The organism is Arthrobacter sp. NPDC093128, assembly GCF_040683875.1.
Taxonomy (GTDB): Bacteria; Actinomycetota; Actinomycetes; order Actinomycetales; family Micrococcaceae; genus Arthrobacter.
The window spans coordinates 113,786-168,994 of sequence record NZ_JBFBEY010000011.1; the positions used below are offsets into that span (position 1 = coordinate 113,786).

At 65.4% G+C, this 55,209-nt stretch carries 58 protein-coding genes and 1 pseudogene (2 of these 59 only partly in view); 30 read left to right on the forward strand and 29 right to left on the reverse strand.

The genetic code is table 11. The features are described 5' to 3' along the window. From AB0N24_RS14550 to AB0N24_RS14580, 7 genes are all read left to right on the forward strand, one after another. Positions 1-1,951, forward strand: the 3' portion of a protein-coding gene (locus tag AB0N24_RS14550; RefSeq protein WP_364125437.1) for a VWA domain-containing protein. It extends 53 nt beyond the left edge of the window; only the last 1,951 of its 2,004 coding nucleotides appear in the window; its start codon lies beyond the left edge, outside the window; its stop codon occupies positions 1,949-1,951. A 424-nt stretch (positions 1,952-2,375) separates the two neighbouring features. Continuing rightward, complete coding sequence (locus tag AB0N24_RS14555; RefSeq protein ID WP_364125440.1) at positions 2,376-3,812, forward strand: GH32 C-terminal domain-containing protein; 1,437 nt, start codon at positions 2,376-2,378, stop codon at positions 3,810-3,812. Positions 3,813-3,855: 43 nt separating this feature from the next. Then, positions 3,856-5,190 (forward strand): extracellular solute-binding protein, encoded by a 1,335-nt coding sequence (locus AB0N24_RS14560; protein WP_364125443.1) that lies wholly within the window; start codon positions 3,856-3,858, stop codon positions 5,188-5,190. Between the two features lie 43 nt (positions 5,191-5,233). After that, on the forward strand, positions 5,234-6,115 hold the full coding sequence (locus AB0N24_RS14565) for a sugar ABC transporter permease (RefSeq protein ID WP_364125446.1): 882 nt from the start codon (positions 5,234-5,236) through the stop codon (positions 6,113-6,115). Further along, on the forward strand, positions 6,112-7,020 hold the full coding sequence (locus AB0N24_RS14570) for a carbohydrate ABC transporter permease (protein WP_364125448.1): 909 nt from the start codon (positions 6,112-6,114) through the stop codon (positions 7,018-7,020). Before AB0N24_RS14565 ends, AB0N24_RS14570 begins: the two co-directional genes overlap by 4 nt. Positions 7,021-7,058: 38 nt before the next feature. Then, on the forward strand, positions 7,059-8,138 hold the full coding sequence (locus tag AB0N24_RS14575; protein ID WP_364125451.1) for a LacI family DNA-binding transcriptional regulator: 1,080 nt from the start codon (positions 7,059-7,061) through the stop codon (positions 8,136-8,138). A 132-nt stretch (positions 8,139-8,270) separates the two neighbouring features. After that, entirely contained in the window at positions 8,271-9,014 is a 744-nt protein-coding gene (locus tag AB0N24_RS14580; RefSeq protein ID WP_364125453.1) for a GPP34 family phosphoprotein, read from the forward strand. 100 nt (positions 9,015-9,114) lie between these two features. On the opposite strand, the gene AB0N24_RS14585 is transcribed toward AB0N24_RS14580, so the two are convergent. After that, positions 9,115-9,963, reverse strand: a complete 849-nt coding sequence (locus AB0N24_RS14585; RefSeq protein WP_364125455.1) for an HAD family hydrolase — start codon at positions 9,961-9,963, stop codon at positions 9,115-9,117. A gap of 240 nt (positions 9,964-10,203) precedes the next feature. Between AB0N24_RS14585 and AB0N24_RS14590 the strand changes: the two genes are divergently transcribed. Further along, the gene (locus AB0N24_RS14590) at positions 10,204-11,079 is read left to right on the forward strand and encodes an aminoglycoside phosphotransferase family protein (RefSeq protein ID WP_364125458.1); all 876 of its coding nucleotides are present in this window, start codon (positions 10,204-10,206) and stop codon (positions 11,077-11,079) included. A gap of 55 nt (positions 11,080-11,134) precedes the next feature. Next, positions 11,135-12,613 carry a DUF222 domain-containing protein gene (locus AB0N24_RS14595; RefSeq protein ID WP_364125461.1) on the forward strand — a complete coding sequence of 493 codons (1,479 nt, stop codon included), beginning with the start codon at positions 11,135-11,137 and terminating at the stop codon, positions 12,611-12,613. Between the two features lie 170 nt (positions 12,614-12,783). Here AB0N24_RS14595 and AB0N24_RS14600 read toward each other — a convergent pair whose 3' ends face one another. Continuing rightward, positions 12,784-13,164: an STAS/SEC14 domain-containing protein gene (locus AB0N24_RS14600; RefSeq protein WP_364125464.1), complete on the reverse strand. Its 381-nt coding sequence runs from the start codon at positions 13,162-13,164 to the stop codon at positions 12,784-12,786. Positions 13,165-13,584: 420 nt separating this feature from the next. On the opposite strand from AB0N24_RS14600, the gene AB0N24_RS14605 reads away from it, so the two are divergent. Continuing rightward, the gene (locus tag AB0N24_RS14605) at positions 13,585-14,136 is read left to right on the forward strand and encodes a hypothetical protein (RefSeq protein WP_364125467.1); all 552 of its coding nucleotides are present in this window, start codon (positions 13,585-13,587) and stop codon (positions 14,134-14,136) included. Between the two features lie 83 nt (positions 14,137-14,219). Here AB0N24_RS14605 and AB0N24_RS14610 read toward each other — a convergent pair whose 3' ends face one another. From AB0N24_RS14610 to AB0N24_RS14640, 7 genes are all read right to left on the reverse strand, one after another. Continuing rightward, complete coding sequence (locus AB0N24_RS14610; RefSeq protein ID WP_364125469.1) at positions 14,220-14,462, reverse strand: flavodoxin domain-containing protein; 243 nt, start codon at positions 14,460-14,462, stop codon at positions 14,220-14,222. A gap of 250 nt (positions 14,463-14,712) precedes the next feature. Next, positions 14,713-15,024 (reverse strand): putative quinol monooxygenase, encoded by a 312-nt coding sequence (locus AB0N24_RS14615; RefSeq protein ID WP_364125470.1) that lies wholly within the window; start codon positions 15,022-15,024, stop codon positions 14,713-14,715. An 81-nt stretch (positions 15,025-15,105) separates the two neighbouring features. Next, positions 15,106-16,302: an ABC transporter ATP-binding protein gene (locus AB0N24_RS14620; protein ID WP_364125473.1), complete on the reverse strand. Its 1,197-nt coding sequence runs from the start codon at positions 16,300-16,302 to the stop codon at positions 15,106-15,108. Positions 16,303-16,304: 2 nt separating this feature from the next. Then, positions 16,305-17,198, reverse strand: a complete 894-nt coding sequence (locus tag AB0N24_RS14625; RefSeq protein WP_364125475.1) for a carbohydrate ABC transporter permease — start codon at positions 17,196-17,198, stop codon at positions 16,305-16,307. 4 nt (positions 17,199-17,202) lie between these two features. Beyond that, the gene (locus tag AB0N24_RS14630) at positions 17,203-18,150 is read right to left on the reverse strand and encodes a sugar ABC transporter permease (protein ID WP_364125478.1); all 948 of its coding nucleotides are present in this window, start codon (positions 18,148-18,150) and stop codon (positions 17,203-17,205) included. 26 nt (positions 18,151-18,176) lie between these two features. After that, positions 18,177-19,442: an extracellular solute-binding protein gene (locus tag AB0N24_RS14635; RefSeq protein ID WP_364125481.1), complete on the reverse strand. Its 1,266-nt coding sequence runs from the start codon at positions 19,440-19,442 to the stop codon at positions 18,177-18,179. Continuing rightward, positions 19,439-20,791 carry a Gfo/Idh/MocA family oxidoreductase gene (locus AB0N24_RS14640; protein WP_364125484.1) on the reverse strand — a complete coding sequence of 451 codons (1,353 nt, stop codon included), beginning with the start codon at positions 20,789-20,791 and terminating at the stop codon, positions 19,439-19,441. Before AB0N24_RS14640 ends, AB0N24_RS14635 begins: the two co-directional genes overlap by 4 nt. Positions 20,792-21,069: 278 nt before the next feature. On the opposite strand from AB0N24_RS14640, the gene AB0N24_RS14645 reads away from it, so the two are divergent. Both AB0N24_RS14645 and AB0N24_RS14650 read left to right on the forward strand, forming a co-directional pair. Further along, positions 21,070-22,098, forward strand: a complete 1,029-nt coding sequence (locus AB0N24_RS14645; RefSeq protein ID WP_364125487.1) for a substrate-binding domain-containing protein — start codon at positions 21,070-21,072, stop codon at positions 22,096-22,098. A 193-nt stretch (positions 22,099-22,291) separates the two neighbouring features. After that, entirely contained in the window at positions 22,292-23,209 is a 918-nt protein-coding gene (locus AB0N24_RS14650) for an NAD(P)-dependent oxidoreductase (RefSeq protein ID WP_364125490.1), read from the forward strand. A gap of 136 nt (positions 23,210-23,345) precedes the next feature. Here the strand turns inward: AB0N24_RS14650 and AB0N24_RS14655 are convergent, their stop codons facing one another. From AB0N24_RS14655 to AB0N24_RS14665, 3 genes are all read right to left on the reverse strand, one after another. Beyond that, positions 23,346-24,689 carry an MFS transporter gene (locus AB0N24_RS14655; RefSeq protein WP_364125493.1) on the reverse strand — a complete coding sequence of 448 codons (1,344 nt, stop codon included), beginning with the start codon at positions 24,687-24,689 and terminating at the stop codon, positions 23,346-23,348. A 98-nt stretch (positions 24,690-24,787) separates the two neighbouring features. Further along, positions 24,788-25,801 (reverse strand): PDR/VanB family oxidoreductase, encoded by a 1,014-nt coding sequence (locus AB0N24_RS14660; RefSeq protein WP_364125496.1) that lies wholly within the window; start codon positions 25,799-25,801, stop codon positions 24,788-24,790. Between the two features lie 27 nt (positions 25,802-25,828). Continuing rightward, a complete protein-coding gene (locus tag AB0N24_RS14665) occupies positions 25,829-26,923 on the reverse strand; it encodes an aromatic ring-hydroxylating dioxygenase subunit alpha (protein WP_364125498.1) in 1,095 nt (364 codons plus the stop codon). Between the two features lie 165 nt (positions 26,924-27,088). Between AB0N24_RS14665 and AB0N24_RS14670 the strand changes: the two genes are divergently transcribed. From AB0N24_RS14670 to AB0N24_RS14690, 5 genes are all read left to right on the forward strand, one after another. Continuing rightward, a complete protein-coding gene (locus tag AB0N24_RS14670) occupies positions 27,089-27,676 on the forward strand; it encodes a PadR family transcriptional regulator (RefSeq protein WP_364125501.1) in 588 nt (195 codons plus the stop codon). Positions 27,677-28,010: 334 nt separating this feature from the next. Next, positions 28,011-28,355, forward strand: coding sequence for a hypothetical protein (locus AB0N24_RS14675; protein ID WP_364125504.1), 345 nt, complete (start codon positions 28,011-28,013; stop codon positions 28,353-28,355). A gap of 238 nt (positions 28,356-28,593) precedes the next feature. Next, entirely contained in the window at positions 28,594-29,232 is a 639-nt protein-coding gene (locus AB0N24_RS14680; RefSeq protein WP_364125507.1) for a GPP34 family phosphoprotein, read from the forward strand. Between the two features lie 43 nt (positions 29,233-29,275). Then, positions 29,276-29,992 carry a GPP34 family phosphoprotein gene (locus AB0N24_RS14685; protein ID WP_364125510.1) on the forward strand — a complete coding sequence of 239 codons (717 nt, stop codon included), beginning with the start codon at positions 29,276-29,278 and terminating at the stop codon, positions 29,990-29,992. A gap of 61 nt (positions 29,993-30,053) precedes the next feature. Next, a complete protein-coding gene (locus AB0N24_RS14690; RefSeq protein ID WP_364125512.1) occupies positions 30,054-30,839 on the forward strand; it encodes an alpha/beta hydrolase in 786 nt (261 codons plus the stop codon). A gap of 95 nt (positions 30,840-30,934) precedes the next feature. Here the strand turns inward: AB0N24_RS14690 and AB0N24_RS14695 are convergent, their stop codons facing one another. Further along, on the reverse strand, positions 30,935-31,327 hold the full coding sequence (locus AB0N24_RS14695) for a VOC family protein (protein WP_364125515.1): 393 nt from the start codon (positions 31,325-31,327) through the stop codon (positions 30,935-30,937). A gap of 28 nt (positions 31,328-31,355) precedes the next feature. Continuing rightward, a complete protein-coding gene (locus AB0N24_RS14700; RefSeq protein WP_364125517.1) occupies positions 31,356-31,790 on the reverse strand; it encodes a hypothetical protein in 435 nt (144 codons plus the stop codon). 364 nt (positions 31,791-32,154) lie between these two features. Here AB0N24_RS14700 and AB0N24_RS14705 point away from each other — a divergent pair, with 364 nt between their 5' ends. Continuing rightward, a complete protein-coding gene (locus AB0N24_RS14705; protein ID WP_104174483.1) occupies positions 32,155-32,454 on the forward strand; it encodes a DUF6221 family protein in 300 nt (99 codons plus the stop codon). Between the two features lie 26 nt (positions 32,455-32,480). On the opposite strand, the gene AB0N24_RS14710 is transcribed toward AB0N24_RS14705, so the two are convergent. The 4 genes from AB0N24_RS14710 to AB0N24_RS14725 all read right to left on the reverse strand — a co-directional run bounded on the left by AB0N24_RS14710 (position 32,481) and on the right by AB0N24_RS14725 (position 34,226). Continuing rightward, on the reverse strand, positions 32,481-32,729 hold the full coding sequence (locus AB0N24_RS14710) for a hypothetical protein (RefSeq protein ID WP_364125520.1): 249 nt from the start codon (positions 32,727-32,729) through the stop codon (positions 32,481-32,483). Between the two features lie 181 nt (positions 32,730-32,910). Then, complete coding sequence (locus AB0N24_RS14715; RefSeq protein ID WP_364125700.1) at positions 32,911-33,084, reverse strand: CsbD family protein; 174 nt, start codon at positions 33,082-33,084, stop codon at positions 32,911-32,913. Positions 33,085-33,233: 149 nt separating this feature from the next. Beyond that, on the reverse strand, positions 33,234-33,632 hold the full coding sequence (locus AB0N24_RS14720) for a GNAT family N-acetyltransferase (protein WP_364125523.1): 399 nt from the start codon (positions 33,630-33,632) through the stop codon (positions 33,234-33,236). Positions 33,633-33,764: 132 nt separating this feature from the next. Next, positions 33,765-34,226, reverse strand: coding sequence for an SRPBCC family protein (locus tag AB0N24_RS14725; protein ID WP_364125526.1), 462 nt, complete (start codon positions 34,224-34,226; stop codon positions 33,765-33,767). Positions 34,227-34,359: 133 nt separating this feature from the next. Between AB0N24_RS14725 and AB0N24_RS14730 the strand changes: the two genes are divergently transcribed. Together AB0N24_RS14730 and AB0N24_RS14735 are read left to right on the forward strand one after the other, a co-directional pair. Continuing rightward, positions 34,360-34,650 carry a sigma factor-like helix-turn-helix DNA-binding protein gene (locus AB0N24_RS14730; protein WP_364125529.1) on the forward strand — a complete coding sequence of 97 codons (291 nt, stop codon included), beginning with the start codon at positions 34,360-34,362 and terminating at the stop codon, positions 34,648-34,650. Continuing rightward, positions 34,616-35,611 carry a CU044_5270 family protein gene (locus AB0N24_RS14735; protein ID WP_364125531.1) on the forward strand — a complete coding sequence of 332 codons (996 nt, stop codon included), beginning with the start codon at positions 34,616-34,618 and terminating at the stop codon, positions 35,609-35,611. The genes AB0N24_RS14730 and AB0N24_RS14735 overlap by 35 nt, the downstream gene beginning before the upstream one ends. A 137-nt stretch (positions 35,612-35,748) precedes the next feature. On the opposite strand, the gene AB0N24_RS14740 is transcribed toward AB0N24_RS14735, so the two are convergent. Then, positions 35,749-36,273 (reverse strand): adenylyl-sulfate kinase, encoded by a 525-nt coding sequence (locus AB0N24_RS14740; protein ID WP_364125703.1) that lies wholly within the window; start codon positions 36,271-36,273, stop codon positions 35,749-35,751. A 43-nt stretch (positions 36,274-36,316) separates the two neighbouring features. On the opposite strand from AB0N24_RS14740, the gene AB0N24_RS14745 reads away from it, so the two are divergent. The 5 genes from AB0N24_RS14745 (at position 36,317) to AB0N24_RS14765 (ending at position 39,696) form a co-directional block, all read left to right on the forward strand. Further along, positions 36,317-36,511 carry a nucleotidyltransferase family protein gene (locus AB0N24_RS14745; protein WP_364125534.1) on the forward strand — a complete coding sequence of 65 codons (195 nt, stop codon included), beginning with the start codon at positions 36,317-36,319 and terminating at the stop codon, positions 36,509-36,511. Continuing rightward, complete coding sequence (locus AB0N24_RS14750; RefSeq protein WP_364125537.1) at positions 36,432-36,686, forward strand: nucleotidyltransferase family protein; 255 nt, start codon at positions 36,432-36,434, stop codon at positions 36,684-36,686. Before AB0N24_RS14745 ends, AB0N24_RS14750 begins: the two co-directional genes overlap by 80 nt. Before the next feature lie 576 nt (positions 36,687-37,262). Then, positions 37,263-38,636, forward strand: coding sequence for an MFS transporter (locus AB0N24_RS14755; protein ID WP_364125540.1), 1,374 nt, complete (start codon positions 37,263-37,265; stop codon positions 38,634-38,636). Next, positions 38,633-39,436, forward strand: coding sequence for a putative hydro-lyase (locus AB0N24_RS14760; protein ID WP_364125542.1), 804 nt, complete (start codon positions 38,633-38,635; stop codon positions 39,434-39,436). The genes AB0N24_RS14755 and AB0N24_RS14760 overlap by 4 nt, the downstream gene beginning before the upstream one ends. Then, positions 39,433-39,696, forward strand: coding sequence for a hypothetical protein (locus AB0N24_RS14765; protein ID WP_364125545.1), 264 nt, complete (start codon positions 39,433-39,435; stop codon positions 39,694-39,696). The genes AB0N24_RS14760 and AB0N24_RS14765 overlap by 4 nt, the downstream gene beginning before the upstream one ends. 70 nt (positions 39,697-39,766) lie before the next feature. On the opposite strand, the gene AB0N24_RS14770 is transcribed toward AB0N24_RS14765, so the two are convergent. After that, positions 39,767-40,339 (reverse strand): MOSC domain-containing protein, encoded by a 573-nt coding sequence (locus AB0N24_RS14770; protein WP_364125548.1) that lies wholly within the window; start codon positions 40,337-40,339, stop codon positions 39,767-39,769. A gap of 135 nt (positions 40,340-40,474) precedes the next feature. Between AB0N24_RS14770 and AB0N24_RS14775 the strand changes: the two genes are divergently transcribed. Further along, positions 40,475-40,912 (forward strand): rhodanese-like domain-containing protein, encoded by a 438-nt coding sequence (locus AB0N24_RS14775; RefSeq protein WP_364125550.1) that lies wholly within the window; start codon positions 40,475-40,477, stop codon positions 40,910-40,912. 116 nt (positions 40,913-41,028) lie between these two features. Here AB0N24_RS14775 and AB0N24_RS14780 read toward each other — a convergent pair whose 3' ends face one another. Genes AB0N24_RS14780 through AB0N24_RS14790 form a run of 3 tightly spaced genes read right to left on the reverse strand, consistent with a single transcriptional unit; the run spans position 41,029 to position 43,203 of the window. Then, positions 41,029-41,433, reverse strand: coding sequence for a Rid family hydrolase (locus AB0N24_RS14780; protein WP_364125553.1), 405 nt, complete (start codon positions 41,431-41,433; stop codon positions 41,029-41,031). Beyond that, on the reverse strand, positions 41,430-42,176 hold the full coding sequence (locus AB0N24_RS14785) for an IclR family transcriptional regulator (protein ID WP_364125706.1): 747 nt from the start codon (positions 42,174-42,176) through the stop codon (positions 41,430-41,432). Before AB0N24_RS14785 ends, AB0N24_RS14780 begins: the two co-directional genes overlap by 4 nt. Positions 42,177-42,195: 19 nt before the next feature. Then, positions 42,196-43,203 (reverse strand): sugar kinase, encoded by a 1,008-nt coding sequence (locus tag AB0N24_RS14790; RefSeq protein ID WP_364125556.1) that lies wholly within the window; start codon positions 43,201-43,203, stop codon positions 42,196-42,198. Between the two features lie 249 nt (positions 43,204-43,452). Between AB0N24_RS14790 and AB0N24_RS14795 the strand changes: the two genes are divergently transcribed. Genes AB0N24_RS14795 through AB0N24_RS14810 form a run of 4 tightly spaced genes read left to right on the forward strand, consistent with a single transcriptional unit; the run spans position 43,453 to position 48,511 of the window. After that, positions 43,453-44,802 carry an amino acid deaminase gene (locus AB0N24_RS14795; RefSeq protein ID WP_364125558.1) on the forward strand — a complete coding sequence of 450 codons (1,350 nt, stop codon included), beginning with the start codon at positions 43,453-43,455 and terminating at the stop codon, positions 44,800-44,802. Positions 44,803-44,812: 10 nt separating this feature from the next. Further along, positions 44,813-46,474 (forward strand): D-aminoacylase, encoded by a 1,662-nt coding sequence (locus AB0N24_RS14800; protein WP_364125560.1) that lies wholly within the window; start codon positions 44,813-44,815, stop codon positions 46,472-46,474. Beyond that, a complete protein-coding gene (locus tag AB0N24_RS14805) occupies positions 46,464-47,099 on the forward strand; it encodes a bifunctional 4-hydroxy-2-oxoglutarate aldolase/2-dehydro-3-deoxy-phosphogluconate aldolase (RefSeq protein ID WP_214949226.1) in 636 nt (211 codons plus the stop codon). Before AB0N24_RS14800 ends, AB0N24_RS14805 begins: the two co-directional genes overlap by 11 nt. 23 nt (positions 47,100-47,122) lie before the next feature. Further along, positions 47,123-48,511 (forward strand): gluconate:H+ symporter, encoded by a 1,389-nt coding sequence (locus AB0N24_RS14810; RefSeq protein WP_364125562.1) that lies wholly within the window; start codon positions 47,123-47,125, stop codon positions 48,509-48,511. 99 nt (positions 48,512-48,610) lie between these two features. Here the strand turns inward: AB0N24_RS14810 and AB0N24_RS14815 are convergent, their stop codons facing one another. The 6 genes and pseudogenes from AB0N24_RS14815 to AB0N24_RS14840 form a co-directional block, all read right to left on the reverse strand. Beyond that, entirely contained in the window at positions 48,611-49,360 is a 750-nt protein-coding gene (locus AB0N24_RS14815; protein ID WP_364125564.1) for an ABC transporter permease, read from the reverse strand. Between the two features lie 96 nt (positions 49,361-49,456). Continuing rightward, the gene (locus AB0N24_RS14820; protein ID WP_364125567.1) at positions 49,457-50,842 is read right to left on the reverse strand and encodes a DUF3100 domain-containing protein; all 1,386 of its coding nucleotides are present in this window, start codon (positions 50,840-50,842) and stop codon (positions 49,457-49,459) included. Then, positions 50,839-52,062, reverse strand: a complete 1,224-nt coding sequence (locus AB0N24_RS14825; RefSeq protein WP_364125569.1) for an amidohydrolase — start codon at positions 52,060-52,062, stop codon at positions 50,839-50,841. The genes AB0N24_RS14820 and AB0N24_RS14825 overlap by 4 nt, the downstream gene beginning before the upstream one ends. 56 nt (positions 52,063-52,118) lie before the next feature. Then, positions 52,119-53,666, reverse strand: a complete 1,548-nt coding sequence (locus tag AB0N24_RS14830) for an aldehyde dehydrogenase family protein (protein ID WP_364125571.1) — start codon at positions 53,664-53,666, stop codon at positions 52,119-52,121. Between the two features lie 10 nt (positions 53,667-53,676). Beyond that, positions 53,677-54,621 (reverse strand): annotated as a pseudogene (locus tag AB0N24_RS14835) (NAD(P)-dependent oxidoreductase); the annotation flags it as partial. 73 nt (positions 54,622-54,694) lie between these two features. Continuing rightward, positions 54,695-55,209 carry the 3' portion of a MurR/RpiR family transcriptional regulator gene (locus AB0N24_RS14840; RefSeq protein WP_364125574.1) on the reverse strand. 379 nt of this gene lie beyond the right edge of the window, so the window shows 515 of its 894 coding nt (coding positions 380-894); its start codon lies off the right edge, out of view; it ends in the stop codon at positions 54,695-54,697.

Below are 55,209 nucleotides of genomic sequence, written 5' to 3' on the forward strand. Positions count from 1 at the left end.
GCTCGCCCCGCCGGTGGACCTGGCGGAGGCCCTCGACGCCGTCGCCGAGGACGTGATGGCCGGCTACTCGCCCCGGCACGCCCTGCAGGAGTTCCTGCGGCGCGGGGGCCGAAGCAGGGAAGGCCTCGACGACCTCGCCGGCCGCGTCCAGCAGCGGCGCAAGGACCTTCTGGGCCGGCACAAGCTGGACGGCACCCTCAACGAAGTCCGGAAGCTGCTGGACACCGCGGTGCTGGAGGAGCGCAAACAGCTGGCCCGCGACGCCATGATGGACAACACCGACCGCGCCTTCCGGGAGATGCAGCTGCAGAACCTGCCCCGGTCCACGGCGGCGGCCGTCAACGAACTGGCCTCCTATGACTGGCAGTCGAGCACCGCGCGGGAAGCCTACGAGCGGATCAAGGACCTGCTGGGCCGCGAGGTCCTGGACCAGCGGTTCGCCGGCATGAAGCAGGCACTCGAGAACGCCACCGATGAGGACCGCGCGGCCGTCAGCGAGATGCTGCAGGACCTCAACGGGCTGCTCGACAAACACCGGCGCGGCGAGGACACCGATGCGGACTTCCAGGACTTTATGGCCAAGCACGGCCAGTTCTTTCCCGAAAATCCACAATCCGTCGAGGAACTGATCGACGCCCTGGCCCAGCGCGCTGCAGCAGCCCAGCGGATGCTGCAGTCCATGTCCCGGGAGCAGCGAGAGGAGCTGATGAACCTCTCCGCCCAGGCGTTCGGCTCGCCCGAGCTTATGGCACAGCTGGGCCAACTCGATGCCAACCTGCAAGCTTTGCGCCCCGGCGAGGACTGGAGCGGCTCCGAACGCTTCGAGGGGGAGGAAGGGCTCGGACTCGGCGACGGCACCGGCGTGCTGCAGGACCTTGCCGAGCTTGACGAGCTGTCCGAACAGCTCTCCCAGTCGTACAACGGGTCCAGTCTGGACGACCTGGACCTCGACGCCCTGGCCCGCCAGCTCGGGCAGGATGCCGCCGTGACGGCACGCACCCTCGCTGAAATCGAGAAGGCAATGCACGACGGCGGCTTCCTCCACCGCGGGGCGGATGGGGATCTGCGGTTGTCGCCGCAGGCCATGCGGCGGCTCGGGAGGTCGCTGCTGAGGGATACCGCCAAGCAGCTTGCCAGCAGGCAGGGGCGCCGGGACACGCGTGTTGCCGGGGCGGCCGGGGACCAGACCGGCTCCAGCCGCCAGTGGGAGTTCGGTGACGCCGAGCCCTGGGACGTCACTCGGACCATCACCAACGCGATCCGCCGGACGATTGCCGACGGGGGCGATCCGGCCCGCGGACTGCGCCTCGCCGCGGATGACATCGAGGTGGCTGAGACGGAGGCGCGCACCCAGGCAGCCGTGGTCCTGCTCGTGGACGTGTCCTTCTCGATGGCCGCCCAAGGACGCTGGGTGCCCATGAAACGCACCGCGCTCGCCCTGCACCACCTTATTTCAACGCGTTTCCGCGGCGACCGGCTGCAGCTGATCACGTTCGGCCGCTACGCGCAGACCATGGACATCGGCGAGCTCACCGCCTTGCCGGCCTTCAGGGACAAGGGAACCAATCTGCACCACGGCTTGCTGCTGGCCGGCCGGTTCTTCCGCAAGCACCCGTCGATGCAGCCGGTCCTTTTGGTGGTGACGGACGGCGAACCAACCGCGCACCTGCTGGCCGACGGCGAGACCTGGTTCGACTACCCGCCGGACCCGGAGACCATCCGGGTTACCGTTGCCGAACTGGACCGCCTGGGGCGTGCCGGCACCCAGGCCACGTTCTTCCGGCTCGGCAACGACCCCGGCCTGGAACGGTTCGTCCAGCGGATGGCCCGCCGGATTGGTGGCCGGGTAGTGGCACCTGAGACCGGGGACCTGGGCGCGGCCGTGGTGGGGGAGTACCTTCGCGCCCACTTCCGCGGCCGCCCGTACGGCGACACCGACTGGGTCAAATAGAAGGCTGTTGGGCGCCTGGAAAGCCGTTCGGCGCTAACCAACAGCGGACGACGGCGGGAGGTCCCGCCGTCGGGCCTCGTCGCGGTGCTGGTGGGTTGCCTCGTCGCCTGGAGCAATGCGAATGCCAGCATAGGCTGGTTCGCCTACGCACCGCTGAGCAACCAGGTCTTCTTGGACAACGGCGTGGCCTTCGTAAGTCAGGGGACGCAGATCGGCCTGGCAATAGCAGTCACCGGCCTGCTGGTCCTAGCGTTCTGGGCGGGTCTCAGAATCGGCAGAAGAGCCAGCACGCCATAACCCTGTTCCCGTTTTCAGGGTCAACGAAAGATTAGCGATCCAATTTTGCTAAAACGCTTGATCAAGCTCTGGCTGGAGGTTAGATTACTTATGATCAAACGCTTAAGCAGAATGGACGTCAGCGCCGATGAATCGCTCAGTTTTCTTCAAACCCGCCGACGGTTGGGTGGGAGACCTCATCCCCTTCGAGAAGGACGGGGAGTTCTGGCTCTTCTACCTTCACGAGGTCCGGGCAGACCCGAAGCCGGGAACCTCGTGGAACCTTGTCACCACCAAAGACCTCACGCAGTTTGAGGACCAAGGCGTTTCCCTAAGGCACGGAAGTGAAACGGACCTGGATTTCAACGCCTACACGGGCAGCGTCGTCGTCGATGAAACCGGCATCCACCACCTGTTCTACACAGGCCAAAACCCGCGCAATCTTGGACCGGACGGTGCGCCCCTTCAGCTCGTCATGCACGCCACGAGCACAGATGGCATGCAGACCTGGGTGAAGCACCCGGAACTCACCTTCGGCGCCCCGGACGGCTACGAGTCCGGCGACTGGCGGGATCCCTTCGTCTTCCGGGACGAGGCCGCGGGCCAGTGGCGGATGCTGCTGGCGGCCCGGCACTCCACCGGGCCGGAACGTCGGCGCGGTGTCATAGCCCAGTGCGTCTCCAACGACTTGGTGACCTGGCAGCACACCGAACCGTTCTGGGACCCGCGCCGCTACGTCACCCATGAATGCCCGGACGTCTTCTCATGGGGCGATTGGTGGTACATGGTCTACTCGGAGTTCTCCGAATCCTTCACTACCCGGTACCGCATGGCCAAGAGCCCCGACGGCCCCTGGAGCGTACCGACCCTGGACAGCATCGACGGCCGCGCCTTCTACGCCTCCAAGACCGCCGAACGCGACGGACGCCGCTTCTTTTTCGGCTGGATCGCCAGCAAAGAAGGCAACACCGATGACGGGCCCTGGCAGTGGGCCGGCACGATGTCGGTCCTGGAAGCCCGGCAAAACCCCGACGGAACCCTGGGATTCGCCTTGGCCGACGAACTCGTTGACAGCTTCTGGGAGGACGTCCCCGTATCCCTGGCAAGCGAGCTGCCGACACGACTGGACGTACCGGACGGGTACACCGCCATCGTCTCCGACGAAGAACTGCCCGGCCAGTTCTACGCCTCGGCAATACTCGACATCGGCCCCAACACCACGGAATGCGGTCTGTTGCTGCGCTCAAGCCAGGACGGGGACCAGTCCTACGTTCTCCGCCTCGAACCAAAGCGCGGCCGCATGGTGTTCGACCGGTGGCCGCGGAAAGTCACCGGTAACGCACAATGGCATGTCTCCGGGGACATTCCGTTCGACATCGAACTGGAGCGCCCCTGCGACCTGCTTCCAGGAGAGCACACCCTCGAACTCGTCGTTGACGGGGACCTGTGCGTCGCCGTTTTGGATCGGCAGGTCGCTCTCAGCACCAGGATCTACGACCTGCCGGCGGGGCGGATCGGGGTCTTCGCCGGGGAGGGGTCCGCAACTCTTACCGAACTTCACATACGTAAGCGCACAGACACCTAAACACCCACACCACTTTCGGCTCGAATCAAAGGAGATTTATCCCATGAAGAAGCTATTCCGAACAGCCGCCGTGGCAGCGGCCGCAGCCCTCGCTCTGGCCGGATGCGGCAGCGGAGGAGCCAGTGACCCTTCCAACGTCAGTCCCACCGGGGAAGTCAAGCCCCGCGAGATTTCGTGGCTGCTGTCCCGGCCCGCCGACGGCGCCGTCATCAACATCATGAAGAAAATCGCGGACGACTATGCCAAGGACCACCCGGGCTTCTCACTCAACCTGATCACCACCCCGGACAGGCCCTCCTACATCCAGAAGCTTGAGACCCTGGCCGCCGCGAACAAGCTTCCCGAGCTCTTCGATACCGATGCCACACCCTTCGCCCAGCAGCTGGCCAAACAGGGCAAGATGGTCGACGCTGAAAAGCTGCTCAAATCCCTTGGCGTCTACGACAGCTACCGGCCCAGCGCGCTGGACTACCAGCGCTTCGACGACGGGTCCCTGAACATGATTCCATTCCAGTTCGAGCTGGAATTCATCTGGTACAACAAGGCCCTGCTGCAGAAGGCGGGAGTGTCCGCCCCGAAGTCCCTCGACGACCTCCCCGCCATGTGCACTGCCCTGCGCAATGCCGGAATCACACCGATCGCCATCGACGGGCAGGACCAGTGGCCTCTGGAGCGGTATGTCGCCTACCAGCCGTTCCGTGACGCCGGACCGGATTTCATCCAGAAGCTCAAAAAGGGCGAAGCGAAGTTCTCTGATCCCGCAGGCCAGAAGACCGTCGAGTGGCTGGCTTCGCTCGGGAAGGCCAAGTGCTTCCAGGACGGATTCTCCTCACAGGGCTACTCCGACGCCCAGAACCAGTTCACCTCCGGGCAGGCAGCGATGTACAACATCGGCACTTGGGAACTGCCCAGCCTGGCTACAGACAAGCTGAACCCTTCAGTGCGAGATGACATCGACTTCTTCACCCTCCCGACCACTGAAGGATCAGTCACTGCAGCCAACGAATTCGTCTCCCCGTCCGGCATCGGCATGGCAGTCAATTCCAAGACTTACGACCCGCTCGTGAGCGACTTTTTGAAGTTCGCGCTGGAGAAGTACCCGTCCGAATACGCGGCCACCGGTGCACTTTCGCCGACTACAAACGTAGAGACAGCCGTGCCGGCCAACGCAACCCCCCTGTACAAGAAGGCCCTGGACATGGCCAACGACCTCGGGGACAAGCAGGCCATGCCGTGGGACACCCAGCTCGACCCCACAACCAACGGCAGGCTGCAGCAGGAGCTCGTGCTCCTGGTCCAGGGCAATATCACGCCCGAACAGTTCACCAGCACGATGGACAGCACCATCGCGCAAAACGCCCCGAAGTTCTTCAAGTAATCACAGCGGTGGGGGCTACGGCCCCCACCCGAAAGGCCTAGCCATGCTTCCCAATAGGTCACGACTCTCTGTCCTGGTCTTCCTGCTCCCACCCCTGCTGCTTTATGGCGTCGCGGTGCTGTTCCCCATCATTCAGTCGCTGTTCCTTAGCTTTTTCTCCTGGAACGGCATCAGCGACATGGAGTTCGTGGGGCTCGCCAACTATGTGCGGATGCTCACCGGAGACGACATCTTCTGGCGCTCCTTCTTCAACGCCCTCGGATATCTCGCCATCTGCCTGGTCCTGCAGCTCGGCGGCGCCCTGCTCGTGGCCAGCCTCCTCACCTCCATGCGCCGCGGCCGCGAGCTCATCAAAACTCTCTACCTCCTGCCGGCAGTGATCTCAACTGTGGCAATCGCGTTCCTGTTCGTGCGCATCTACTCGATCGAACCGGTCGGCCTTCTCAACCAGCTCCTGCACTGGATCGGGCTCGGCGCCCTTGAACGTCCCTGGCTCTCGGACATCCATACCGTTCTCGCCGCAGTGTCGGCGCCCGAGGGCTGGCGCTTCACCGGCCTTTACATGCTCATCATCTACGCGGCGTTGCTGTCTGTTCCGCAGGAACTTGAGGAAGCCGCCCGCCTCGACGGCGCGTCACGGTGGCAACTGTTCACCAAGATCCGCTTCCCGCACATCATGCCCGTCTGGATCACCACCACGATCATGGCAACAACCTACGGCCTGCGCGGATTCGACATCCCGTACCTGATGACGAACGGCGGCCCCGGACAGTCCTCGGAGTTGCTGACCACGTATATGTACAAGACGGCATTCACGAGCACCGACTTCGGCTACGCCAGTACTATCGCCGTGTTCATCGTCGTTGAGTGCCTGGTTGCCGTAGGACTCATCCTCTTCATGCTCAAACGAAAGGCGGACGCATGACCGCGCCAGCAGCTCCGATCACACGGCCCACCACCGTCTTGCCCGACGACAGCGCACCTCCTGTTCGCAGGCGACGCAAGCCCAGCCTCCACGGCACGCTGTCAAAGGTGATCATCGCCCTTATCGTCATCGTGCAGGTCTACCCTCTGGCCTGGCTGTTCATCACCAGCCTGCGCACCGAACACGACTTCGCCGCCGGCGACCCCTTCGCACTCCCAAAGGCGATCACGTTCGAAAACTACGCCCGCGCTTTCGAGACCGGCAACCTCGGAATGAACATCCTTAACAGTTTCGTCGTCACGATGGGCGCGAACGTCCTGATTGTGCTCCTGGGAATGATGGCCGCCTACGCCCTCCAGGTCCTGGGCTTCCGGTTCAGCAAGTTCATCCGCAGCCTGTTCCTTATCGGCATCATCGTGCCCGTCCAGATTGCCCTCGTACCGCTGTTCATCGATTACTCCACAATCAACCTGCTTGACACCTACCCGTCGATGATCATCCCACTGGCCGGCTTTGCCCTTCCGATGTCGATTTACCTCTTCTGCTCCTTCTTTGAGTACATCCCGCGGGAAACGTACGAGGCGGCCTCGCTCGACGGAGCAGGGCCCTACCGCATCTTCGGACTCATCACCCTGCCCCTGTCGGTGAACACTGTCGTGACGGTCGTGCTGGTCAACAGCATATTCATCTGGAACGACTTCATCTTCGCCAACACCTTCGTCCTCTCCGAGGAACTGAAGACCATCCCGCTGGGCCTGCAAAACTACATCGGAGCCATGGGCAAGACCGACTGGACAGCCACGTTCGCCGCCGTCTGCGTCACCATCACCCCGCTGCTGCTGGTCTTCCTCGTGCTCAACAAGGCCATGATCCAAGGCCTTGAGAGCGGGGCGAGCAAAGGATGACGGCAAGAACAGACGGATATACTCCTGACGGAGGGCACATGATTTCGCAGGAGAATAATTCGGTCACGCCATCGGGGGCGGCTGCCCCGCTGGAACGTCCCCCACGCCCTCAACCCGTCACCCTCCGGCAAGTTGCCGAGGCCGCCGGTGTCTCCACTGCCACCGTTTCTCTGGTCGTGAACAAGAAGAAGGCCGCGCGGATTTCCGACGAGACCCGCAAGCGGGTGCGGGACGCGATCCGGGACCTGGGTTACCGGCCAAATGCCATGGCGCAAACCCTGGTCAGCGGCAGTTCCCGATTCATCGGCCTGGTCGCCGACGCCATCGCCACCACCCCTTTCGCCGGCCAGATCATCCACGGCGCCCAGGATGAGGCCTGGAAGCACGGCTACGCCCTTCTCATCGCCAACACCGAAGGCAACCGTGAACTTGAGACGGACGCGATTGCGATGATGCTCGAGTACAAGGTCCGCGGCATTCTTTACTCGACCTGGTTTCACCGAGCCACGGACGTGCCGGCATCTCTCCGCGAATCGGACTTCGTCCTCGTCAACTGCTTTTCTGCGGAATCCGGCGCCCGGGCTGTCGTCCCGGATGAAATACAAGGCGGACGTTCAGCTACCGAAATCCTGCTGAGGCACGGTCACCGCCGAATCGCGTTCATCAATGCCACCATCCCCGCCCCAGCAAAGGACGGACGACTCCAGGGCTACAAGGAAGCGCTTGAAGCCGAAGGCATTCCGTTCGATGCGGGCCTGGTCCTGGAAGCCTATCCAGATCAGGAAGGCGGGTACGGAGCGACCGAGGAACTCCTCAAACGCGATGTCACGGCCGTGTACTGCTACAACGACCGAATGGCGATGGGGCTGTACGACGGACTGCGCGAGCGCGGGCTCGCCGTACCAGACGACATCGCAGTCGTGGGATTCGACAACCAGGAAGTCATCGCCGCCCACCTCCGGCCACCACTTTCCACGGTGTCTCTACCCCACTACGAACTGGGCGCGGCCGGAGTGAGAATGCTCCTCGGCCTTGAAGAAGCACAGGCCACTGCCCCCACAAAGATCTACTGTCCCACTGTGGAACGGAACTCGGTCCGGGCACTGGCCCCTGCCTAGCCACCACACCCAGGCCTCGTGTCCGAAGGCGGCTGGTCGGCGTTCTAGGTTTCTACTGCGTCTCCAGTGGAAACTCAGCGGCGCTTGTAAATCCTCATTGTGGTGACCGCCCAACTGGGCCACCATGATGCTATGAACGCTGAAACGCCAAAGGCGGCGGAGTTGAGCCTTCCCCAGGCTTTCCTCCTTCTGGCTACGAACGACAAAAACGGCAAACCTGAAGTGCCCTTGTTCGCACTCAGGACCACGGTGGCAGGGGCAATATTGGCCGAGCTGGACCTGCTCGGCGCGCTCGGGCTGCAGGGGAAGTATGTCAGGGCTACCGGCACCGACCCCCAGACGGACTTCCAGCACGAACTGGAGCTCATCCGCGGCAAATCCCGGCCCCGCACTCCCAAATGGTGGGTCTCCGTGCTGGACAGCCGCGCCGAAGTGCAGAGCGTCTACGAGGGGATGGCAGCACTGGGCATCGTGGAACATGTCGGTGAAAAGCACCTGGGTCGGTTCCGGCCCGTGCGGTACCCGCATAAGGACCACGCGCCGGAGGCGGCGCTCCTGGAAAAGATCGAGGCCGCACTCACCGGTGCGCCGGCTGATCTCGAAGCGCCTGATTCCGGGGCCACTGATGCTGAGGCGCCTGATTCCACGAAGCCTGGTGCCGGGGCGCCTGACGCCAAGCCTGATGCCACGACGCCCGATGTCAGGACCACGGTGCTGATCGCCCTGCTTCAGGCAGCCGGGCTGCTCGGCAAGCTCTTCCCGGCAGCAGACCTCACCCGGGCAAGTGAGCTGGCGAGGGACTACTGGCCCACCCGCGCCGCGGAGGACGAACTTCGTCTGACCCGCCTGGCGGAGGAAGAAGCCGCTACCTTGTGATGCTGCCTTAAGGTGCCGGGAACGGCGAGCGGTCGACGGCGGGACATCCCGCCGTCGACCGCTTACGCCGCTGGGAGCAAATGACTCTAATCGGGCCGGATCAGATGAGGCCGAGCTCGGCGAAGGCGGCAACGAGGCCTTCCTGACGGGGAGGAGCGGCCGTGCGGTCGGCAAGCGCCACCAGCTCCGGGAGCGATCCTTCGATGGCGATGCCGACGCCTGCGTAGGCGATCATCTCCAGGTCGTTGGCACCGTCGCCAACCGCAATCGTGTCCGCCTGGGCGATGCCCAGATGGGCGGCGACGGCCGCGACGCCGTCGGCCTTGCTGATTCCGCGCTGGTACAGTTCCCCCGCATGCCGGCCCTCGTCCGCCACCGAATTGGCGACCACTGCAACGTCCCCGCCGATTTCTCCGACCAAGCTCTCCATTGCAACGGGGGAGTCAAACACGGAGACCTTGGCGAACGGCACATCGGCACGGTTGGAGGTGGTGCGCACCGCCCGGAGGATGTCGGACGAACCTACAGGGCCTTCGGGTGCCTGTTCGAAGTGGGCGTCAAGGATGGCCCGCAAGCGTTCCAGCGCCGCAGGTGGTACGTGCAGCGCCTCCTGCGCTTCCAGGACATATACGGCGTCGTGCGCGTCCAGCGCCCGGACCGTCCTGGCCGCAAGATCCGCCGGAAAGCGCCGGTCCACGAGGACCGTCCCGGCCACCTCGGCGTAGGCGCCGGCACTGGCCACGAGGCCGTCGAAACCCGCGGCGAGGATGCTCGGGGGCAACATTGACACCGGGCGCCCCGTGCACAGGAAGACCCGGTGTCCGGCCTTCCGCGCGGCCTGTACAGCGCGCACATGGCCATCAGGTACGACTCCGTAGTCCGCGTAGGTGCCGTCCACGTCCAGGAAGATAGCCCGGACAGTTCCAGTGGTGCTCGGCGTTGTGCTCATGCTCCCGGATCATACCCACCCGCAACATCCCGACCTAACGGGTACCTGATCACGACGCGCCTGCGCCCAGGCCGACTGAGGGCTGGTGAGACGGACGACGGCGGGACGTCCCGCCGTCGTCCGCTTCCTGTCTGTGATGGCTCCGCGAATGCGCCCCTCTGCTCCGGGGGATCTGAACTATATTCGGACAACGGAAATGACGGATTGCATCGCAGGAAGGGGGACCTCTGAATGGCGGGAATGCCACCAGCCACGGTGGAAGTGAGTGACGCGGTCGTTCAGTGCCTCGTCCGGGACCAGCGGCCCGATCTCGGTGATCGTCCGTTGGCGCGGGTTGCGAATGGCTGGGACAACGCGACCTTCCGGCTGGGCGACGACCTCGCCGTCCGGCTGCCGCGCAGGGCGGAGGCTGTTTCGCTGATACTGCATGAGCTGCGCTACCTTCCCGACATAGCCCGCCGCTCCCCGGTTGCGGTTCCTGTCCCCGTCCATGCCGGCCGGCCGACGTCGGATTTTCCTTGGCCATGGAGCATCGTGCGGTGGGTCCCCGGAGCCGCCGCGACCGACGTTGGTCCGGCAGACCGCGGGCCGGCCGCTCCAGGCGTGGCCGATTTCCTCCTGTCCCTCCACATGCCCGCCGAATCCGGCGTCCCGGTGAATCCTTTCCGCGGAGTGCCGCTGACGGACCGTGATTCTGCGGTGGTGGAACGGCTGGGGGACCGCGAACGCTACCCGCAGGCAGCGGCGTTGAGAGCGGTGTGGGCGCAGGCCTGTGCCGCTAAAGCCTGGGATGGTCCGGCGATGATGCTCCATGGGGACCTTCACCCGGGAAATATCCTGCTGACCGACGACGGCTCGCTGGCCGGCGTTATCGATTTCGGCGACGTCGGGGCAGGGGACCCGGCAGTCGATCTTGGGGTGGCGTGGCTGATGTTCGACGCCGGCGCCCGCCACCGCTTCATGGACGCCTTTGGTCCCGCGGTGGACGGGGACACCTGGTTGCGGGCCCGGGGCTGGGCTCTCATCTTGTCCACCGCCATGCTGAGCAACTCCGACGACAATCCGCGGATGTTCGCCGTCGGAGAGTTCGGGATCAGGCAGATCCTGGAAGGCTGACTTTGCAACTCTGATGCCAGCGAAAACTGTCAGTGCCTGCTGTCATGCTGTGGGTATGGACGGCAAAGCAGTTGCGGAGACGTTGGAGGCCATGGCGGCCTCCCTTGTTGCGCTGACTGCATGTGCAGGTCGCGGGGCCGGGATTGTGGCCCCGACCGGTGCTGACCCTCTTCAGGACGAAGCGGACGCATGCCTGGACGGCATGGCTGCGGTGGGCAGCATGGAAGCCATGATGGCTGCGCTGAAAGTGCACTTCGCCGACGGATACGCCCACGCTGCCGCGGCCATGGCGGCCCCGGCCGTTTCCCCGCAAGAGCGCACCGCCCAGGAAATGGCAGTGACAGCAGAGGTGGCCTGTGCCCTGACTGTCAGCGAAAGATCGGCCGCGGCGTTACTGGATGAGTCAGCCACCTTGACTACACGGTTGCCCCTGACGCTGTCCGCGCTGCGGTCAGGGAGCATTTCGTGGCAGCATGCGCGGGTGATGTGTGATGAAACATCCGGTCTTGACCCGGCAGCTGCTGCTGCCTTGGAGGCTCATTTCCTGGACCCCGAAGCTCCCTTTGCTGCGCGGGGCTGCCCCGCGGGGGAGCTGGTGCCGGGCAGGTTCCGGGCCAAGGCGCGCAGCTGGCGTGAGCGGCACCATCCCGTAAGTATCGAAGCGCGCCACCGCAAGGGTGTGCAGGACCGTCGGCTGGAATTGGTCCCGGACCGGGACGGCATGGCCTGGCTCTCGGCCTACGTGACTGCGGACGTGGCAGCGGGTGTTTGGTCCCGTGCCACGGAAGCGGCACGTGCCCTGCAGGGGCCGGCCGAATCCCGGACTCTGACCCAGCTCCGTGCGGACGTCGCCGCCGACTGGCTGCTGGCCGGCGTCGCCGAGGGTGTTCCGTCGCCGAAGGCACAGGTCTTGGTGACCGTTCCGGTGTTGTCGCTCCTGGGCGCCGTGACGGAGCCGGCTATGCTGGATGGGTATGGTCCCGTTCCGCCGAGCATGGCCCGCCGGCTTGTCGCGGATGGTGCGGGGTCATTCCTGCGCGTGCTGACGGATCCGCGCAGCGGAGCGCCGCTGGAGATCGGACGCAGAAGCTACCGGGTTCCGAAGGCGATGCGCCAATGGTTGCGGCTTCGGGATGGCCGGTGCCCCTTTCCCGGCTGCAACAACCACTCCTTGGACAATGAAGCGGACCATCTGCTGGCTTGGCACGAGGGAGGCAGCACCGGGATCACCAACCTGGGCCAGCCATGCCGGAGGCACCACAGACTCAAACACACCACAGCGTGGAGGCCGGTTGACGCCACCCGGGACCGGCCACCCGGCTGGATCTCACCCGCGGGACGCGCCTATCCCAGCGAACAACAGGACTGGGAACCACCGCACTGGCCGGACCACGCCGGCCACGCGGGTGAAGATCCGGAGGGGGAACCGCCCGACTGGCCGGACGTACTTGACGGTGCCAACGTTCTCGGAGGAACGGGGCCACCATTACCGGTGGATCCCTGGCCTGACTGGGCACTATCCATCGCGGCGTAGGATCGACGGCGTGGGATCGCCCTGCACAGTCCTGCCCGCAGCGGACGACGGCGGGAAGTCCCGCCGTCGTCCATCGTGTCAGTTTCAGAAGTGTGACTTGGCACCCAGGGAAAGTTCTGGCTGTGCCTCCTCCGGTGAAAGCTCCCTCGGCCCCGACACAACGGTCCAGATTAGGGAAGCGGTGTAACGAGAAGCCAGGTCATGGCCTCGTCGCGGGAGGTGAAAAACCGGGTGGGAACCGGGAGGGTCCGCCGGGCCATAGCGAAGTTGGCAATGACACGATTCACCGGGTTTGAACCAAGCAGGGCAATTCGCGAAGCGGCGCACCGGGTACTGAAAACGGACCTGGCCTGACGAGTCACCATTTGGGTGTTCGTTATGTCGATCAACATCGGATACTCGGCACCGTCGGCAACCTCATTGACCTTTGCCATCGCAGCATGTACATCATCGGCCACCAGAACAGTGGCCGGCTTCCAAACAAGTTGGAGGACTCCCTCGGCATCGAGTTCCACCGTGCCCTTGCCGCCGTCAACAGTAATTGGTTTCATGTTTTGCTCCCCCCAGCATCTTGTTGAGCCAAGACTAACCGCCTCCTTGGGAGTGCGGTACCCTAAACGCTGCACTCATGCCCGTTCCACCTCCTTAGAGAGGTGCGCTTGGTTGAGGCCGCGCTCCCTGAGTTGGCCGGCCCCGGGGCAGGAAAGCACGTCCCGCACCGGACAGGCAGGGCAGCGAAGTCATCGCCACATCCCCCTCGGACGTGTTCCACACCTTCACCAGGGGGCAGGAAGTCGTCCGCATCATCGTCGTCGATCACCCGGACCTTGATCTCGGTTACGGAGTCCCGGAAGCGGCGGAAGCTCTGGAGATTGACTTCATGAGGACGCGTTCTGGTAGTCCCTGGGCCCCCGTTGACTGGGTGGGGTCGGCGCGGCAGGCTGTGAGGACATCCACGGGAGGGGGAGACGATGAAGTACCCGCTATACCTGGGCGCCGTCGCGGCTGCGCTCGGGCTCGCCCTTGCCGGGTGCCAGCCGGCCGCCCGGCCACCCACGGTAGGGTCGTCCGCATCAGTGCCGGGGCCGTCCTCGTCCGAGCTCGCGGCCATCATCCAGACTGCCGTCGAGGATCGAAACGGCACGGTCCTCGACACTCCCCCCGTCGCGCGCCTTGCCACGCGGCAGATGACGGCGGCTTACCGGTCCAAGCGCGAGCGGGACCTCGCCGTGGTGGCTCGGTCGAAGGCCGGATTCAAGTCAATGGGCTTCTGGTATACGTCCTTTTCGACGACGGTAACGGTGGAATCGGTCGAGGTGTCCGGTTCGGAGGCGAGCGTCCGGTTCAAGGAATTGACCGAGGAATACCAGGCCTCGACGGCCAATGGGCCGAGTAGCGTCCCGTCGGGCTACTCACTGCCGCAAACCGCCACGTTCCGGGCATCTGGGGACGGCTGGCAGCTAGACAGCATCGCCCCTACCGTGCACGGGGGCATCCTGCCGATGTCCGTCGTCGAGGGCTGAAAACTGCTCGCAGGCCGAACCCGCACTGTGTGTAGAGGAGCGCCCCTCCGAAGAGTCCCACTTGGACCGGACGCCAGCTCGTTTCAGCCTCGAAAGGCGGCGCTGTTCTTCCGTACGAAGTCCCGGACGTAGTCTTCGTGTTTGCCCATGTGGACCGACGCGCCGACGATAACGGCGTCGTACCCGTCGGGGATCGAGTCCCCGGCCTGCTTGATGTCCGCCGCGTCCGCGCTGTGGCCGTGTGCCCGCACCACGTCCGACATGTACTCGGCGATCTTGGCTGTCTGACCCTCGGTGTTCCCGTAGGGAAGGTAGATATTGGCCATGGTTGGCCTCCTTGTGCTGCCGGCCCGCGCGCGAAGAGGGCATCGCCTGAACGCTCCACGGACTTTCTCACACCAATCTGTCAACGCGCGGGGACGCAGCCGCAGGGCCGATCGTCCCGGAACGGGAGCCGGCGCTTCCCCGATGGTCACGCCGCGCCGGAAGGCGATACGGTCCTTCCGCAGGCAAGCGGACCAACGCAAGCGGACGACGGCGGGAAGTCCCGCCGTCGTCCGCTGGTGCTTGGACTGCCTAGAGCGCGCCCTGGTGCGCCGTCCCGGCGGGGATCGGCACCAGGCGGGTGACCTCCACGGGTTCTGCCAGGAGTCCCTCGAGCGAAGCGTTGAGCCGTTTGACGGCATCGCCGGCGCCGTGGGCGTCGAGCAGCTCGGCGCTGTCCCATTTTTCAATCATCATGATCTGCCCGTTGGGTGATTCATGGATCGCGTACAGCTGGCAGCCCGGCTCTTCATGCACTTCCGCAATCGCGGGGGAGAGTGCGGCGACCACCTGGTCGTAGGTGCCGTCCTTGGGAGTGAATGCTGCGGTGACAATGATGGTCATCGGTTTCTGTTCCTTGTGTGTGGATGAGATCAGGCATGGTTTGAACAGCCAGCGTATGGCTGGGTTGGGAAGTGCCGCAGCTTAGCCACGCATGGGCAGCATTCCGGCGTCTGAGACCTGGTCGGATGATGCCAGGTTCGCGCCGGTTTCGCTGTCGAAGTAGCTGGCCATGCGGGCCTCGGGGCTTACCGTGCAGGGATCTCCTGCCATCAGGCGGGTCTGTCCTGTCTGACGGATCCAGATGAGGTCGTCCTGGTTGAGCTCCCACAGTTTCAGGTCCAGGACAGGGTCGGGCTGGACGCCGATCAGCGTGTCAGCGCCGAGGTCCTCGATTCTCCGGACCGTTCCGGCGAGGCCGGGCCCGTCGACGTCGGCGGAGACCGTGAGGTGTTCCGGCCGCAGGCCCAGGGTCACAGTGCCAGCCGTGAGCGGGAGCCCTTCCGGTTCCGGGAGCCGGACCCCTCCGAGCACGGGCTGCCCGTCGGTCACTGTCGCGGCCATGAGGTTCATGGGCGGGCTGCCGATGAACCGGGCCACGTACGTGTTGGCGGGGCGGGTGTAGATCTCCTGCGGTGTGGCGTGCTGCTGCACGATGCCGTTGTGGAGAATGACGATCTGTGTGGCCATGGTCATGGCTTCGACCTGGTCGTGCGTGACATAGACGAAGGTCTTCCCGGTCAGCCTGTGCAGCCGGACGATTTCGCCCCGGAGTTCCGCGCGGAGCTTGGCGTCGAGGTTGGACAGCGGCTCGTCGAGCAGGAACATTGAGGGGTTGCGGATCAGGGCGCGGGCCAGGGCAACACGCTGGCGCTGGCCGCCGGACAGCCCTCCGGGCTTGCGGTCTGCGTAGTCGTCCAGTTCCAGCATGGAGGAGACATCGGCGACCTGCTTGACGATGTCCTTGGACGAACCGAAGATGCGGCGCGCGAACGTGCTGATGCCGGGGATGTGGTGCCAGGCCTTGAACTTGTCCAGTGCCAGGGGGAAGGCAATGTTTTCGCGGACTGTCAGGTGCGGATAGAGCGCGTAGGACTGGAACACGAAGGCGATGTCGCGTTCGCGCGGGCTTTGGCGGTTCACCCGGAGGTTGTCGAAGATGATGTCCCCTGCACTGGCGTCGGTGAGCCCGGCAATGATGCGGAGCAGGGTCGATTTTCCGGATCCCGACGCGCCGAGCAGGACGAGGAATTCGCCGTCGTCGACCTCGGCGCTGAAGTCGTGGATGACCTGCGTGTCCCCGAAGCGCTTGCTGATGTTGCGTAATGAGAGCTTTGCCATGATCAACCTTTGACTGAGCCGGCCGTGAGGCCCGAGACGATACGACGCTGGACAAGGAGGAAGAAGATCAACGCCGGGAGCGTGAACAGCAGGGCCGCGGCCATGACGGAGTTCAGTGAGGTCAGGTACTGGCCGATGAAGGAGGCCAGGCCCACGGACGCCGGCCAGAGGTCACGTTCGGCGATGAAGGTCTTGGCCAGGAGGAACTCATTCCACCCGTCGAAGAAGTTGATGACGGCGGCAGCGGCGATGCTGGGCAGAATCAGCGGGGTGAGGACCAGCGACAGGATGGTGACGCGGGGGCACCCGTCGACCGCGGCGGCCTCTTCGATCTCGTAGGGGATCGCATCGATGGCTCCCTTGATGATCCAGACGCTCACCGGCATCGTGAAGGCGACATTGGCGAGGATCAGGCCGCCCATCCCGTTGAGGAGGCCCATCGACGCGAAGAGCGCGTAGATGGGGACCACCAGCAGCGCCTCGGGCAGCATCTGGGTGGCGAAGAGCAGGAACCCTGCGGCGCCCTTGCCGTAGAACTTGAACCGCGACAGCGCGTAGCCGGCCAACACCGCGAAGACGAGGGAGAGCAGCGTGGTTCCGCCGGCGATGACCATGGAGTTGGTGAGCCATTTGAAGATGGGGACGCTGCCAATCACGTCGCCGAGGTCCGCGAGCCGTTCCCAGTGCGGCCACCAACCCTGGGCCTGGCCGTAAAGTTCCGAGTCCTGGCTGAGGGCCGTGTTCAGCATCCAGTAGAGCGGGAACCCTGAGAACAGGACCAGGGCGGCGAGCATGATGTAACGGGCGGGCTTGCTGAAGTTTCGCGTGCCCGGTGCCTTCAGTCGCCGCTTGTGCGGGGCCGTCCGGAGGGCTGGTTGTGCTTCTTTGGTGGTCATTGTTCTAGGCCTCCTTGGCGGCGTTGCGCCGTTCCATCATGAAGTAGACAACGGTGACCATCAGCGACAGAACCAGGCCGAGGGCGCCGATGGCTGCCGCGCGGCCCAGTTCCTGGTTGCTGAAGGCCTGCCGGTAGACGTTGACGACGAGGGTGTTGGTGCTGTCCACGGGGCCGCCGCCGGTCAGGAGGTAGATGATCTCGAAACGGCGGATGGACCAGATCGTCATGAGGAGCGTGACCACCCTGACCGTGGGGGCGATGTGCGGCCAGGTGACGGCCTTGAAGGTTTCCAGTGCCCCGGCACCGTCCATGCGGGTGGCTTCGTAGAGTTCGCTCGGGATTGACTGGAGTGAGGCGAGCACCACGAGCATAACGAGGGGCATGACCTTCCAGACCGAGGTCAGGACGACGGCGGCCATGCCGTACTTCGGGTCGACCAGCCAGCCCTGCTGGCCGATGCCGAGCCCGCCGACCACTTCGTTCAGGACGCCGTCGGAACGGTTGAAGATCCAGCTGAAGATCAGGGCGGTGGCCACCGTGGGGACGGCCCAGGGGAGGGTGATGACTGCCCGGACGAGGGTGCGTCCCTTGAAGGCGCGGTTCAGGAGCAGGGCGGCGCCGGCCCCGATCGCGACGGCGAAGATGACCGTCGCGGCCGTGTACAGGATGGTGGCGCCCAGCGAGTTGTAGAACTGGGGACTGCTGAGCAGCCGGGAGTAGTTCTCCAGCCCGATGCCGGTACCGCCGTCGGGCTTGACCAGCGGAGTCTTGGTGAAGCTGAGCTGGACGCCCTGCACCACGGGAATGATCATGAAGATGATCAGGTAAACGACGGCCGGGCCGACGTAGATGTACGGGGAAATCCTCTGCCACATGTGATGCCGGGAAGGCGCATCCTGTATCGGAGGCTGCGCCACGGTGGGCGGGGAGATCGAAGTTCGGAGCGACATTGCCCGGATCCTTTGCCTAGGTCTGCTCAGCCAAGCAGCTGAGTTACTTGTATCTGTGCGGTGGCGAGTGCCTTGGCAGCGTCGCCGCCGTCCACGAGGTAGCGTTCCACCTGCGTCATGACTTCCCGCATGATGGCCTTGGTCTGGGCCTCGTAACCCTTGATGAGCGGGCTCCTCGATTTCGTCGCCAGGTCGATGAACGATTCCGCCCACGGGTTGGCTGCGGCATACTCGGGGGCCAGCGCGACGTCGGTGGCCAGGGTGGAGGGACCCATGGCCTTACGGAGTGCTGCCTGACCGGAGTCGGAGCCCACCCAGCCGACAAAGTCGACGGCCAGGTTCTTGTTCTTGCTGTAACCGTTGACCGCCAGCACGATCTCCTGGTGCGCGGACGGCCGGGGGAGCGGAATGCGCTGGGCGTATCCGATGTCGGCCGACGTCAGCGTCTTGGAGGACCGCAGGATGCCGGCGACGGTGGAGGAGACGTCGATCATCATGCCGAGGCGGCCCTCGCGGAACTTGGTGCGCATCGTTGACGCGTCGTCACCGATCGGCATCGCACCGGAGCGGTAGATTTCCCCGAACGCCTCGACGCCGGCGATGTTCTCCGCGGAGTCGATCGTGGGGTGCGAGCCGTCCGACCAGGATCCGCCGTGCCCGTAGGTCCACACATCGAAGTCCATGAACCAGGAGTCGAATTCCGTCATCTGGTGGCGGACACCGAACCCGTCCAGTCCGGTGGCGGAACGGATCTGGGCAGCCGCTGCGATCAGTTCCGCGACGTTTCCCGGCGGGGTGACGTTGGCCTTCTCCAGGATGCTGCGGTTCCAGAAGAAGTTCCAGTTCAGCCGCTCCCAGGTGATCCCGTACTGCACCCCGTTGACCAGGCCGGACTCGTTCGTGTGATTGAACGGCCTGCCCTTGTGCGAGGAGATGACCGACGTGAGCGGGGCCAGGATGCCGGCATCGGCCAGCGGGTAGAAGTTGACGTCCTGAACCACGAAGACGTCAGGCCCGCCCTTGCCGCCGAGTTCGGTGTTGAGCTTGTCCGCGAAGGAAAGGAACGGTGTGGTGCTTTGGGCCAGGCTCGCGGACGGGTTGGCTTCCTTGTAGGCCTGGATCGCCTGCCACATGGCCTCGCCGCGGCCCGGCTCGAGCCACTGCCAGCTGCCAAACTTCAAGGTGCCCCCGGCCGATGCGGCCCGGTTCGGGTCGATTCCCGGGCTGGCCCCGCAGCCGGCCAGCAGCATGCTCGCTGCCGCTGCTCCCAGGAAAGTGCGCCGGTCGATCATGTCGCGGGCACCACGTCGAGGGCGAGAGCCTCCGTCTCGCGCCGCAGCTTCAGGGCTTCTTCGAGGGAGGTGTCGATTTCGACGTCGTCCCAGCCGACGATGCCGCCCTCGGGCACGTCGTTGACGAGCTTGACGTGGTGGGCCATGGCGACAGGCAGGGCGCGGTCCCTTACCGACTTTTCGGCGGAGATCAGTTTGCCCCAGACGGTGAAGCCGCCCTCGCCGTCGAGGATTTCCCCGGCGTGCAGGTCCTTCTTGGCACAGGCGACGACGTCGGCGTGGAAGCCTTCCGGCGCGCCGGTGGCCACACCGCGAAGCACGGCGTTGGCGATGGAGACGTTGAGCTCCAGTCCGACGTAGTGGTAGGGGCGGTAGAGGGCTGCGTACTGGCCGGTGGGGTCCGGGTGCCAGGGGTATTCCTGGAAGCAGCCGGAGACGTACTTGTTGGTGGCCTTGACGACGACGAAGACGCCTTCCTGGGTGTTGTGGGGGATCCAGTCGCCTTCCCGGGTCACGCTGGACATGACGTCGACGCTTCCGGCGTTGCTGAGCACGCCGCCGTCTGCGGCGGGGCGGCAGATCGTGGCGATCTGTTCCACGTCGCCGGGGGTGAACGTCAGTCCTTCATCGGACGGGCGCAGGCCTGCCGCGTTGGCCACTGCAGCCATCTCAATGGCGGCTTTGGTTCCGTCACGGAAGGAAGTGTGCATGTAGGGGTTGAGCTGGCCGGAGTCCGTCAGTTCCTTGGAGAATTCCCAGTTCTCCCAGACGTTGTCCGGGTTCATCTGGTGGTAGTGGGACAGGTACTTGGCGCCCTTGCCTGCGCAGACCACATCAAAGCCGGACGTGCGGGCCCAGTCGACGAGTTCCCAGATCAGCGCCGGCTGGTCACCGTAGGCCAGGGAGTAGACGACGCCGGCTTCCTTGGCCCGCTTGGCCAGGGCCGGGCCGGCGAGGGCGTCTGCCTCGACGGTGACCATGATGATGTGTTTGCCGGTTTCGATGGCGCGCAGGGCGTGGTTGATGCCGACGATCGGGTTGCCGGTGGCCTCGACGATGACGTCCAGGTCGGCGTCGAACAGGACGGACGCATCGGTCACCACGGTGGTGGCCCTCGTGGCAATGGCAGTCTCGATGTCCTCCACGAAGGCTTCCTCGGGCCACTCGACCAGCTTCAGTGCGCCCTTGGCACGTTCGGCGTTGATGTCGGCGATGGCCACGACGTGGATGCCGGGGATGTTGCGGGCCTGGGCCAGGTACATCGTGCCGAACCGTCCGGCGCCGATCAGCCCCACGCGGATCGGGGCGCCTTCGGCCTCGCGTTCGGTGAGAAGTTTGTGCAGGTTCATAACTACCTTTCAAAGGGTGCGGCTCCATCCCGTATGGATGGCCGCCGGAAAGCATCGGGTCCGCCGCAGCGTTGCGGTGAAGGGACGCTCAGGTGGGTGGCTGGGGTGTTGCTGCCTCAATCCCGGGCGGTGCTGCGGTAGACATCCGGCTCCGAAGTAAACATAATGGAACCGGTTACACTTTTATGTCATACCTGCTCGGCGAGGTCAATACCCTAGTCTGAAAAAGTTCCTGCCGGAGGTTCCGGGGAGCCGCAGTAGCCGATTGAGGAGTACACGTGCAGAAGCAGCCGACCATCCGCGATGTTGCCGCGGCTGCGGGGGTGTCCGTCGCCGTCGTCTCCCGGGTCCTCAATCCTGGCTCCGGCCCCGTCGCGGCGGCGACCCGGGGCCGCGTGAACGATGTAATGCAAACCCTTGGTTACCACCCGCGCACAGCAGCGAGGGAGCTGAAGCACGGGCCGCCCACCACCTTGGGCTTGCTCCTGGCCGACGTCTCCAATCCCTTCTTCGCCCGCCTAGCGGACCAGGTTGTCCAGGAGGCGCACTCGCGCGGGATCCAGGTGCTTCTGATGACCACGCAGGAGGACGACCAGCTGGAATCGGAGCGTCTCTCCACGCTCATTGAGCGCCGGGTCAGCGGGATCATTGCCACTCCCACAGGGAACAACCTGGAGATCTGGAAAAAGCTCCAGGACATCGGGACGGATGTGGTCTTTGTTGACCGTTCGATCCCCTCGCTGCCGGCTGTCGACGTGGTGACCATCAACAACACCGAGTCGGCGCGGTCGGCAACGGCCCTGTTGGCGGCGCACGGGCACCGCCGCATCGCGATCATCTCCGGCCCCGCGTCATCGACAACGGGGCGGGACAGGATCGCCGGCTACCGTGAAGCCCTTGCTGCGGCCGGACTGGAACAGGACGACCTCCTCATCCGCTCCGCGGCCTTCCGCGGAGCCGCCGGCGGCGATGCCATGACTGCCCTGCTCAACCTGGAGGATCCGCCCACTGCCCTCGTGGTGGCCAACACCGCCCAGGTGACGGCCGTCCTCCGGCGGCTTGCGCATGCCGGGGTTTCGATTCCTGACGACCTGTCGGTGATCGTCTTCGAGGACTCGCCCTGGACCGAGCTCATGACTCCACCGCTGACGATTGTCCGGCAGCCCATTGACCTGCTGGCCCGGCATTCCGTGCAGCTGGCCCTGTCCAACGCAAACGGCAAGACTTCCGGAAAACCGACGGTCATTCGCGTCGACGCCGAACTCGTCGAACGGTCAAGTGTCGCGCGGCCGAAGCCGCGCGCGTAACCATCTCCGAGGTTCCCGCTTGCTGCTGCCGCGGCGCCGCATCCGCAGAACAGTGATTTACACGCGGCCAGCCCGCATGGTACAAAAAGTGTACCGGTTCCACTTTCGTTCCACTCACGCGAAGCGCGCTTGCGCCTGATCGCTTGAAGAACGCTGCGCAGCCGGCAGCCGCCTCAAACCAAAGGACCTGACAATGACGGAAACCACGCGACCCTCGCTCGCCCTTTTGGGACTCGGCCCGATGGGCGGGCCCATGGGCCGCCGGCTTCTGGACTTCTGCGGCGGCATCACCGTCTGGAACCGGACGCCCGCGAAAGCGGAACCCCTGGTTGCCCTCGGTGCGCGCGCCGCAACATCACCGTCCGACGCCGCGTCCGACGTCGTTCTCACGGTCCTGCCCGATCTGGACCAGGTGGAATCACTCCTGCCGGGCCAGGACGGTTTGCTGTCCGGTTGGGCGGCAAAGGGGATCACCCGTCCCGTCCTGGTGGTTCACGGGACGGTTTCGCCGGTCGCCGTTGCGGCCTTCGCGGAACGTTTGCTCCGCGAGCACGGGGTCACCGTCCTTGATGCACCGGTCAGCGGCGGCACCGTCGGCGCGGAGAACGGCACCCTCAGCATCATGGTCGGCGGCGATGAAGACACGGCGCGATCCATGGAGCCAGTGTTCGGCGCCATGGGCACCACGGTCCGGTACATGGGCCCGAGCGGCTCGGGGGCACTCGCCAAGGCCTGCAACCAGATCGTTGTCGCGGCCACCGTGACCGCAGTTTCCGAAGCCATGCTCCTGGCCGGCAGCGGGGGCCTCGACCTGGCCGTCATGCTTGAGCTGCTGCAAGGCGGGCTGGCCGATTCCGCTGTCCTCCGGCAGAAAGGTTACCGATGGATCAGCAACGACTTCGCCGGCGGCGGCAGCGCCCGGAATCAGCTCAAAGACCTCAGGTTCATCCTGGATACGGCTACCGCAGACGGCCTTGAACTGCCGTTGAGTAGCACCGTGACGGAGTTGTTCGACGACATGGTGGCCCACGGCGACGGCGCCCTCGACCACACGGGAATCCACCGCACCCTGGCGCGTCGCTCGCAGACACCCCTGCAGAGTTCCCGCTGACACCGGCGCGGTTCTGACGGCGGCTCGGTTCTGACGGCGGCTCGGCGCCCAGGCGATCGGCGTCCAACGCAGGCGGACGACGGCGGGATGTCCCGCCGTCGTCCGGTTCAGGCCCCGGCCGTCACCCATGGAAAGGTCAGGCTCCTACGACTTCCCGGTCCTCCGCAGGCGCGTCGTTTTGGTTCGAGTCTTTGGACCGGATCATTCCAACAGCAGCGGCGCTTACGAGCACCACCGCGCCGACAGCCAAGTAGAGCTGAACGGCTGACCAGGACGCATCGAGAAGTGCCCCGGTCATGATGGGAGCGATTATGGCTCCAATCCGTCCGATCCCGATCCCCCATCCGACCCCCGTGCTGCGGACCGAGGTGGAGTAAAGGGAAGGGGCGAGAGTGTAGAGGCCGGCGATGCAGCCGTTGATGAGCACGCCAACAAGGATCCCTGCAGCGAAGGCGAGCATGAATACGGAGGCTGAGGAAATGAAAACGACCATCATGATTGCGGACAGTACGGTGAAGCCCATGAGGACAATCTTGCTGTTCCATTTGGCAGACAGGACACCGTAGAGCACCGCACCGAAGATTCCGCCCAGCGTCAGCATTAGCCCTCCCGTAATACCTTGGCTTTCACTCATGCCTGCGGTCACGAGCAGCCGTGGCGTCCAGCTGTTGACAAAGTAGAAACCGAACATCATGGTGAAGAACGCGACCCAGATCAGGAGCGTGGAGCGCCGGTTGGAAGCGGACAACAAATCGGAAATGGGGTTGGTTTTGTGCTTCGCAGAAGCATCGTCGGCCTCAATCGAGGTGACCTCGGGATGCCCCGTTTTGCGTGCGATCCGGTTGAGGCGGTCCAGGACGTTGCGGGGCCTCTTGGTAACGAGGAAGTCAACTGATTCGGGCAGCAGGAACAGCAGCAGCACCAGGACGCTGAGGGTGCTGATGCCGCCGAATATGAAGACGGCCCGCCAGCCTGATTGGCTTTGGAGATACACGGCTGCGGCGCCCCCGAGGGTCGCTCCGATGCTGTAGCCGGCAGTGTAGATGCTGATGCTCAGTCCTCGGCGCAGCGTGGAGGAGTATTCGCTGGCGATGACGTTGGTGCAAGCCAGGATGCAGCCGACACCAAGCCCTGTCAGCAAGCGCCACATTCCCAGCTGCACCATGTTGCCGGCGGTGGCAGACAACAGCATGCCGACTGCTGCGGTGCCGACCGAGGCAAGAATCATTGGCCTGCGTCCGATGATGTCGGCCAGTGGTGCGAGGCAGAGGGACCCGATGGCCATTCCGATCAGGCCCGCACTGAGCAGGAGGCCCAATTCGGAGCCGGTGAGGCCAAATTCCTTGGTGACGCCGTTGGCTGTGAAGGCCATTGCCAGGACATCAAACCCGTCCAAGGCATTCAGCAGCACGCACATTCCGATGATCGCCCATTGATAGGGGGACATTTTGGACGTGGCAATGCGTTCCCGTAGATCCATGGTGTGTTCCTTGAAGGCTCAGGAGCTCCCTGGGGAGCTAATCCTTTTTGTGGGCTGCCGCAGATTTCGGCAGTCCCTTGGGGGTCAAGCAGGCGTGTTCAGGACACGTCTATGGTGAGGACCGCCGGGGAGCCCGACGGGTCGGCGTCGGCACGGGATCCGGAGGCCGAGGTTACGGCCCGGGAGACGCAGCAACACATCTTCTCGGCTGCGTGCTGCTGACGTTTGCTGTAGAAAACGTCGCGGTGATCCACGGCGCCCTTCAGATCCAGGATGCGCACCTCGCACAGGCCGCACTCGCCCTTGCGGCAGTCGAACATCATGTCGACCCCGGCATCCTCGAGTGCCTCGAGCATGGAGCGGCCCTGCCCGACCTTGGCTTCCACACCTAGCCGCGGAATACGGACGACGAACTCCTCCGGGTCGTACCAGCCGGAGTTTCCGAAAGTTTCGTAGCGCAGATTGGGCGGCGCCAGTTCGCGTTCCGCCCAGGTACGGCGCACGGCGTCCATGAGCCGGATGGGTCCGCACATGTACAGTTCGGCCTCCAGGTCCACGCAATCGACCAGGCTGTTCACGTCCAAGGTGCTGCCTTCGTCATCGGCATGGACCTGCAGCCTGTCCCCATGCAGCTCCTGAAGCTCATTCAGGTATGCCATGGCAGGCCGGGTCCGGCCGGCATAGATCAGGGTGTAGTCGGCCTTGACATTGCGAAGCACCCCGGCCATGTTCATGATCGCTGTGATGCCGATGCCACCTGCCAGCAGGACATAGCGCTCGGCCCCGATCCGCAGCGGGAAGTTCTGCAGCGGCTGGGTGATGCGCAGCGCATCGCCCGGCTCAAGTGTGTGCATGAAGACGGAGCCGCCTCGTGAGACGGGGGCCTTGAACACGCTGACGGCCAGGGTCGCGCCGCCGTCGATGGATTCGACTACCGAGTAGGACCGCTTCTCCTGCTCGCCGTTGATCGTGACCATTAGGTCGATGTGTGATCCTGGCTCGGCCGGCTTCGGCATGGATGGCTTCAGTTCAATCCGCCGGATGCCTGCGGCCACGTCAATGACTGCCGCGACCGTTGCCGACTGCCAGACTTCGTTGTTGGTTGCTGCCATTGTCTATTCCTATGTATCCGTGGCCGCTCAGAGAACCGCCGCGAGGCGGCCCTCTGCCTCGAGCATCCGCTCGATCAGCCGGCGGACCCACATGCCGCCGGCGTCGATATTCAGGCTGTAGAACTGGTAGTCGGGATTGGCATCGATGGCTTCCTGCTGGGCCGTCAGCATGGCCTCGTCCTCGCCAAACACGCCGTGGACACCGTTGCGCAGCTGAGTGGTGATCAGCTGGCTATCAAGGCAATAGTTGCGCATGAAGGCCCAGAAGTAGTGGCAGCTCTTGTCGGTTTCCGGGCTGATGGTGTTCATGACATAACCGTTGACGCCTTGGCTGCGGTCGCCGTCCGGGGCGCCGGTGCCGGCCTTGGCGACGCCCACGTCGATGCGAATGGTGGAGGGCGCTTCGAAGCGAATGATCTGCCAGCGATCGACCTTGCCTTCGAATCCGGGGAACTTGTCCCTCAGGTTCTTGAGCCAGAACGGCGGGGCATCGATGTTGAGCATCCAGCGGGACACAGTAACGGTCTGGCCCTCGTGTGTTACGACGAAGTCCGATTCGCTCAGTTCTTCCTGTCCGATGCTGGAGGAGTGAACAAATTCCTCGTGCGTAAGGTCCATCAGGTTGTCCAGCACTAACTGGTAGTTGCATGGGGCGTAGATCGTCTCGCCGTCACCGGCCCAGTCCGGGCTGTCCATTTGATACATGTCCGGGACAAGTTCCGGGTCCGCCTTGGTGGGATCGCCCAGCCAAATCCACACGAACCGGTAGCGCTCCACCACAGGGAAAGACGGCACTGTGGCTGACGGGTTGATGCTCTCCTGCGCCGGCATCGAGGTGCACCGGCCCGCCGAGTTGTAGCGGATGCCGTGATACGGGCACTGGATCTCGTCCCGGCCCACCACCTTGCCCATGGAAAGAGGTGCCAGCCGGTGCCAGCAGGCGTCGGCCAGGGCGACGGCCCTACCGTCCTCTGTCCGGTAAAGGGCCAGCGGCCGGTTGGCGATCCGGCGGGCCATGGGCTTGCGTGTCACTTCGTGGTCCCAAGCCGCGACGTACCAGGCGTTCAGCGGGTGGCCGAGGACCTTGTTGGTGGTGGAACTGCTGGACTGAAGCACAGTCATCTTTGACCTCTTTCGGTGGCTGGGCAGCGTCTCCACGGACGCTGCGTTCCAGGTGCGTGACGATTCGCTTGAATGCTCCCAACTATCTATGTCGATAGATGGTGGCTTGGGTCACACACTATCTATGGATATAGTTATTGACAAGAGTAGGGAAGGAACTGCTTTATGAGTCTCCGCTTCGCGATCCTGGCGCTGCTTTCGGTAGAGCCGATGACCGGCTATGACTTGGCCAAGCGTTTTGAGTCCTCTGTGGCTTTTGTGTGGCACGCCCCGAATTCGCAGATCTATCCGGAGCTGCGGAAGATGGCAGCTGACGGATTGCTGCAGGCCGAGGAAGTTTCATGGGGCCCGCGCGGCAAGAAAACGCAGTACAGGATCACGGCGGAGGGCACGGCTGCGTTCCGGGACTGGATGAACGCGCCGCTGGAGTATTCCCGCGAGCGTGATCCAGTCCACCTGAAAGCCGCTTACCTTGAATGGACTGAACCGAGCACGGCCAAGGAACAGATGCGGGCTCACATCGACTATCACACGATGAGGCGCGGTCAATGGCAGGACATGATCGAGGGACTGCGCGCTGGTACCAACGAGATGTTGAACAAGCGATTGGCCGCAACCCCCGAGGCGGACCGCCGGCGCACCATCGAATACAAAATCTTCACCTATGAGGGGCTGATAGCCCGCGCAGATACGGAAATCGATTGGGCCAAGCGGGGGCTCAAACTCATCGATTCCCTCTCTGGCCCTTCCTGACCAGGCGCCAAGTCGCCAGCGGCCAATTCATCGCGGCCAAAGCGCCCCGCTAAAACGTAGGGCGACGACGGCGGGACGTGCCGCCGTCGTCCGTCTCCGCCTGTTTGTGGTGCTTTTCGGGAAACTGGCATAAAAAATATAACTGTGTATGGTATCGGGTAGGTACAAAGCACAGAAAGGTGTGATTCCATTGTCAGGAAAATCGCCCAGGGCCATCAGCGCCAAAAAATCGGGAAAATCTATTCTCGAAAAAAGAGCCGACAAAAAGGCCAAAAACGAATCTAGTGAAATTCAGTTCGTAAAGCCGCGCAAAAACCAGCGCTGACGTTTCGCCATGAACACCACCTACAACGCCCTGATCGTCCCGGCCCGCATCATCCAGCCGGTGCGCATCGAGACCGTGAACACGGACATGGCGGCACTCCAGAAACTGGTTGCGGGAAACATCGAATCCATCACGGGTACGGACTGGCATGCCTACCTGAATGACGCGGGAAACCGCCTGCCACTGAACGCCAGGGCCGAAGTGCTCATTCGCGAAGCGGGCGTCCATATCGAGGACGCCTTCAATGGGACGGCGGTTTTCCTTGGCCATGGAAGAGGCGGTGAGGAATTGGACGCCCCCCGTCATCTAATCCGCCTTGCCGAGCAGCTTTTCAACTCACGGCTCGCGGCCTAATAAACCAGCTGCCTGAATTGGGAACAATAGCCTCGATGTGAATTGCGCACCCAGTTGGGGTGAAAAGACCGCGTGGATATTTATCCTTTGTCGGTTATGCCGATGGTTGTTCGGTCCGCGAATGAGGGTACTAATTGGCTGATCGCATATTGCACGGCCGGACGGCGGGACGTCCCGCCGTCGTCCGATCCTGAGAATCGCCGTTGTGGTGGCTGCCCAACTGGGCCACCATGATCGTATGAACGCTGAAACACCGAAGGCCGAGGAGCTGAGCCTTCCCCAAGCGCTCCTCCTCCTGGCGACGAACGACAAGAACGGCGAAGCTGAACTGCCGGTAGTTGTGCTCAAGGCCGCCCTGGCTGGGGCAATACTGGCTGAGCTGCATCTCCGCGGTGCAATCGGACTGCAGGGGAAGCACCTCCGGGCTACCGGCAACGCCCCGCAACCGGATTTCCAACACCAACTGGACCTCATCCGGGACAAGTCGCGGCCCCACACTCCCAAGCGGTGGGTCTCGATGCTGGAGAGCCGCGCCGAACTGCACCGTGTCTACGAGGGGATGGTGTCGCTGGGCATCTTGGAGCACGTCGGCGAAAAACACCTCGGTCTGTTCGGGGCCACGCGGTATCCGGAGAAGGACCACGCCCCGGAAGCGGCCATCCTGCAGAAGATCCACGCCGCGCTCGGCGGTTCGCTGTCCGATTCCAGGACCACGGCACTGATCGCCCTGCTTCAGGCCGCAGGCCTGCTCGACAGGCTATTCCCGGCAGCAGATCAGAACCGGGTTAGGCAACTGGTGAAGGACCACTGGCCGTCCCGTGCGGTGACGGACGAATTGCGCATGATCAGGCTGGCGGAGGCTGAAGCCGCCACCTAAGCGCCCGTTGTGGCCGCTGCCCAACGGGTCCACCATAAAGGGTATGAACGCTGCGATACCGAAGGCCGAGGAGCTGAGCCTTCCCCAGGCTTTCCTCCTGCTGGCAACGAATGACACGGATGGCGAACCCGAACTGCCGGCGTACGTCCTGAGGACCACGCTTGCAGGGGCAATCCTGGCCGAGCTGGACCTGCTCGGCGCGATCTCGGTTCGGGGCAAGCATGTCCGGGCCATCGGAGAAGCCCCGGAATCGGAGTTCCAGCACGAGCTGGAACTGATCCGGGATAAGTCGCGGCACCACACTCCCAAGCGGTGGGTGTCCATGTTGGAGGGCCGTGGCGAGGTGCACCGTGTGTACGAACGGATGGTGGCGCTGGGCGTCGTGGAGCATGTCGGCGAAAAACACCTTGGTCTGTTCAAGTCCACGCGCTACCCGGAGAAGGACCACGGACCGGAAGCGGCGCTCCTGCAAACGATCCAAACCGCACTCGGCCTTAGGCCGGCAGGTACCCAGCCTTCAAACGCCACGCCGGCAGGTGCCCCGCCTTCAAATGCCGCACCGGCAGCAGCCCCGCAGCCCGGTGCCAGGACCACAGCACTGATCGCGCTGCTCCAGGCGGCCGGGCTGCTCGGCAGGCTTTTCCCGGAAGCAGACCAGAACCGGGCACGCGGGCTGGTGAAGAACCACTGGCCTTCCCGTGCCGTGGAGGACGAACTGCGCCTGATCAGACTGGGGCTGGCAGACGCCGCAACCACGTGACGGGCCAGGGAACAGGGCTGAGTCCCTTTTCGTCGGAAAGCGCCCGGGGTTAGGATGCCGTGTGACTTTCACCCACGGCTTCGCGGACAACAACGGCCTTCGCATGTACTACGAGGTCCACGGCCGGGAGGTGCCCGGCAAGCCGCCGCTGCTGCTGATCCCCGGCGGCGGCTCCACCATCGGCACCAACTTCGCCGAACTCATCCCGCTGCTGGCCGAACAGCGCCATGTAATTGCCGTTGAAGAGGAGGGGCACGGCCGTACTCAGCCGACCAGCCGCCCCCTCACCGCCGAGAACTCCGCCGGCGACATCCTCGCTGTTTTGGACCAGCTCAACGTGGAAGCCGTGGATGTGCTGGGCTTCAGCGCCGGCGGCCACACCGCCGTCGCGCTGGCACTCGGGCGCCCCTCCATTGTCCGGCGCCTCATTGTGGCCTCCACCTTTGTGAGCCGCGATGCCGTGCCGGACGAGTTCTGGGACGGCATGGCGAAGGCCACCCTGGACAACATGCCGGACACCTACAAGGACGCCGACCGCCTCCTCAACCCTGAACCCGGCCACCTGGAGCGGCTTTTCGAGCTGGACAGGCAGCGCATCCTGGACTTCCCCGGATGGTCCGACGGCGAGCTGGGCACCATCACGGCACCAACGCTTGTGGTGAGCGCCGACCGGGACGTTGTCACCGCCGGGTATGCCGCGCGGATGGCAAGTCTCATCCCGGGCGCCCGCCTGCTCATCGTTCCCGGCGGCCACGGTGACTACCTCGGCGAGCAGGCCGCCTGCGGCGGGGACCTCCGGACGATGCACGCCACGGTCCCGTTCCTGCTGCGGTTTCTCGACGGGTAAGTCGGCTGGGGGAGCGGGAGTAAACGGCAAGCGGACGACGGCGGAACGTCCCGCCGTCGTCCGATCTGCGGTTGCGCGCTATCCGCCAGGCTCCGCTAAGAAGGAGCGGGCTGGAACAGCTCGACCACGTTGCCGGCCGGATCTTCCAGCAGGATCTGCTGACCGCCCGGACCGGTGACAATGGTGTTCCGGAACGTGACGCCGGCGGCACGCAGCCGGTCCACCTCGGCCGCGATATCGCCCACGATGAGGTGGATGCGGTTCCATCCTCCCGGTGACGGCACCGCGCCGTCCGGCATTGGCCGGCCCGCCGAGCTGGTTGGCCCGCTCAGCAGAAGCCGCAGCTGGCCGCGGGCGACATCGGCGAACGCCGGTGCGGCGCTCATCCTGAGGGTGAACCCGAGGTGCTTTGTGTAGAAGTCGATGGCCGCCTCGACGTCGTCCACCATGTACCGGACGCTGACCATGTCCGTAGGGTCGTTGGGCATTTCCAGATCCTCTTCCGAGCTCGATTGGTCACCCGACGCCGGCTGGTTTGGCGAGTGTTATTTCCGTGTTGTTGATGACCGTGGTGCACTGGAATTGCGCACTGCAGGTTTGCAGGTAGACCGAAGCCGCGGCGGCGCCTTCGTTGAACGCCATCATGTTTGGAACCACCCGTATGGTGACGGTTTGGGCCTGCTTGGTGCAGCTGAGCTGATCGTTTCCGCCGCCGCCGGCGATCCGTCCGTCGCTGACCCTTTGGGTGACTTGGACCACGGGTATTGCGATGATCAAGGCGGGGTCGGTGTCGCACACGAAGGTGACGGGAACATCCACCGCGGCGCCGTCGGCGACGAGGATTCCCGGCCCGGCGCTTACGAGCGTGGCGGGGGCTGCTTGCGCGGGGCTGGCTGTGGTCACGAGCATGGCGGCAAGAGCGGCGGCGAGGCAGGTTCTGGTGCCTAACATCAGGTTCTCCCTTGAATGGAAGCGTGGCGTCCTGTGTTCCGCATTGTCGGCCAGTGCGGTGACTGGGCGTCTTATATGTACGGGGCGTGGCCCCTGACGGCAGCGCCGTTCCAGGCGCCGCCTGATGCGGCCGAAAGTCCGGTTGGCCGAAGACTATTCCACTACCTGCCAGTGTGACAATAGCCCTTTCCAAAGCGTGCCGGATGGCGAACGGACAGTGATTATCCGGACCGCAAGTGCAGTTAACGCAAGCAGGCGCCCGACGCAAGCGGACGACGGCGGGAGGTCCCGTCGTCGTCCGCTGGACCGTATCGGCAGACGGACGGGTTTCCTGGAAATTGTGCGCGCATTGAAGAATGGGGGCATGGCCGACATCATCGCATTCCTGGAAGCTCGGATAGCCGAGGACGAGGCAGCCGCGGAGGAACTGGTGGAGGTCGGGCCGGGCCATCAGGCGATCGGGACCCGCCTCGAGGTTTTGCCGTTCACGGCGGCCCGGGTGCTGGCCGAGTGCGCCGCCAAGCGGAAGATTCTGGAGAACGTGCCGCTGGTTACCGACATACCCTCGCAGATGGGCGGGACCAGTGATTACGTGCTGATGTGCCTGGCCTCGGTGTACAGCTGGCATCCGGAGTACCAGGAAGGCTGGTCGGTCGCTGGCTAGGCCTCACCGTCTCGATGAGCTGCCCGTCAATGCGGCACCAGCCCGCCGTGGTGGCTCCCGGGCCTGCGAGGGTCGCCCGGATTTTTGAAGAGCCCGACGACGCCCCGGATCAAGGCGGCCGTCGCGACTTTCACCAGGAAAACCACAATCTGAATTGCTCCGGCCACAAGCAGGAGCAGGAAAAACGTGACAAGGACCGGCAGTAAGAGGACGACGATCACGGCGATTGCCGCCATATACATGAGGGCATACCCTGCAGCGGTCGTCGGATCCACTGGACTTCCTATCAATAGCCGGATCTCTTGCTCCGGATACCTGCTGCATTCTTAGCACCAAACTGCCAGCCTCAAATAGGGCCAATCGTCCCGGGTCATCAATCCGGTTGCCGCCCTTGGGGCCGGACAGTAAGGAAGGGTGCAAGCCGCGTTAGGGTGGCACCCTTCCTTTGCTGCCGACCTATTCCTTAAAGGCGTCCTTGACCTTTTCGCCGGCCTGCTTCAGGTCCGCTTTGGTTTGGTCGGCCTGACCTTCGGCCTTCAGGCCCGGATCATTCTTGGCCTCTCCGGCAGCTTCCTTGCCCTTACCGCCGAGCTTCTCGGCAGCATTTTGAATCTTGTCATCCAGACCCACGGTCATACTCCCTCCGGTTGGTGCCGCCGGCGATCCGCCCGCGGCTCACTAGTTCATCGTAAACCCGATTGAGGCCAGATGCTAAGCATACTGATGGTATGAATTTCAGAAGCTAGGGTGCCCGTCAGGCGGAGCCCCGGCCGGCGCTGCTAGCGCAGCTGGATCAGACCAGCATTGGTGGGCCGGAACCCGCACGCGTCGAAGTAGAAACTCTTCAGGTGATCGTCGAAGTCGACATGGATCCATTCGCAGCCCGCCTCCCGGGCTTGCTCCGTGGCAACGGCGAGGAGTCTTTTGCCGACGCCCTGACGGCGCGCCCTGTGTGCTACCAAAGTGTCTTCGATGAAGGCGTGCGCGTCGCCGTCCCAGATCACGTTGACGAAGCCGACCAGCCCTTGATCGTCGCGGGCTGTGACCCACCCCAGGCTGAGGCGGGAGAGCCGGTCAATCCAGTCGTCCTCAACGTATGCGTGGCCGAAGCCCTCAGCGTGCAGCTGATTGATTTCTTCGTTCGTAAGCGCTCCGCGCCATTCCCAAGCAATCGTCATGCTGAACAGCATTGCAGACACGACCCGTCACCAGGGCTGACGGGGCCATCCCAATGCGAACCCTGCTGGATGCTCCCATCAGCAAAGCTCCGGGCACCTGGCGATAGCGCATCGCTCCAGTCCTGAAGAGGTTCATCGCCCGCTACCCGTTCGCGAGGCGGCCTCCTCGGTGGCGGCCAGCATGTCGGTGAAGGTCGCCGTCAGCATCTTGTCGATCAAAGGGCCGGTGAATCGGCCGATAGGGCCACCCCGGGGTACATATCGGTAGTCGAAGGTGGCCATTGTCCCTTCGCCGTCGGGCTCGAGTGTGAGCGTGGACTCGGCCTGCTTGAACGGCACCGACACGCTCGGCTGATTCTGTGTGTCGATCCTGCGGCCCTCCTCCCAAGTGGTGACGGTTTCATCCATGCTGCCCATCGGCTTCAGTTCGACGCGGCGCCGAGCGCCCACGCCGCTGGTCTGGTCACCGATGGCTCTCGTGGCCCTGAGGCCGCTCCAATGGCTGGCGAGATTGGGGAAGTCGGCGTACAGGGCCCATACGGAACCCGGGGACGCAGACATTCGACGTTGCACCGTGATGTGACGTTCAGGCACGAGGACCACTCCAATGCTCAAAACTGCGGATAACCCTAGATTCCCCCCGACGGGGCCCCAGCTGCAATGGCCATGGACACGCGTCAGCCATCTATAGGTACGCCGCCAAAAGCTGCTTCACGGGAAGCCGCGGGTGACGATTCGGACCGGATCGCCGCTCAAGTGGACGCCACTTGCGACCACCGGGCGCATCGCCCGCACGCTCAAGAGCCTGGCTGCCATCGATCGCGAAACACTACTGCTCTACGCCTGGGCAGACCTGACCTACGAAGGCGTCGCCCTGGCCATGGAGGTTCCCGTGGGAACTGTGAGGTCCCGCTTGAACCGGGCGCGCCGGACTCTGCGAACCCAGCTCAACCTCGAAATACTTGACGAAACGGAGAACGATCATGGACGACTTGCAGCTGCTCCGCGAAATGCGTAGCGACATCGGCTCCGCACCGCAGGCCACGCTGGCCCGAGGCCGTGAAGAAGTCATGGCGAAGATCAGCCCGGCTTTGGTCTCTGGGGCAACGACAGCACATGCCAACGCCACGGTCAGTCCAATCCGGTTCCGGCGCCGCGTGGTCATGGCCTCAGCAGCCGCAGCTTTTCTGGTGGGCGTCATCGTGGCCGCTGATGTCGTCCTGCCCAACCGTCCGGGAGCAACTGCAGAAGCCGCACAGGTGCTGAACAACGCCGCTGCAGCAACCATCCAAACCTCCGACCCGATGGTAGGCCCCGGCCAATACCTGAAGGTCGAGACAACGGAGCTCACCGGGTCAGGCGCGCAAGCCGCGGACGGAAGTGATGTGAACTGGCAGGAAACGACCGGCGGCCAGGTCTATGTTCCGGCAGACCGTGAGGGCGAATGGGTGTGGAACCGTGAAGAGCGTGTCCCCCTGGAGTCCTCCAGTGAAGCCGCCAAGGCTCTGGCAACCGAGTTAAAGCAACGGCGTGCAGCATCACCGCAGCCGGAAGGGACGCCCCTGCCGGTCGGGATTCAGCGTGCCCCCGGAGGTGCCTTCTACGGGAATGAGCCAACCGTCATTATTGGCACGCCCCTCAAGGACGCGGACAGCCTGCCCAGGGATCCACGGGCTCTGCTGGACATCATCTACGAACGGACGAAGGGCTCCGGGAAGTCTCCAGAAATGGAGGCATTCGTGGCGATCGCGGACGGCCTGCGCACCGGAGTCGTCCCTGCCGACCTGCGCGCTGCCCTGTACAAAGCCGCCGCGCTCATCACCGGCATCACCGTCCTGGACAAACAGGCCACAGTTGACGGCAGAACGGGCATCGCCATCGGCATCCCCTCCCCGGATGGAGGGTCCCGGCAGGAAATCATCATCGATCCCGCCTCGGGTCTGGTAATCGGGGAAAGGGCCGTCCTGCAGCGGGATTAACCTGATGCCCTTGCAGGAACCGTCGTGTCCTGGACGTCGGTGCGGACATCCGTGGTGAACTCCGCTCCCTAGGCGGCTCCGCCAACAATCAGGGTCACCTCTATCCGACTGTGAACTTCCAGGCCGTGACGATTTTCCTAGTCGGCCGGGTTGGCGGTCCAGCCGGTGAGCGGCAGGAGGCCAGCGGCAATGGCCTGGACGCTGCGGTTGTCCGTCGGGTATCGATGGACCCACCGCGGCGTTCGGAGCTCCAGGTCCCTGGCCGCCGCAACACTGCGGTCAAGATGTTCCTGAAAGTCACTCCCCTGGATGCGCCCGCGTAGCCGGTCTGAGGATGTCTCATCGGTGGCGGTCAGCAGAACAGCGGTAATGCGGGGTTCGTCGCCCATGGCTGCCGCCAATTCCTGGGTGAACCGGACGCTGACCGTGTTCGTGTAGATCATCCGCCGGTAGCCAAGGTCCCGGTAGTTCGCCCAGATCGCGGCCAGGTTCCGCTCGGCAAGGTGGTGCTCCCATGGTTGGGGAAAGGCCAGATCGAGGCTGTCCCCTTCGATCACGCAGTGTTTGATGTTCAGGGCGGCGAGCTGGGCGTGGAGTTCAAACGCCACGGAGCTCTTTCCGACGCCCGACCGGCCGCCGATGAAAAGAACCTCACTCTGCATGTTCACCCCTCGAGTATTGCCTAGGCTGGGGCACGATTGGCTGGTGACTTCCGATGATGAGCGACTCTTTCTGACCTATGTCCAAAGGAATCCGATCAACCGGCAGATCCTTCAGTTGGCGCCGGCGCTGGGTGTTTCGGACTGGTGGCTGACAGCAGGTGCACTGTTCCAGACCGTCTGGAACGTTCTGGACGGCAGAGACCCCGGATCCGGCATCCGCGACTACGATCTGTTCTGACGGACACGGCGGCGTTACAACGTACGCACCGCACGGTTACGGCGACCTCTTCGGCCGGAACGTGGTGCCCAACCCTGTCCTTGCCCCCAGGGAGGTGTACTTGAGCAAGACCCTGCGGTGGAGCACGGAGTGGCCCTCACTCAATATCCACCCCTGGCCCGCGGCCAACGTTTAGGGACGGCACCTTCGGCCCGCTTGCCAGATGGCCGCGGCGTTGGTGGCAGCGATCGGGGCCATGCCTTAAACGGGTGGTGCTCAGATTTTGTGCGGCGCCTTCGCGGGGCCGGCAGCCGGCGTGCCGGCGGCCCCGGATTTCGGCCCACCGGCAGCGGAGACCCGCATGGAGCGTCCGCTGGTTTCCGGCAGTGGCCTTTTCCGACGAGCTCGGGGTCTCCCGCAACACTGTCGCGAGGCATTGGCCGAACTCGTGAGCGAGCGCCTGGTTGTCCGCGAGCCCAACCGCGGCGTCTTCGTTGCGAAGTAGCGCTTCCCGCCTCAAATCCGGCAACTGCCGCGACGACTGAATCACCCTTGACCCCTTGACGGTGTGATCTACGTCGCGTAAATTGTTCAACAGTTCGGATTGTTCAACGATCCAACGATTGCTCGCAGAGTCGACTTCCGCAGCCCGTCACGGTAGCCGCACAAGCCCGAATGCCCCGACCTGCAACGCCGCAGGCCCGGACAGAAAAGACGTACAACACCATCCGCCCCCACCCGGATGACATTCACACTCTTTATGGAGGTACAAATGGCCACTCCATCAGTAATGGCCCCCGCCGACCCGAAACCCTTTGTAGGGCGCAAGGGCATGTACAAGGCATTCGCGGCCAGCCTGACCGGAACCGCGCTGGAGTTCTACGACTTCGCCGTCTACTCCGCCGCGGCTGCGATCGTTTTCCCGCTCATCTTCTTCCCGGCCTCGGACCCTGTCACGGGCACCCTGCTGGCCTTCTCCACCTACGCAGTCGGTTACATATCCCGGCCCGTCGGCGGCATCATCTTCGGCCGGCTCGGGGACGAGATCGGCCGCAAGAAGATCCTGGTCGTCACGCTGATGCTGATCGGCGTCGCCACGTTCCTGATCGGCCTGCTGCCCACGTATGACAACATCGGCGTCATCGCCCCCGCCATCCTCGTTTTCCTCCGCTTCGCCCAGGGTGTTGGCGTCGGCGGCGAATGGGGCGGCGCGGTCCTGCTCTCCAGCGAATTCGGCGACCCGAATAAGCGCGGATTCTGGGCCTCTGCCGCGCAGATCGGCCCGCCCGCCGGCAACCTGATGGCCAACGGTGCACTCGCGGTCCTCACCCTGACCCTGTCCGAAGAGGACTTCCTGAGCTTCGGCTGGCGCATCGCCTTCCTGATCTCCGCGTTGCTGGTGGCCTTCGGCCTCTGGATCCGGCTCAAGCTCGAAGACACTCCCATCTTCAAGGCCATGGAAGCCCGGGGCGACAAGCCCAAGGCCCCCATCCGCGAAGTGCTGGCCACCCAGCGCCGGCCCCTCATCGCCGCCATGCTCAGCCGCATTGGCCCGGACGTTCTCTACGCCATGTGCACCGTCTTCACGCTCACCTACGGCATCCAGGAGCTCGGCTTCGACCGCGGCCAGGTTCTCGTCGCCGTCCTGATCGGGTCAGCCCTCCAGCTCTTCACCATGCCGCTCGCCGGCGCCATCTCCGACCGCATTAACCGCCGCCTGGTCTACGCCATCGCCGCAGTCGGCGCCGCCGTCTGGGCCTACCTGTTCTTCATCATCCTCGAAGGACGGTCCCCGGTCATGCTGATCGTGGGCATCGTGCTGGGCCTGCTCTGCCACTCGTTTATGTACGGACCCCAGGCAGCGTTCGTCGTCGAGCAGTTCTCGCCGCGGCTCCGCTCCACCGGCAGCTCCCTGGCCTACACGTTCGCCGGAATCATCGGCGGCGCCATCGCTCCGTTCATGTTCACCCTCCTGCTGAGCACCTACGACAGCTGGGTCCCGGTGGCCATCTACCTCAGCGTCGCCTGCCTCCTGACCCTCGTGGGCCTGGCCCTGGGCCGCGACTCCAACGTTGCCGAGGACGAGGAGTACCTGCAGTCTTCAACCGAGCCGGCCACCGAAGTTGTTGAGAGCGGGACCCGATGAGCCAGGCCAACGCACTCCTGGCACCCTCCGATGCGCGCCTGAAGTTCCGCAACGGCCTGGTCACCCCCACCTCCGGATGGAGCGACGGCTACACCCAGGCGAACCTGATAGCGGTGACGGCCGACTACGCCGACGAATTCATCGAATTCTGCCGGCTCAATCCCAAAGCCTGCCCCGTCATCGACATCATCCCGGCAGGAAAGTACGAGAGCGTCCTCGCCGCAGGGTCCGACATCCGCAGTGACATCCCCGCCTACCGGGTGTGGGTGGACGGCGAACTTGCCGACGAAGTCACGGACGTCTCAGCGGTCTGGCGTGACGACATGACGGCCGTCCTCATCGGCTGCAGCTTCACCTTCGAGGCCGCGCTTGCCAGTGCGGGCGTGCCGCTCCGGCATACCGAAACCGGCCGGAACGTCCCGATGTACCGCACGAACCTCGAGTGCACTCCCGCAGGGCGAATCCACGGCCCGATGGTGGTTTCCATGCGCCCGATGCCGCCCGAGCTGGTCGATACGGCCATCAGGGTGACGTCGGAAGTGCCGAAGGTCCACGGGGGCCCGGTTCACGTCGGATCGCCCGGGGACCTCGGCATTGCCGACATCAACCGCCCCGACTTCGGCGATGCAGTGGAGATCCGGCCGGGGGAAGTGCCGGTTTTCTGGGCCTGCGGGGTGACGCCGCAGAGCGCGGTGATGGCATCGAGGCCCTCCTTCGCCATCAGCCACGCCCCCGGCTACATGTTCATCACTGATGTTCCCGAAAGCACGTACCGGGAACCGGCAGGAGCGTCATCGTGAAGAAGAGACTTCCCGTGGCCGAGAAACGGGCACGCAGGATCATCAACCTTTCGGCACCGCGGCGGCAGGCCACCGGCACCCACTGTGAACTGACCGGAGTCTGGCAGAGCCCGGCGGGAGCGAGCCTCTCGCTGTATGAGGGGCAGCTCTTCCCGAGCGATGCCGGCCGGCCCTGCGTCTGGACGTACGCGGGCCAACCGGCGAGCAAAGCCGATGCCGGAGAAGCCCGGTGGGCAGCCCCGGAGCGTCACCGACTGTAGGGCAGCAAACGGCGAGCGGACGACGGCGGGACTTCCCGCCGTCGTCCGCTTCCTGACGCGTGGAGGACTGTCAGGGCAGCCGCGACGGACGCAACAGTGTGGGCGTGCCGGCACTTTCGGGGTCGAGGGGCACGGGGCTGATCAGTACGGCGGGCCCGCGGTGCAGGATGCCGTCCGAGAGCGGCTGGCACCGCACGCCGCCCCGCCCGCGCATCGCTTTGTGGGCGCCCGGGGCCAGCATCTCATCCATCCAGGCGCAGGGGTGGGCTGGCCTGCCGGCCCGGAACCGCACGAGGTCCCCGCGCGATTCCAGCGCGAACTGCCCGCCCAGCAGCGGGGCCAGGTGGGCGCCCCGGAGGACCACGTTCCGCCGCGTCAGCAGCGGGTCAAAGGGGCCGGTCCCAAGCTCGGCGGCCATCGCTTCGAGGGCCTCGACCGCGATCAGCGTGACTGCTGCATCCATGTGCGCGGCCTTGCCGAAGAACCGGTCGCCCACAATGCCCTTGCCGGCCACCAGTTCAACGTGCTCGGCGTCCATGGTGGGGACGTCGGCCGCTCCCTCGCGGGCGCGGCCGAAATAGGCGTGCGCCGGAGACACGAGCAGATGAAGGACCTCAACGTCGTACCTGTAACTTGCCGTCATGGCTCAAAACTATCCTCCATCGCAGGTGCCGGCACAGCGCGGGCACGAAGCGTTGCCCCCAAGGGCGGACCGAACACCGGGACTACGATGGGTTCCTGGCCAGGAACGGGGCACCCACACCGGATAGGGACACGGATGACTACTGAACGCACCGACAGCGGGGCCGCGCATAATGCCGCGGCGGCGTACTTCCGCGCCAAGCTCAGGTTCGAGATCGATGTCATGGACGTTGCCGAGAACCTCGCGGCCGCGGGATTCGTGCTCGTCGACACCAGGCGGCGGGCGTCCTGGGACCACGGCCATATCCCCGGGGCCGTGCACCTGCCTACCGCCGACGTCCCGTCCCGCGCCCCTGAACTGATCCCCGCCGGCACCGGCGTGGTGGTCTATTCCTGGGGGCCGGGCTGCAACGGCAGCACGTTCGCCGCCCTGGCGTTCGCTGAGCTGGGCTATCCCGTGCGGGAAATGATCGGCGGCATCGAGTACTGGGCACGGAACGGCCTGCCGGTGGAGACGGCCGACGGCGTCACTCCAGGGAAGCCGGACGTGCTGGTCACGGCGCACACGCTGTAGCTGGCGGTCCCGCTCCTTCTCGGAGCGGCCTGGCTCTTTGCGTGACCACAACACCCGGAAAACGCACGACGGCGGCACTCACCCGAGTGCCGCCGTCGAACCTTAACCGCTGGGGACTACGCCGTCACAGCCAGGGCGTCGATCTCCACGAGCATGACCTCGTGGGGGAGGTCAACGAACACCGTGGTGCGGCCGGGAAGGGCTCCACTGGGGACGTTTTCCTTGATGAACTCGCCGTAGACCTCGTTCATGGCGGCGAAGTCGTCGCGGGTAGTGAGGTAAACGCGGAACATCAGCACGTCCTCCACGGAGGAGCCGCCGGCTTCCAGGATGGCCTTGATGTTTTCCAGGGTGCGGCGGGTCTGGACGCGGACGTCGCCCTCGCCGATGTACTGGTTGGTGGCGGGGTCCATGGGGCCCTGGCCGGAGACCTGGAAGAAGCCGCCCTTCCGGATGCCCTGGGAGAATACGTGCGCCGGGGCGGGAGCGTTTTCGGTCAGTACTACGGTCTTTTCACTCATGCTGAGTTCCTTTCGTGGCTGATCCAGCCGAGGTCCTTCGAGATGGCCTCGGTGCTGGCTTTGAGGTCGGGCAGCAGCTCCAGCAATCCTTCATAGCTGAGCATCACCACCGGTACCGAACAAGAGGCTGCGGCAACAACGGCGCCGCTGGCGTCGCGAATGGGGGTCGCGATGCAGTGCACGAACGCTTCGTGCTCGGCGTTGTCGTGGGCCCAGCCCTGGATCCTGACCTGCTCCAGTTCGGCCAGCAGGGCTTCCGGCGAGGTCAGGGTGTTGTCGGTAACTTTGACGTAGTCCAGGCCCGCGGCGATCTTTTCCTGCCGGCTGCGCGGCATGTCGGCGAGGAGGACTTTCGCCACAGCGGCCGAGTGCAGCGATGCAGTCAGGCCGATGCGCGAATACATGCGGACAGGGTGGTGCGATTCGAACTTGTCGATGTACACCACCTCGTTGCCTTCGAAGGCCGCAAGATGCACGGTGTGCCCGGTGCGGCCGTTCAGTTCGGCCAGATGCTGGTGGGCCACCTTGCGGATGTCCCGCTGCTCCAGCGCGAGCGAAGACAGTTCAAACAGTTTGGAGCCAAGCATGAAGCGCTGGTCCTCGCCCCGGACCACAAAACGCTTTTCTTCCATGGCGTGCAGCAGGCGCATCACCGTGGTCTTGTGCACGGACGCCTTGGCAGCGAGCTCGTCCAGGGTGGCGGGTTTGGCGGCGAGTTCAGCGAGCAGGTCGATGGCCCGCATCAGGCTCTGGCTCAAGGTGTCACGCTCCGGTTCTGGTGTTGAAGTGACCGTCGGCAACGCGGATGGCGGCCCACTCGGCGTCGGTCGACGCAAGGATTGCGGCCAGCTGCGCGGCCTTGGGGAGCGGGCCGCGGTCACCGTGGACGGTGAGGGTGCAGGCTGCCGCTACGTGCCCCCTGCGGAGGCTTGCCTTCTGGTCCAAGCCGAAGAGCATGCCGCTCAGGTAGCCGGCAGCGAAGGAATCCCCGGCGCCTACCGGTTCGACAACGTCCACGGACAGCGCCGGGACCTCGTCGCGGCTGCCGTTCCGGTTCAGCGCAATCGCGCTGATTGCCTCGTTCTTGATCACCAGGACGTCAGGGTCCGGGAGGAGCCTGCGGAGTTCCGCCTCGTCCGTGGTGCCGAACGCTTGCTCGGCTTCGTCCTTGCCAACAAGGACGACGTCGGCCAGGTTGGCCATCCGTCGAAGCACCGAGCGGTCCCGGCCGGCCCAGAGGGCGGCCCGCCAGTTGACGTCGAAGCTGATGGTCCGTCCGTTCCGCGGGGCGGTCAGGACGGCCTCGATGAGTTCCAGGCACTCGGGGGAGAGAGCGGCGGTGATTCCGCTGAGGTGGATCAGGGCCGCGCTTTCCAGCAGGCCGGCGACTACCGGATTCGCGAGCGTTTCGCGTCCCATGGCCGACGCAGCGCTGCCTTGCCGGTAGTACAGGACCGAGCTGCCGCCGTCGGGATCTGATTCCTGGGCGGGGACCTTCACGTAGAGGCCGGTGGGCAGGGCGGGGTCAACTTCGACGCCGGCCACTCCCACGCCGTGCCCGCTCAGCTCGTTGAGGATACGCGTGCCGAAACCGTCCCGGCCGACGCGTCCCACCCAGTGCGAGTCCAGGCCCATGGCTGCGAACCCCATGGCAACGTTCGACTCGGCACCACCGATCCCGCAGTGGAGCTCCGTGGCCTGGTGCAGCGGTACGGCCTGTACCGGGGTAAGCATGGCCATCGTCTCGCCAACACATACAGCTGACAGCATGTAACTCCCGCACTCCCTCTTGCGCTTTTCAGCGGCACTCGGACGCCGCGGTACTGAGGATTCCGCGGCGGATAAACCGGCTCTGCGGGCACGCCGCGGCCTTGACTCTCAATCCTGCACCATGTTAGACATATCACCAGCAGCTTTGCAACCAGCGTTGCAAAATACGCAACGCAATGGCGGTGTACCCATCGCCGAAACCCACAACGCAGCTCCAACAACGCAGCGCACCGTGAAGGGAATGAACCCGTGAATACTTCCGCGTACGGCGCCGAGGCACCGGCTGAGGCCATTTCGGCGGCCGCCGTGGGCCGCCTCGATGACGTCCGGCTCGACTGGCGGCACAAGGCCGTGCCCGCCACCGCCAACGGGACAACCCACGCCGGGTTCGTCGCGGCGGGCCACAGCCTGGCTGACCTGCAGACCCCGCTGCTTACGCTCGATGCCCGGGCCCTGGGCGGCAACGCGGACCGGCTCGCCTCGTGGTGCAAGGAGCACGGCGTGCTGCTGGCCCCGCACGGAAAAACCACCATGGCACCCCAGCTGTGGACCGAACAGCTCAACCGCGGCGCCTGGGGCATCACGCTCGCCAACTTCGCCCAGCTCCGGGTGGCCCGCGAGTTCGGCGTCCGCCGCCTGCAGCTCGCCAACAGCCTCACGGACCCGCACGCCATCGAGTGGGTGGCCAACACCGCCACCGAAGACGCGCCCATCCTGTCCTGGGTGGACTCCGTGGACACCGTGGAGGTCATCGGCCGCACCCTGGCGGCCGCCGGAAGCGGGGCTGTCCTGGATGTCCTTGTGGAACTTGGCGGAACCGGCGGCCGGACGGGTGCCCGCGGCGTGGACGCCGCCCTGGACGTGGCCCGCGCCGTCTCGGCGTCGCCGCACCTGCGGCTGGTGGGCGTCAGCGGCTACGAAGGATCGCTGGCCCACACCGCGGACCAGGCCAGCCTCGCCGCCGTCCGCGGCTACCTCGGCCGCATGCGCCAGCTCCATGAGGAACTGCTCGACGGCGGCCTGTACGGGTCCGACGCCGTCATCCTCACCGCCGGCGGCAGCGCCTACTTCGACGACGTCGTCTCCGTCCTTTCGCCCTGCATCACTGCCGGCGACAGGCCAGGCGACCCTGGGAACGGCCCCCGCGTGGAACTCATGATCCGCAGCGGCGCGTACATCATCCACGACGACGGCTTCTACCGCGGCATCTCGCCGTTTTCCCGCGACGGAGGCGAACCCTTCCGTGCCGGAATGCACGGCTGGGCGCGTGTTGTCTCGCAGCCTGAACCCGGCCTTGCAATCCTCGACGCCGGCAAACGGGACCTCCCCGTCGACGAAGGACTGCCGCGCCCCCAGCTGATCGGACCCGCCCTCGGCGGCCCCATGGAACCGCTCGCCGGCGCCGAAATCACCGCCGTCAACGACCAGCACTGCTTCATGACGTTCGACGCCGGAACCACCTCGGTGCGGCCCGGCGACGTGGTCCGGCTGGGCCTGTCCCACCCGTGCACCGCGCTCGACAAATGGACCCTCATCCCGGTCCTGGCGGACACCGACGGCGACCGGACCGTCGTCGACCTCATCCACACCTTCTTCTAGGACACATGCCATGAAGACCCTCATCAGCAACGCCGTCCTGGTGGACGGAACCGGAGCGGACCGCCGCCCGGCGGACGTCCTGCTGGACGGCCCGGTAATTGCCGCCGTCGCCGACGCCGGAACCCTCACCGCCGCCGGAACCGGCGCCGACCGCACGATCGACGCCACCGGCCTGGTCCTGAGCCCCGGCTTCATCGACATGCACGCCCACTCGGACCTTCAACTGCTGGTCAACAAGGACCACTACGCCAAGCTCAGCCAGGGCGTCACCACGGAACTGCTGGGCCAGGACGGACTGTCCTACGCACCGGTGGATGACGCCACGCTGGCCGGGGTCCGCGAGAAGATTGCCGGCTGGAACGACAACCCCGCGGACTTCGACTGGAACTGGCGGACAGTGGGCGAGTACCTCGACCGGCTGGACCGCAAAGACAGCGGCGGCGGCAGGATCGCCACCAACGCCGCCTACCTCGTCCCACAGGGAACCGTCCGCGCCATGGTGATGGGCTTCGCTGAAGGCGACCCCACGCCCGGGCAGCAGGAGCGGATGCAGGAGGTGGTCCGCACCGCCATGGAGGAAGGCGCCGTGGGAATGTCCTCCGGGCTGACCTACACGCCGGGAATGTATGCCCGCACCGAGGAACTCGCCGGGCTCTGCCGGACGGTGGGGGAGCTGGGCGGCTTCTACGCACCGCACCACCGCTCCTACGGCAAGGGCGCGCTGGGCGCCTACGCCGAAATGATCGGCCTGAGCCGGGATACCGGCTGTGCGCTGCACCTGTCCCACGCCACCATGAATTTCGCCGAGAACAAAGGCCGCGCCGGCGAACTGCTGGACCTGATCGACGCAGCCCTCGACGACGGCGTGGACATCACCCTGGACACGTACCCTTACCTACCCGGAGCCACTACGCTCTCCGCCATCCTCCCCAGCTGGGCGTCGTCCGGTGGCACCGGGGCCACCCTGAATCGCCTGGCCCATCCGGAAACCCGCGCGAAGATCCGCGAAAGCGTGGAGATCTACGGTTCCGACGGCTGCCACGGGGTGGTGGCCGAATGGGACACCCTGGAAATCAGCGGCGTCCAGAACCCGGCGCTCGCCGGGAATGTGGGCAAGACGATCGCGGGCATCGCCGCTGAAACGGGTGCAGAGCCCTTCGACGTTTTTGTCCGGATCCTCACCGAGGACCGCCTCGGGACCGGCATCCTGCAGCATGTTGGCCACGAGGAAAACGTCCAGGCCATCATGAAGCACCGCACGCACACCGGCGGCAGCGACGGGCTCCTGGTCGGAGCCAAGCCGCACCCGCGGGCCTGGGGCACGTTCCCGCGCTACCTCGGCCACTACTCCCGGGACCTCGGCCTGCTCAGCCTTGAGGAAACGGTTCACCATCTGAGCGGCAGGCCGGCGGCGCGGCTCAAGCTTGACCGCCGCGGCCTGGTCCGCGAGGGCTTCGCAGCCGACGTGGTCCTCTTCGATCCGGAAACCGTCCGGGACGAAGCCACCTTTGAGCACCCGCGCCGGGCCGCCGCCGGCATCCACTACGTCTTCGTCAACGGCGCGGCAGCCATCGACGGCGGCCAACCGACCGGCGTCCGCGCCGGCCGTGCCCTGCGCCGCAGCAGCGACGGACTCACCCGAGAAGGAAAGCAACCCACCCATGACTCCTGAAGAATTCGTCCGGCAGCTTGAAGCCGACCGCACCCTCGCCGTCGTCCGCGCCGCGTCCATCCCGGACGCCGCGGACCTCTGCCGGGCACTGGCCGGCGGCGGCATCCGCACCGTCGAACTGACCTTCACCACGCCGGATGTGCTGACCCACGTCCGGCGCGCGGCGGACACGGCCGCGGAGCACGGTGCCGCCGTCGGAATCGGCACGGTGATGACTGCGGACCAGGCACGGGCGGCGATCGACGCCGGGGCGCAGTTCCTGGTGACGCCCGGGCTCCGCCCGGAGGTCGCCAAAGTCGCCGCCGACGCCGGCATCCCCTTCAGCCTGGGCGCCATGACCCCCACCGAGGTGGCGCAGGCGCTGGATCTGGGCTCCGCCGCCGTCAAGATTTTCCCCGCCCGGCAGCTCGGCCCGGTGTACCTGAAGGACCTGCAGGGCCCCTACCCGGGCATCCGGCTGCTGCCTTCCGGAGGCATTGACGCCTCCAACGCCAAAAGCTACCTCGACGCCGGTGCCGCCGCAGTCTGCTGCGGCACCAGCGTGGTCCCGCCCGCAGCAGTGGCTGCCGGCAACTGGGCAGACATCGCGGCACGTGCCGTCGCCTTCACCGGCACCCTCAAGTAGGACTTACCGAGAAAGACACGTCCATGAATGAATTCCTGAACTGGCTCCGGCACGACACCGCCGGCCTGCTCCTCCTGGCAGGCGCGGGCATCGCCCTCCTGCTGTTCCTGATCATCAAGCTCAAGCTCGAGCCGTTCATCGCCCTGGTGGGAACCGGCGTGATCGTGGCCCTGGTGGGCGGGATCTCGGTGGAGGCGCTGGTCGGCTCGGCCACCAAGAGCAGCGACGCCCTCATTGAAAAGGGCTTCGCCGGCATCCTCGGCCACATCACGGTGATCATCGGCCTCGGCACGGTGCTCGGCGCCATCCTTGAGCGATCCGGCGGCGCGGAAGTGCTGCTGGGCAGGCTCGTGAAGATCTTCGGCGAGAAGGGCACTCCGCTCGCCATGGGCATCACCGGCTTCGTGCTGGGCATCCCGGTGTTCTTCGACATCGGCATCTTCGTCCTGGCGCCGCTGGTGTACGTCGCGGCCATCCGCGGCGGCAAGTCCCTCGCCCTGTACGCCCTTCCTTTGCTGGCAGGCCTGTCCGTGACGCACGCCTTCCTGCCGCCGCACCCCGGCCCCGTTGCTGCCGCCGGCCTGTTCCACGTTGACCTCGGCTGGATCATCCTCATGGGCCTGATCTGCGGTATTCCGGCCTGGTTCGCCTCCGGCATCCTGTGGGGCACCTGGATCGGCAAGCGCGTAATGGTCAATGTTCCCGAGGACCGGATCGTCCCCGAGGCTGAGGAAGCCAAGGGCCACGAACCGTCCATCGGGCTGGTGTTGCTGGCCATCGGCCTGCCGATGCTGCTCATCCTCGGTGGCACCTTCGGCAACATCTTCGCTCCCGCAGGCCCGGTGCGTGACGCACTGACGTTCTTCGGCAACCCGGCGATCGCACTGACCGTTGCCGTGCTGCTGGCCATGTGGCTCCTGGGCATCCGCCGCGGCATGACGCCGGACGAGCTGAGCGAAATCACCGGTTCATCCCTGCGCCCGGTGGGCATGATCCTGCTGGTGGTCGGCGCCGGTGCATTCTTCGGCGCGGTCCTGTCCGCCACGGGCGTTGGCAAGGCGGTAGCGGATTCGCTGGCCCAGGCCGGGCTGCCGATCATCCTTTCCGCCTTTGTCATCAGCGCGGGCATGCGCATCGCCCAGGGCTCCGCCACCGTGGCGATCGTGACCACGGGCGGCATCCTGGCACCCAGCCTGGCCTCCGGCTTCTCCCAGCCTCAGCTTGCCCTGATCGTGGTGGCCATTTCGTCCGGCTCCATCATTGCCAGCCACGTCAACGACGGCGGCTTCTGGATCATCTCCAAGTACTTCAACATGTCCGTCAAGGACACCCTGAAGACCTGGACCGTGCTGGAAACCGTGCTGTCCGTGGTGGGCTTCGCCATGGCGGCACTGCTCTACCAGTTCGTCTAGGCCTCCCGGCCGCCAAAGCAGAGCGGACGACGGCGGGAACTTCCCGCCGTCGTCCGCTCCCTTTTGGCGTTGTACTGCCAGGGCGCGTAGCTCGGGGGGTCAGTGCGGCCGGTCGGGGCGGACGCGGACGGGCGCCAGGGCGGCGATGGTTATGACAGCGGTGATGGAGCCTGCGGACATGATCGCGGCCAGGACAATGATCTGGAAGCGCCCGGCTTCCAACGGCGAGATGCCTCCGAAGATGGCGCCCACGAAGGCGCCCGGCAATGTGACCAGCCCTGTCGTCTTCGTCTGGTCGGTGCTGGGAATCAGGGCCGAGTAGACGGCGGCGCGGGCCAGCTCCCGGGTTGACTGCCGCGGCGTGGCCCCGAGGGCGAGCCAGCCCTCCACCTCCTCCCAGCGGTCGTTCACGGATTCCGCAAACCGCAGGCCGGCCAGGGTGGCGATGGTCATCGCGTTGCCGATGACTATGCCGCCGATCGCCAGGGCATAGCGCGGTGTGAACGGGATGGCTCCTGTCACGAAAATGATGGCCAGAGTGGCTGCGATGCCGGCGGCCATGGAGGCGCTGACGAGTCCGAGGCGCCTCCAGCTCCAACCGATCCGCCGCGCGGCAGTTGCTGCCGCCACGGTGAACATGGTCAGCAGCGCGGCCGCGACGAAGACGGGGCTGGTGATGACGCCGCTCAGAACAAAGCTGATCACGGCAAGCTGTGCCGCTCCGCGCAGGATTGCAAGGGCCGGTGCGGAACTGTGCGGCGCTTTGAACCCCCGGAGGACCGTCACCGTCAGGGCCAGAAGAAGGGCGACGCAGAGCAGGGTGGGAACGAACGCGCCCAACTCGGTCATGCTGCCAGCCTAGCGGCGGGAGACAACAAAGGACGACGACGGCGGGAGGTTCCGCCGTCGTCGTCCGCGGTGTTTGCCGCTTGTGGCGGCGGCTTTTTAGTGCCAGAGCCCCAGTGCGAACTCGGCGATCGTGGTGGAGAGCAGGAAGGACGCCGTGATGGCGACCAGGCCGACGGGAATGATCTTCCAGCCGATGTTTTTCAGCAGCGGGATGTCCTTGCCGAGTGACAGGCCGGCCAGGGTCAGCATGACGGTGGCGATGGACAGGAAGTCAACGGTTTTCACCATCGCGTTGAGCGGCTCGGCCCCGAAGAACCACGGGCTCGAGATGTAAGCCCCGATGGTGGTGATGAACACGATCGCGGAGATCTTCCGGGTGATCCTGGCCAGGAGAAGGCTGAAGAGCACCAGGGCCAGCAGGATGGCGTAGCCGCCGACGATGGACCAACTGAATCCCTTGGCCGCGATCGAGGCCGTGGCCACGCCGAGGACTGTCAGGACCGAAAGGGAGAGCCAGAGCGGCAGCGTGATGGTTGCCGACGAGGCGGCGACCTGTTCCCGGAACTTCCGGTTGGCGTCGGCCTGGGCTGTTTCCCGGTCGATGTCTGCCTGCGTCCTTTCGGCGGGGGCGCCCGTCGCTCCCGCTGTGGCCAGTGCGGTTTCGCGGACCGTCTGCTTGCGGGTCAGGAACCGGTAGAAACGGTCGGCGAGCGGCAGGGCCACATAGATCCCGACGTACACGCCCAGGACCGTGGTGATCAGGTTGGAGATGGCGGCCATGGCGAGGATGGCCTCCTGGTCGCCGGGGTAGGCGCCGATGATGCTGGCTGCGGAGGCGGCCATCATCGAGCCGGAACCCACGCCCGCACCCATCGCCAGGGCCAGGGGGTCGAACAGCTTCCAGTTGGCCACGAGCGAGGTCAGCAGCGTGATGAACACGGCGCCGAAGAGGGTGCCGAAGACATACATGGCAAGGACGCCGCGGTACTGGTCGGAGTCGGGGCCGTACTTTTCGGAGACCATGGCGAAGGAGGGCTCGCGGTCCAGGGAGAAGGTGGCACCGACAGTTGCCTTGCCCATTCGCAGCAGGACGGCCAGCGGGAGTGCCAGTGCAACGGTTCCGAGCAGATGGCCGATCTCCTGCAGGAGCAGCGCCGGCCCGGCCTTGATGAGGCTGGGGAGGCTGGGGCCGATGTTGAACGCAAGCCGGGCCACCAGCAGGAACACCGCCACGCCCACCAGGGCTGCCGCCACCCGCTGGAGGTCCAGTCCGAGGGGCTTGAACTTCTGGACCGAGACGAGAAGGCCGAGGATGAGGCCCCAGACCATGGGGAAGATGATGATCGAACCGATGCCCAGATCGATCTTCAGCTGGCCGATGAGCTGGACGGTGACGGCGATGGCGAGGGCCAGCGCCGCAACGGGAAGTGTCAGCTTGGTTCCGGCCCTGGTGACCGGAGCGGTTGTGGTGCTGGTACTCATGGTGTGACTTCCTGTGGGTTGGGGCGGCTGAACGCGGCACCGGTGAACCGCTCGCGTTCTGTGGGGTTGGTGGCGGCGGCTGCGACGGTCCATGCCAGGGCAAGGGCCGCCTCGAACATGACCGCATATGCCTCCGGGGTGTCCGCCAGGGCGGCGAAGGCGTGGGAGTGGATCGGCACGTCAGCGCCCGGGATGCTCAGCCAGGGGTGCAGGCTAGGGATGACCTGGGAAATGTTTCCCATGTCCGTGGAGCCGCCGCTGAGGCCGGCGGAGGGCGAGGTGTCCTTGCCGAAGGAGTCCATCGCACTGGTCCAGTGGGCCGCGAGGGCATCGTCCTGGACCAGGGGTTCGTACAGCGGTTCCGTGGCTTCAATGGTCAGTTGCGTCCCGGTGGCCAGGGCGGCGCCCTCGAAGCAGCGGCGCACGCGTTCCAGCAGCGCTTCGTACTCCGGCAGGGTGAAGGCGCGGCATTCGAAGTTCACCACGGCCCGCTCCGGAATGATGTTGGTGACGTGCCCGGCCTCGGCGACGTACAGGGCAATCCTGTGGTCGCCGGGGATCTGCTGCCTGAGCAGGCCGACGGCAACCTGGCTCAGCACCGCGGCGTCGGCGGCGTTCACGGCCTGGTGCGGAGCGGCCGCTGCGTGCGCGGCCTTGCCGGTGAACGTTGCCTGGTACCGCCCCACGGCCTGGGCGCTGGTCCCCGCCGGGTTGTAGGTCAGGCCGTCCTGGACCGGGTGAACCATGAGTGCCAGGCCGACGCCGTCGAAACCGCCGCGTTCCAGCATGAGGACCTTGCCGCCGCCGTGCTCTTCGGCCGGCGTGCCGATGGCCTTGAGGGTGATGCCCAGTTCATCGGCCAGCGGAGCCAGCGCCAGTGCGGCAGCAACCGAGGCCCCGGCGATCAGGTTGTGCCCGCACGCGTGGCCGATCTGGGGGAGCGCGTCATACTCGACGCACAGCGCGACGACGAGGTCACCGCTGCCGGCGGTCGCCGTGAAAGCGGTGGGCAGGCCGCAGCTCCCGCGTTCTACCGTGAAGCCGCCCTCTTCGAGCAGCGTGGCGGCCGCCTCCGCGGAACGGGTTTCCTCGAAGGAAATTTCGGGGTTGGCGTGCATGCCCCTGGCCATGACGTGGACGCTCGGTTTCCACCGGTCCACTCCCTCGCTGAGCTCAGTTCTCAACGCATCGGCGGGTCTGGATGTGTCTGTAAGGTCCACGGGTCTCTGCCTTGCTTGTCGGAAGGGGCTAGTAGGAAGGGGCTGGTAGGAAGGGGCTAGTAGGAAAGGGAAGGGAAGGGGGCGCCGGCCGCCCGGGTGGGCACCCAGATCGCCTTGGTCTGCGTGTACTCGTCCAGCACGCCGGGACCGGAGGACCGCCCGTGGCCCGAGTCGCCGAAGCCGCCGAACGGGACGGCCACGTGGATGGTCTTGTACGAGTTGATCCAGAACGTTCCGGCCCGGACCGAACGCGCCACGTGGTGGGCCCGGGAAACGTCCGAGGTCCACACGGCTCCCGCCAGGCCGAAACTGGTGCTGTTGGCCCGGGCGATTGCCTCGGCCTCGGTGTCGAAGGCATCCGCGCCGACCACCGGGCCGAAAACCTCGGTGGTCTCCAGACGGTTCTGCGGCGTCACGCCGTCCAGCAGGGTGGGCATCACCCAGTGGCCACCGGCCAGGGCTGAGTCAGCGAGATGGGACGGAAGCGCGGATCCGGTGATCCGGCGCCCGCCGTCCTGCACGCCGGCGTCGATGAGGGAGTTGACGGTGGCGAACTGCTGGGCCGTGATGATGGGGCCCACCTCGGTGTCGGCGCTCAGCGGATCCCCGACCCGGAGGCGGCCGGCCCGGTCCGCGACCAGCTCCACGAACCTGTCGTGCACACTCCGTTCCACGAGGAGCCGGGACCCTGCCACGCAGGACTGCCCCGCCCCCGAAAAGATGGCCGAAACGGCGCCGTCTGCCGCCCGCTCGAGGTCGGCGTCGGCGAACACGATGTTGGCGGACTTGCCGCCGAGTTCCAGCAGGGCCGGAATGCCGGCCTGGGCGGCGGCCACCGCGACGCGGCGACCGGTGGGCACGGAGCCGATGAAGCTGACTTTGCCCACGCGGCGGTCCGATGTGAGGGCTGCGCCGACCGTCTGGCCGAGGCCGGGGGCGACATTGAAAACACCGTCCGGCAGTCCGGCTTCGTGGGCCAGCTGCGCCACCCGGATGGTGGACGCCGGTGTGAACTCGCTGGGCTTGATGATCACGGCGTTGCCGGCGGCCAGGGGTGCGGCGGAGTTCCAGCCAGCGGTGAACATCGGTGCGTTCCAGGGCGTGATGGCCACGACGACGCCCCACGGCACCCGCTCGGTGTAGGTGTGCCAGGATCCGGGCACGGGGATGGTCTGCCCGGTGAGCTTGTCCGCCCAGCCGGAGTAGTAGCCGAACATTTCGGCGACCTTGGCGGCTTCCACCCGGGCATCGCGGATGGGTTTTCCGGTGGTGGCCGATTCCAGGATGGCCAGTTCTTCGGCGTGGGCCTCCAACGTGCGGCTGACGTTCCGGAGGATGGCCGCGCGCTCGAATCCGTTGAGTGCGCCCCAGGCCGCGGCCCCGCGGACGGAGCTTTCCAGGATGTCCCGGGCTCCTTCGGCGCCCGGATCGGCGTAGGTGGCGAAGGGCGCGCCGGTGGCGGCGGCGGTCAGCGTGATGCTTTCCCCGTTGCCGGGCACCACCTTGCCGTCGATGAAGGCGCCGAGGCCGCCGGGGAAAGCCGCGTCGAGGACGGCGCGGGCGGTGTCCGTCGAGGAGGACATGGGTGCTGTGGTGATTGTCATGCGGGGGTCCTTAATCGCGGTGTGGGGTGGCTGCGGCCACGGTGGTGGGAGCGCCGGCACGGGTGATGGCGGGTGCAACCATGCGGGCTATTTCGGTGAAGTCGGCTGCAGGGCCGAGGGCGGCCAGGGCTTCCTGCCATTGGCCGACGACGGCGGTGAGCAGGGCGGGGTTCTCGCCCTTTTGGCGGGCAACGTCCACCGCCAGGGCGGCGTCGCGGGCCATAAGGCCCAGGGCGAAGCCGGAATCGTGGGTCCCGGAGAGCACCCAGTTGGGGTACATGTTGGCGGAGACTTTGCTGCCGCCGGAGGCTGCGCTGATGCTGGCCGCGGCGGTGCCCGGATCGATGCCGTAGGCCTTCGCGACGGCGAGGGCTTCGCCCACGGCCACGAGGTTGGCGGCGGCCAGGACGTTGTTCAGCAGCTTGACGACGTTGCCGCTGCCCGGGCCGCCGATGTGGCTGTATTTTCCGCCGGTCAGTGCGTTCAGTACGGGTTCGGCGGCTGCGAGGGCTGTTTCGCTGGCTCCGACGAAGGCGCTGAGGGATCCGGTGGCGGCGCCGTCCCTTCCGCCGGAAACGGGCGCATCCACGAACGCGGCGCCGTTCGACTCGGACAGGGCTGCCATCGCGGTGCTGGTGGCCGGTTCGGAGGTGGTGGTGTCAACGATGGCGACAATTCCGGGGACGCTGAACAGGCCGGGCACGGTGGCCTCGACAATCGCGGCCGACGGCAGGGACAGCACCACGTAAGACGTTCCGGCCAGCGCACTGGCGTCCGTCACGGTGGCGATGCCGCGTGCTTCCGCGGCCGCCCTGGCGGCTTCGGACGGGTCGAACCCTGTGACCTGCCAGCCGATGCGGTGCAGGGTGTCGGCCATGGCTCCACCCATCGAGCCGAGGCCGATGACGGCAATGCGGCGGTCGATGCTGGTGTTCATTGGATACTCCTTGGGGGATGTTGCTGAAGTTCGGAAGGGGTGGGACGGATGGACGGGCGGTGAAGGAGGAGCTCCTGGGCCTGGAATGCGCTTAGTCCAAGAAGATGTCCAGGTCTTTCCAGAGCTGCTGGGTCCGGCGGATGGTTTCGCGGCTGCGTTCGGGGTGGGCAGCCTCCATTCCGGTCAGCAGGCCGTAGACCGCCGAGTTGGCGGCGGTGACGGACTGGAAGAAGGAGATGCCTTCGGAGGCGACCACCAGCAGGTGGTCTGCGATCGTGGCCAGGCGGCCGCGTCGCATGTCGCTGATGGCCACGACCTTCACGCCGGCCCGGTGCGCCGCCTCTGCTGCGGCAATGATCTCGCGCATGGAGCGCCACATGTTGATCACCACCAGGACATCGCCGGGGCCCAGCCTGTTGACGCTGGAGGCGAGGTGGACCCCGCCGCGCGGCTCCAGGGTGATGGGGTAGCCCATGATGGTTCCCAGATGTGCCATGACGCTGGCCGGCCCGGCGAAGGAGCCCATGCCCACCACGGTGATCGACCGTGCCTCGGCCAGCGTCGCGATTGCTGACTGGGCCTCGTCGGCGGTGTTCGCGTCGAGGG

Coding starts and splice junctions, on each gene's coding strand:
- AB0N24_RS14670 (WP_364125501.1), top strand. CDS start 27,089: ATGAGTCTCCGCTTCGCGATCCTGGCGCTGCTTTCGGTAGAGCCGATG.
- AB0N24_RS14720 (WP_364125523.1), bottom strand. CDS start 33,632: ATGACGATTGCTTGGGAATGGCGCGGAGCGCTTACGAACGAAGAAATC.
- AB0N24_RS14575 (WP_364125451.1), top strand. CDS start 7,059: ATGATTTCGCAGGAGAATAATTCGGTCACGCCATCGGGGGCGGCTGCC.
- AB0N24_RS14775 (WP_364125550.1), top strand. CDS start 40,475: ATGACTACTGAACGCACCGACAGCGGGGCCGCGCATAATGCCGCGGCG.
- AB0N24_RS14705 (WP_104174483.1), top strand. CDS start 32,155: ATGGCCGACATCATCGCATTCCTGGAAGCTCGGATAGCCGAGGACGAG.
- AB0N24_RS14830 (WP_364125571.1), bottom strand. CDS start 53,666: ATGACAATCACCACAGCACCCATGTCCTCCTCGACGGACACCGCCCGC.
- AB0N24_RS14770 (WP_364125548.1), bottom strand. CDS start 40,339: ATGACGGCAAGTTACAGGTACGACGTTGAGGTCCTTCATCTGCTCGTG.
- AB0N24_RS14790 (WP_364125556.1), bottom strand. CDS start 43,203: ATGCTGTCAGCTGTATGTGTTGGCGAGACGATGGCCATGCTTACCCCG.
- AB0N24_RS14660 (WP_364125496.1), bottom strand. CDS start 25,801: ATGGCAGCAACCAACAACGAAGTCTGGCAGTCGGCAACGGTCGCGGCA.
- AB0N24_RS14735 (WP_364125531.1), top strand. CDS start 34,616: ATGGACGACTTGCAGCTGCTCCGCGAAATGCGTAGCGACATCGGCTCC.
- AB0N24_RS14815 (WP_364125564.1), bottom strand. CDS start 49,360: ATGACCGAGTTGGGCGCGTTCGTTCCCACCCTGCTCTGCGTCGCCCTT.
- AB0N24_RS14605 (WP_364125467.1), top strand. CDS start 13,585: ATGAAGTACCCGCTATACCTGGGCGCCGTCGCGGCTGCGCTCGGGCTC.
- AB0N24_RS14580 (WP_364125453.1), top strand. CDS start 8,271: ATGAACGCTGAAACGCCAAAGGCGGCGGAGTTGAGCCTTCCCCAGGCT.
- AB0N24_RS14785 (WP_364125706.1), bottom strand. CDS start 42,176: ATGCGGGCCATCGACCTGCTCGCTGAACTCGCCGCCAAACCCGCCACC.
- AB0N24_RS14780 (WP_364125553.1), bottom strand. CDS start 41,433: ATGAGTGAAAAGACCGTAGTACTGACCGAAAACGCTCCCGCCCCGGCG.
- AB0N24_RS14600 (WP_364125464.1), bottom strand. CDS start 13,164: ATGAAACCAATTACTGTTGACGGCGGCAAGGGCACGGTGGAACTCGAT.
- AB0N24_RS14810 (WP_364125562.1), top strand. CDS start 47,123: ATGAATGAATTCCTGAACTGGCTCCGGCACGACACCGCCGGCCTGCTC.
- AB0N24_RS14635 (WP_364125481.1), bottom strand. CDS start 19,442: ATGATCGACCGGCGCACTTTCCTGGGAGCAGCGGCAGCGAGCATGCTG.
- AB0N24_RS14555 (WP_364125440.1), top strand. CDS start 2,376: ATGAATCGCTCAGTTTTCTTCAAACCCGCCGACGGTTGGGTGGGAGAC.
- AB0N24_RS14695 (WP_364125515.1), bottom strand. CDS start 31,327: ATGCCCAACGACCCTACGGACATGGTCAGCGTCCGGTACATGGTGGAC.
- AB0N24_RS14595 (WP_364125461.1), top strand. CDS start 11,135: ATGGACGGCAAAGCAGTTGCGGAGACGTTGGAGGCCATGGCGGCCTCC.
- AB0N24_RS14560 (WP_364125443.1), top strand. CDS start 3,856: ATGAAGAAGCTATTCCGAACAGCCGCCGTGGCAGCGGCCGCAGCCCTC.
- AB0N24_RS14685 (WP_364125510.1), top strand. CDS start 29,276: ATGAACGCTGCGATACCGAAGGCCGAGGAGCTGAGCCTTCCCCAGGCT.
- AB0N24_RS14640 (WP_364125484.1), bottom strand. CDS start 20,791: ATGAACCTGCACAAACTTCTCACCGAACGCGAGGCCGAAGGCGCCCCG.
- AB0N24_RS14590 (WP_364125458.1), top strand. CDS start 10,204: ATGCCACCAGCCACGGTGGAAGTGAGTGACGCGGTCGTTCAGTGCCTC.
- AB0N24_RS14740 (WP_364125703.1), bottom strand. CDS start 36,273: ATGCAGAGTGAGGTTCTTTTCATCGGCGGCCGGTCGGGCGTCGGAAAG.
- AB0N24_RS14625 (WP_364125475.1), bottom strand. CDS start 17,198: ATGACCACCAAAGAAGCACAACCAGCCCTCCGGACGGCCCCGCACAAG.
- AB0N24_RS14610 (WP_364125469.1), bottom strand. CDS start 14,462: ATGGCCAATATCTACCTTCCCTACGGGAACACCGAGGGTCAGACAGCC.
- AB0N24_RS14680 (WP_364125507.1), top strand. CDS start 28,594: ATGAACGCTGAAACACCGAAGGCCGAGGAGCTGAGCCTTCCCCAAGCG.
- AB0N24_RS14585 (WP_364125455.1), bottom strand. CDS start 9,963: ATGAGCACAACGCCGAGCACCACTGGAACTGTCCGGGCTATCTTCCTG.
- AB0N24_RS14615 (WP_364125470.1), bottom strand. CDS start 15,024: ATGACCATCATTGTCACCGCAGCATTCACTCCCAAGGACGGCACCTAC.
- AB0N24_RS14675 (WP_364125504.1), top strand. CDS start 28,011: ATGAACACCACCTACAACGCCCTGATCGTCCCGGCCCGCATCATCCAG.
- AB0N24_RS14700 (WP_364125517.1), bottom strand. CDS start 31,790: ATGTTAGGCACCAGAACCTGCCTCGCCGCCGCTCTTGCCGCCATGCTC.
- AB0N24_RS14805 (WP_214949226.1), top strand. CDS start 46,464: ATGACTCCTGAAGAATTCGTCCGGCAGCTTGAAGCCGACCGCACCCTC.
- AB0N24_RS14820 (WP_364125567.1), bottom strand. CDS start 50,842: ATGAGTACCAGCACCACAACCGCTCCGGTCACCAGGGCCGGAACCAAG.
- AB0N24_RS14650 (WP_364125490.1), top strand. CDS start 22,292: ATGACGGAAACCACGCGACCCTCGCTCGCCCTTTTGGGACTCGGCCCG.
- AB0N24_RS14570 (WP_364125448.1), top strand. CDS start 6,112: ATGACCGCGCCAGCAGCTCCGATCACACGGCCCACCACCGTCTTGCCC.
- AB0N24_RS14665 (WP_364125498.1), bottom strand. CDS start 26,923: ATGACTGTGCTTCAGTCCAGCAGTTCCACCACCAACAAGGTCCTCGGC.
- AB0N24_RS14630 (WP_364125478.1), bottom strand. CDS start 18,150: ATGTCGCTCCGAACTTCGATCTCCCCGCCCACCGTGGCGCAGCCTCCG.
- AB0N24_RS14620 (WP_364125473.1), bottom strand. CDS start 16,302: ATGGCAAAGCTCTCATTACGCAACATCAGCAAGCGCTTCGGGGACACG.
- AB0N24_RS14760 (WP_364125542.1), top strand. CDS start 38,633: ATGAGCCAGGCCAACGCACTCCTGGCACCCTCCGATGCGCGCCTGAAG.
- AB0N24_RS14800 (WP_364125560.1), top strand. CDS start 44,813: ATGAAGACCCTCATCAGCAACGCCGTCCTGGTGGACGGAACCGGAGCG.
- AB0N24_RS14655 (WP_364125493.1), bottom strand. CDS start 24,689: ATGGATCTACGGGAACGCATTGCCACGTCCAAAATGTCCCCCTATCAA.
- AB0N24_RS14755 (WP_364125540.1), top strand. CDS start 37,263: ATGGCCACTCCATCAGTAATGGCCCCCGCCGACCCGAAACCCTTTGTA.
- AB0N24_RS14565 (WP_364125446.1), top strand. CDS start 5,234: ATGCTTCCCAATAGGTCACGACTCTCTGTCCTGGTCTTCCTGCTCCCA.